51 protein-coding genes are annotated in these 57671 nt (G+C 43.7%); 15 read left to right on the top strand and 36 right to left on the bottom strand.

What is annotated here, in order from left to right; genetic code table 11:
* Positions 1-88: 88 nt before the first annotated feature.
* The 3 genes from C8322_RS03170 (at position 89) to C8322_RS03160 (ending at position 3348) form a co-directional block, all read left to right on the top strand.
* Positions 89-445 (top strand): hypothetical protein, encoded by a 357-nt coding sequence (locus C8322_RS03170; protein WP_004814739.1) that lies wholly within the window; start codon positions 89-91, stop codon positions 443-445.
* Positions 446-741: 296 nt separating this feature from the next.
* A complete protein-coding gene (locus tag C8322_RS03165) occupies positions 742-1710 on the top strand; it encodes an MBL fold metallo-hydrolase (protein ID WP_213065964.1) in 969 nt (322 codons plus the stop codon).
* A gap of 450 nt (positions 1711-2160) precedes the next feature.
* Positions 2161-3348 carry an ammonium transporter gene (locus C8322_RS03160; protein WP_103799639.1) on the top strand — a complete coding sequence of 396 codons (1188 nt, stop codon included), beginning with the start codon at positions 2161-2163 and terminating at the stop codon, positions 3346-3348.
* A 67-nt stretch (positions 3349-3415) separates the two neighbouring features.
* Here the strand turns inward: C8322_RS03160 and C8322_RS03155 are convergent, their stop codons facing one another.
* On the bottom strand, positions 3416-4039 hold the full coding sequence (locus C8322_RS03155; RefSeq protein ID WP_103799638.1) for a LysE family translocator: 624 nt from the start codon (positions 4037-4039) through the stop codon (positions 3416-3418).
* A 111-nt stretch (positions 4040-4150) separates the two neighbouring features.
* A complete protein-coding gene (locus C8322_RS03150; protein ID WP_004814732.1) occupies positions 4151-4330 on the bottom strand; it encodes an NF038215 family lipoprotein in 180 nt (59 codons plus the stop codon).
* A 176-nt stretch (positions 4331-4506) separates the two neighbouring features.
* On the opposite strand from C8322_RS03150, the gene C8322_RS03145 reads away from it, so the two are divergent.
* Entirely contained in the window at positions 4507-5382 is an 876-nt protein-coding gene (locus C8322_RS03145) for a 1-aminocyclopropane-1-carboxylate deaminase/D-cysteine desulfhydrase (RefSeq protein ID WP_103799637.1), read from the top strand.
* On the opposite strand, the gene C8322_RS03140 is transcribed toward C8322_RS03145, so the two are convergent.
* Positions 5379-5705: a DUF4870 family protein gene (locus tag C8322_RS03140; protein WP_008307481.1), complete on the bottom strand. Its 327-nt coding sequence runs from the start codon at positions 5703-5705 to the stop codon at positions 5379-5381. The two genes, C8322_RS03145 and C8322_RS03140, sit on opposite strands and share 4 nt — an antisense overlap.
* Before the next feature lie 183 nt (positions 5706-5888).
* On the opposite strand from C8322_RS03140, the gene C8322_RS03135 reads away from it, so the two are divergent.
* The gene (locus tag C8322_RS03135; RefSeq protein WP_111810377.1) at positions 5889-7088 is read left to right on the top strand and encodes an NAD(P)/FAD-dependent oxidoreductase; all 1200 of its coding nucleotides are present in this window, start codon (positions 5889-5891) and stop codon (positions 7086-7088) included.
* 30 nt (positions 7089-7118) lie between these two features.
* Here C8322_RS03135 and C8322_RS14360 read toward each other — a convergent pair whose 3' ends face one another.
* From C8322_RS14360 to eat, 7 genes are all read right to left on the bottom strand, one after another.
* Positions 7119-7271 (bottom strand): hypothetical protein, encoded by a 153-nt coding sequence (locus C8322_RS14360; RefSeq protein ID WP_004814723.1) that lies wholly within the window; start codon positions 7269-7271, stop codon positions 7119-7121.
* Positions 7272-7395: 124 nt separating this feature from the next.
* The gene (locus C8322_RS14355; RefSeq protein WP_171294434.1) at positions 7396-7563 is read right to left on the bottom strand and encodes a hypothetical protein; all 168 of its coding nucleotides are present in this window, start codon (positions 7561-7563) and stop codon (positions 7396-7398) included.
* A gap of 68 nt (positions 7564-7631) precedes the next feature.
* Positions 7632-9461 (bottom strand): mechanosensitive ion channel, encoded by a 1830-nt coding sequence (locus C8322_RS03130; RefSeq protein ID WP_103799635.1) that lies wholly within the window; start codon positions 9459-9461, stop codon positions 7632-7634.
* A 204-nt stretch (positions 9462-9665) separates the two neighbouring features.
* Positions 9666-10040, bottom strand: coding sequence for a hypothetical protein (locus C8322_RS03125; protein WP_004814718.1), 375 nt, complete (start codon positions 10038-10040; stop codon positions 9666-9668).
* Positions 10041-10174: 134 nt separating this feature from the next.
* Positions 10175-10993 carry an ethanolamine ammonia-lyase subunit EutC gene (eutC, locus tag C8322_RS03120; RefSeq protein ID WP_103799634.1) on the bottom strand — a complete coding sequence of 273 codons (819 nt, stop codon included), beginning with the start codon at positions 10991-10993 and terminating at the stop codon, positions 10175-10177.
* Between the two features lie 9 nt (positions 10994-11002).
* Entirely contained in the window at positions 11003-12388 is a 1386-nt protein-coding gene (locus C8322_RS03115; RefSeq protein ID WP_004891714.1) for an ethanolamine ammonia-lyase subunit EutB, read from the bottom strand.
* A 25-nt stretch (positions 12389-12413) separates the two neighbouring features.
* Positions 12414-13856, bottom strand: a complete 1443-nt coding sequence (gene eat, locus C8322_RS03110) for an ethanolamine permease (RefSeq protein ID WP_103799633.1) — start codon at positions 13854-13856, stop codon at positions 12414-12416.
* Positions 13857-14006: 150 nt separating this feature from the next.
* On the opposite strand from eat, the gene C8322_RS03105 reads away from it, so the two are divergent.
* Entirely contained in the window at positions 14007-14429 is a 423-nt protein-coding gene (locus C8322_RS03105) for a hypothetical protein (protein WP_004814711.1), read from the top strand.
* Between the two features lie 177 nt (positions 14430-14606).
* Here the strand turns inward: C8322_RS03105 and C8322_RS03100 are convergent, their stop codons facing one another.
* On the bottom strand, positions 14607-15368 hold the full coding sequence (locus C8322_RS03100) for a ferredoxin--NADP reductase (RefSeq protein WP_004814709.1): 762 nt from the start codon (positions 15366-15368) through the stop codon (positions 14607-14609).
* An 85-nt stretch (positions 15369-15453) separates the two neighbouring features.
* On the opposite strand from C8322_RS03100, the gene gigC reads away from it, so the two are divergent.
* A complete protein-coding gene (gene gigC, locus C8322_RS03095; RefSeq protein ID WP_004814707.1) occupies positions 15454-16332 on the top strand; it encodes a LysR family transcriptional regulator GigC in 879 nt (292 codons plus the stop codon).
* An 81-nt stretch (positions 16333-16413) separates the two neighbouring features.
* Here the strand turns inward: gigC and C8322_RS03090 are convergent, their stop codons facing one another.
* From C8322_RS03090 to C8322_RS03015, 16 genes are all read right to left on the bottom strand, one after another.
* On the bottom strand, positions 16414-16776 hold the full coding sequence (locus tag C8322_RS03090) for a hypothetical protein (protein ID WP_103799632.1): 363 nt from the start codon (positions 16774-16776) through the stop codon (positions 16414-16416).
* Between the two features lie 202 nt (positions 16777-16978).
* Positions 16979-17272 carry a cold shock domain-containing protein gene (locus C8322_RS03085; protein ID WP_103799631.1) on the bottom strand — a complete coding sequence of 98 codons (294 nt, stop codon included), beginning with the start codon at positions 17270-17272 and terminating at the stop codon, positions 16979-16981.
* An 83-nt stretch (positions 17273-17355) separates the two neighbouring features.
* Positions 17356-17991, bottom strand: a complete 636-nt coding sequence (gene upp, locus C8322_RS03080; protein WP_004814701.1) for a uracil phosphoribosyltransferase — start codon at positions 17989-17991, stop codon at positions 17356-17358.
* A 127-nt stretch (positions 17992-18118) separates the two neighbouring features.
* Entirely contained in the window at positions 18119-19663 is a 1545-nt protein-coding gene (gene nuoN, locus C8322_RS03075) for an NADH-quinone oxidoreductase subunit NuoN (RefSeq protein WP_005223070.1), read from the bottom strand.
* A 3-nt stretch (positions 19664-19666) separates the two neighbouring features.
* Positions 19667-21280, bottom strand: a complete 1614-nt coding sequence (gene nuoM, locus C8322_RS03070; RefSeq protein ID WP_111810376.1) for an NADH-quinone oxidoreductase subunit M — start codon at positions 21278-21280, stop codon at positions 19667-19669.
* A gap of 1 nt (position 21281) precedes the next feature.
* A complete protein-coding gene (nuoL, locus tag C8322_RS03065; protein WP_104425824.1) occupies positions 21282-23171 on the bottom strand; it encodes an NADH-quinone oxidoreductase subunit L in 1890 nt (629 codons plus the stop codon).
* A complete protein-coding gene (nuoK, locus tag C8322_RS03060) occupies positions 23168-23476 on the bottom strand; it encodes an NADH-quinone oxidoreductase subunit NuoK (RefSeq protein ID WP_004280769.1) in 309 nt (102 codons plus the stop codon). The genes nuoL and nuoK overlap by 4 nt, the downstream gene beginning before the upstream one ends.
* Entirely contained in the window at positions 23476-23994 is a 519-nt protein-coding gene (nuoJ, locus tag C8322_RS03055) for an NADH-quinone oxidoreductase subunit J (protein ID WP_171056685.1), read from the bottom strand. Before nuoJ ends, nuoK begins: the two co-directional genes overlap by 1 nt.
* The gene (gene nuoI / locus C8322_RS03050; RefSeq protein ID WP_004785079.1) at positions 23994-24536 is read right to left on the bottom strand and encodes an NADH-quinone oxidoreductase subunit NuoI; all 543 of its coding nucleotides are present in this window, start codon (positions 24534-24536) and stop codon (positions 23994-23996) included. The genes nuoJ and nuoI overlap by 1 nt, the downstream gene beginning before the upstream one ends.
* 18 nt (positions 24537-24554) lie before the next feature.
* Positions 24555-25565 (bottom strand): NADH-quinone oxidoreductase subunit NuoH, encoded by a 1011-nt coding sequence (gene nuoH, locus C8322_RS03045; protein ID WP_104425823.1) that lies wholly within the window; start codon positions 25563-25565, stop codon positions 24555-24557.
* 3 nt (positions 25566-25568) lie between these two features.
* Positions 25569-28247 carry an NADH-quinone oxidoreductase subunit NuoG gene (gene nuoG / locus C8322_RS03040; protein ID WP_104425822.1) on the bottom strand — a complete coding sequence of 893 codons (2679 nt, stop codon included), beginning with the start codon at positions 28245-28247 and terminating at the stop codon, positions 25569-25571.
* An 11-nt stretch (positions 28248-28258) separates the two neighbouring features.
* Positions 28259-29590 carry an NADH-quinone oxidoreductase subunit NuoF gene (nuoF, locus tag C8322_RS03035; RefSeq protein ID WP_104425821.1) on the bottom strand — a complete coding sequence of 444 codons (1332 nt, stop codon included), beginning with the start codon at positions 29588-29590 and terminating at the stop codon, positions 28259-28261.
* Positions 29587-30096, bottom strand: a complete 510-nt coding sequence (gene nuoE / locus C8322_RS03030) for an NADH-quinone oxidoreductase subunit NuoE (RefSeq protein ID WP_004785086.1) — start codon at positions 30094-30096, stop codon at positions 29587-29589. Before nuoE ends, nuoF begins: the two co-directional genes overlap by 4 nt.
* A gap of 14 nt (positions 30097-30110) precedes the next feature.
* Positions 30111-31898, bottom strand: a complete 1788-nt coding sequence (nuoC, locus tag C8322_RS03025; protein WP_008307459.1) for an NADH-quinone oxidoreductase subunit C/D — start codon at positions 31896-31898, stop codon at positions 30111-30113.
* A gap of 90 nt (positions 31899-31988) precedes the next feature.
* Positions 31989-32669: a NuoB/complex I 20 kDa subunit family protein gene (locus C8322_RS03020; RefSeq protein ID WP_111810375.1), complete on the bottom strand. Its 681-nt coding sequence runs from the start codon at positions 32667-32669 to the stop codon at positions 31989-31991.
* A gap of 6 nt (positions 32670-32675) precedes the next feature.
* A complete protein-coding gene (locus tag C8322_RS03015; protein WP_004814675.1) occupies positions 32676-33221 on the bottom strand; it encodes an NADH-quinone oxidoreductase subunit A in 546 nt (181 codons plus the stop codon).
* 402 nt (positions 33222-33623) lie between these two features.
* Between C8322_RS03015 and C8322_RS03010 the strand changes: the two genes are divergently transcribed.
* On the top strand, positions 33624-33980 hold the full coding sequence (locus C8322_RS03010; protein WP_071321034.1) for a hypothetical protein: 357 nt from the start codon (positions 33624-33626) through the stop codon (positions 33978-33980).
* Between the two features lie 93 nt (positions 33981-34073).
* On the opposite strand, the gene bfmS is transcribed toward C8322_RS03010, so the two are convergent.
* Complete coding sequence (gene bfmS, locus C8322_RS03005; RefSeq protein ID WP_171334343.1) at positions 34074-35741, bottom strand: sensor histidine kinase BfmS; 1668 nt, start codon at positions 35739-35741, stop codon at positions 34074-34076.
* A 41-nt stretch (positions 35742-35782) separates the two neighbouring features.
* Complete coding sequence (bfmR, locus tag C8322_RS03000) at positions 35783-36499, bottom strand: response regulator transcription factor BfmR (protein WP_004785097.1); 717 nt, start codon at positions 36497-36499, stop codon at positions 35783-35785.
* A 536-nt stretch (positions 36500-37035) separates the two neighbouring features.
* Here bfmR and C8322_RS02995 point away from each other — a divergent pair.
* The 3 genes from C8322_RS02995 to C8322_RS02985 all read left to right on the top strand — a co-directional run bounded on the left by C8322_RS02995 (position 37036) and on the right by C8322_RS02985 (position 42059).
* A complete protein-coding gene (locus C8322_RS02995; RefSeq protein ID WP_111810373.1) occupies positions 37036-39870 on the top strand; it encodes a ribonucleoside-diphosphate reductase subunit alpha in 2835 nt (944 codons plus the stop codon).
* 334 nt (positions 39871-40204) lie between these two features.
* A complete protein-coding gene (locus C8322_RS02990; protein WP_004814665.1) occupies positions 40205-40483 on the top strand; it encodes a hypothetical protein in 279 nt (92 codons plus the stop codon).
* Positions 40484-40775: 292 nt separating this feature from the next.
* On the top strand, positions 40776-42059 hold the full coding sequence (locus C8322_RS02985) for a ribonucleotide-diphosphate reductase subunit beta (protein WP_111810372.1): 1284 nt from the start codon (positions 40776-40778) through the stop codon (positions 42057-42059).
* Between the two features lie 106 nt (positions 42060-42165).
* On the opposite strand, the gene arsC is transcribed toward C8322_RS02985, so the two are convergent.
* The gene (arsC, locus tag C8322_RS02980) at positions 42166-42594 is read right to left on the bottom strand and encodes an arsenate reductase (glutaredoxin) (RefSeq protein ID WP_076754100.1); all 429 of its coding nucleotides are present in this window, start codon (positions 42592-42594) and stop codon (positions 42166-42168) included.
* A gap of 83 nt (positions 42595-42677) precedes the next feature.
* Here arsC and C8322_RS02975 point away from each other — a divergent pair, with 83 nt between their 5' ends.
* From C8322_RS02975 to arsH, 3 genes are read left to right on the top strand one after another with little or no spacing between them, the layout of a single operon-like run.
* A complete protein-coding gene (locus tag C8322_RS02975) occupies positions 42678-42995 on the top strand; it encodes a metalloregulator ArsR/SmtB family transcription factor (RefSeq protein ID WP_076754102.1) in 318 nt (105 codons plus the stop codon).
* A gap of 10 nt (positions 42996-43005) precedes the next feature.
* Positions 43006-44046, top strand: coding sequence for an ACR3 family arsenite efflux transporter (arsB, locus tag C8322_RS02970; protein ID WP_111810371.1), 1041 nt, complete (start codon positions 43006-43008; stop codon positions 44044-44046).
* 4 nt (positions 44047-44050) lie between these two features.
* Positions 44051-44755, top strand: coding sequence for an arsenical resistance protein ArsH (gene arsH / locus C8322_RS02965; protein WP_004891642.1), 705 nt, complete (start codon positions 44051-44053; stop codon positions 44753-44755).
* 101 nt (positions 44756-44856) lie between these two features.
* Here arsH and C8322_RS02960 read toward each other — a convergent pair whose 3' ends face one another.
* The 6 genes from C8322_RS02960 to C8322_RS02935 all read right to left on the bottom strand — a co-directional run bounded on the left by C8322_RS02960 (position 44857) and on the right by C8322_RS02935 (position 56622).
* Positions 44857-47016, bottom strand: a complete 2160-nt coding sequence (locus C8322_RS02960; protein WP_004891639.1) for a TonB-dependent receptor — start codon at positions 47014-47016, stop codon at positions 44857-44859.
* Positions 47017-47249: 233 nt separating this feature from the next.
* On the bottom strand, positions 47250-49652 hold the full coding sequence (locus tag C8322_RS02955) for a glucose/quinate/shikimate family membrane-bound PQQ-dependent dehydrogenase (protein ID WP_004891636.1): 2403 nt from the start codon (positions 49650-49652) through the stop codon (positions 47250-47252).
* A gap of 160 nt (positions 49653-49812) precedes the next feature.
* The gene (locus C8322_RS02950; protein WP_004891634.1) at positions 49813-51072 is read right to left on the bottom strand and encodes a carbohydrate porin; all 1260 of its coding nucleotides are present in this window, start codon (positions 51070-51072) and stop codon (positions 49813-49815) included.
* Between the two features lie 393 nt (positions 51073-51465).
* The gene (locus C8322_RS02945; RefSeq protein WP_111810370.1) at positions 51466-53877 is read right to left on the bottom strand and encodes a BapA/Bap/LapF family large adhesin; all 2412 of its coding nucleotides are present in this window, start codon (positions 53875-53877) and stop codon (positions 51466-51468) included.
* On the bottom strand, positions 53831-55435 hold the full coding sequence (locus C8322_RS02940) for a GA-like domain-containing protein (RefSeq protein WP_111810369.1): 1605 nt from the start codon (positions 55433-55435) through the stop codon (positions 53831-53833). Before C8322_RS02940 ends, C8322_RS02945 begins: the two co-directional genes overlap by 47 nt.
* A gap of 536 nt (positions 55436-55971) precedes the next feature.
* Positions 55972-56622, bottom strand: coding sequence for an HAD-IA family hydrolase (locus tag C8322_RS02935; protein WP_108676005.1), 651 nt, complete (start codon positions 56620-56622; stop codon positions 55972-55974).
* A gap of 93 nt (positions 56623-56715) precedes the next feature.
* Between C8322_RS02935 and C8322_RS02930 the strand changes: the two genes are divergently transcribed.
* Positions 56716-57486, top strand: a complete 771-nt coding sequence (locus C8322_RS02930) for a hydroxymethylpyrimidine/phosphomethylpyrimidine kinase (RefSeq protein WP_108675454.1) — start codon at positions 56716-56718, stop codon at positions 57484-57486.
* Positions 57487-57671: the final 185 nt, after the last annotated feature.

Below are 57671 nucleotides of genomic sequence, written 5' to 3'. Positions count from 1 at the left end.
TCATTTATATAATTTATTTTCTTGTTTTAAAAAAATATATCGATAAAATCAAAGCGCTTTTTATTTTTTATAACTATTCGGGGTAAGCATGAAAAAATTACTAGTTTCAGTTCTAGCGATGTCAACAATTGCATTTACAGGCTGTTCAGTTCGTATGGCGGATATGACCGTAGCTTCTACAAAGAACTATAACTTGAACTCAAACCAATTTGTGAAAGGTCAACGTGTCACAGGTGAAGATAAGGTTCCGGTAGTTTTATTCCCATTAGGTATTCCTAACTTCAAAACAGCGGTAGATCGTGCAATTGAAAAGGATCGTTGTGCTGTGGCTTTATCTGATGTTGTTATTACTCAATTGAATCAAGCATTTATTGTGGGTCAGATTGGTTACCGTGTTGAAGGCACTCAAGTAATTGACCGTTCACAACCAGAATGTAAAAAATAATTTTTGGTTGTAAAAAAGCCTCTACGTTGTAGGGGCTTTTTTGTTTTTGGGATTTCCCTCACCCCGACCCTCTCCCATAGCGAGAAGGAGAATCCATTATTAAATCAATATTGGAATGTTACCTTACGAAGTTGCATTTCTCATCCGTCAAAAGCAAGGTAAATAGTATATAACCTTCATCCCAACCTTCTCCCTGAGCCATATGTGGCGCAAGAAAAAGAGCTTTCAAAAAATTTTAAAATTTATATCTAAGTATGATAAAAAATATCTATCCCTTTAAAACTTATAAGAACCCCATGAAAACATTTACCCTCCTATTCCTCGCATTCGCTCTAAGCACTACAACCCTCCCCATTCAAGCGGCTGAAACCGCTATTCCAACGCAAAAACAAGTGGCTGGCTACTACCATCACCAAATCGGCAACACTCAAATCACCGCCCTGCTCGATGGCACAAACTACTTAAACCCTGCGCTATTTAAAGGCTTAAGTGACAGCGAAAAAACGGGCATTCTCAAAAAATACGCTGCCATCAACGACAAAGGCATACAAACCTCAGTCAATGCTTTTTTAATCAATACAGGCAACCAGCTACTAATGGTCGACAGCGGTGCTGCAAGTTGCTTTGGCACACACTTAGGTTCAATCTATAACAACCTCAAAGCATCGGGTTATCAACCAGAACAGGTCAATAGCATTTTCCTGACCCATTTACACCCTGACCATGTGTGTGGCATCTCAAATAACGGTGTAGCAAATTACCCAAATGCCACACTGCATATTTCCAAAACCGAATATGACTACTGGCTCAGTCCAAACACCATCAAGAAACTACCCAAAGAAAACCAAGAGAAATTTTTAGGCACAGTTGAGAAAATTAAAGCTGCACTTGCACCCTATGAAAAAGCCAAAAAAATTAAAGTCTTTTCAGATAAAGCTTTGAGCTTTGGAGATATTCAATTTAAGCCATCTTTCGGTCATACCCCAGGGCATTACAGCTTTAAACTGAAAACCGATGCTCAAGAAGTGGTATTTATTGGTGACATCGTGCATTCACATACCTTGCAGTTTGATGCACCAAAAACAGCGGTAGATTTTGATATAGACCCTAAGGCAGCAGTCGAAACCCGTCTTGAACATTTTGCTGAATATGCCAAAGCGGGTCAGTTGATTGCTGCACCGCATTTACCTTTCCCAGGCATTGGGCATATCTATTCAAAAGATGGTCAAAGCTATCAGTGGATACCGGTACACTTTAAAGATTAATTGAGTACTGTGATTGCAATATTCTAAGTCTGAAACCCTAAGCTTTTAGGGTTTCATTTATTTTATAAACACCTAACCAACAAGTATTAAAGATCTTAAACTCAAAAATCACGTTTAGATTGAGAATTAAAATCCGCTACTTCACTTAATTTTTTAAATTTTTTCTTAAAAATTGCTTCACATTCATTGTGCACCTTTAGCACTCATTTCTAGCATTCAATTGAGTCCGATAAATCTAAATATTTAAAAATTAGGTATAAATTTTAAATTTATCACCTCTTGTAGTGTCTTAGTTTGGTGCAAACAAGTCACATTATGCCTTATATCGAGTCTTATTAATTTCAATAAATTCTTCATCAAAATTTCCCTTGCTAGTGCCTCTTTTAGAATCATTTTGCCTCTATATACTGGGTTTCTTTTGTGATTCTATGCACTAAATTGGAACGCACCATGCAAAATATAGACTTATTATTTCTCCTTCTCGGTGCAGTTCTGGTGCTTGCCATGCATGCAGGATTTGCTTTTCTGGAACTTGGAACAGTTCGACATAAGAATCAGGTCAATGCCTTAAGTAAAATTCTAACTGACTTTGCCATCTCTGCAATCGCATACTTTTTAGTGGGTTACTATATTGCCTATGGACAGCATTTTTTCCATGATGCCAATACCTTAGCAGCTGATCATGGCTATAACCTGATGCGCTGTTTCTTCCTGCTTACCTTTGCTGCCGCCATTCCAGCGATTATCTCTGGTGGTATTGCTGAACGGGCCAAAATGCGCTCGCAGGCTTTAGCAACTTTATTTCTGGTTGCCCTGATTTATCCGTTTTTTGAAGGCATGATCTGGAATGGTAACTTTGGTTTCCAGGACTGGTTGGCTCAGGCATTTGGTGCTAGCTTTCATGATTTCGCCGGTTCAGTGGTGGTGCATGCCATGGGTGGCTGGATCGCACTGGCTGCAGTAATTCTGCTTGGTGCACGTCATGGCCGCTATAAAAATGATGGCCGGATTACAGCACATCCGCCTTCATCGATTCCATTTTTGGCTTTAGGTTCATGGATTTTAATTGTCGGCTGGTTTGGTTTTAATGTCATGAGTGCCCAGCGCCTCGATGCTATTTCTGGACTGGTCGCCATCAATTCTTTAATGGCAATGGTCGGTGGAACAATTGCAGCCAAAGTGGCAGGTAAAGATGACCCGGGCTTTCTGCATAATGGACCATTAGCCGGTTTAGTAGCGATCTGTGCAGGCTCAGATGTGGTACATCCATTGGGTGCGCTTTTTATCGGGATCAGCGCAGGCGTGATTTTTGTGAAACTGTTTACGTATACCCAAAATAAACTCAAAGTGGATGATGTGCTTGGCGTCTGGCCTTTGCATGGTGTATGCGGAGCTTTTGGGGGTCTTGCTGTGGGTATCTTCGGTCAGCAATGGCTGGGAGGCATGGGTGGTGTTTCTTTAATTTCACAGCTAGTTGGTACAGTTCTCGCCATTATTTTTGCTTTAGCAGGTGGCTTCCTGGTCTATGGCCTGCTCAAAGTATGGATTGGTATTCGTCTCACCCGGGAAGAAGAATTTACCGGTGCAGACCTGTCCATTCACCGTATTTCTGCGAATTCTGAAGAAAATATTTTTTAAATGCTTTCGTAAAAAAGCCCCTATTGCAAGGGGCTTTTTTTATCTGCAGCGGAGCTTATAGAAATAATTACTTCATACCAAAAATCAACTTTAAACCGAGTACAGTCATTACCGCACCTGCAGCACGATCAAAGCCTGCTTTGAATTTTAAATACACACGACGTGGCTTTTCTGCAGACAAGGCAACTGCCACCAAAGAACACCATCCCGCATCAATAAAGAAACATAGGACCGGAAGCACGACATAGAAATAGGCCGGAATTTCTTTAGGTAAAAGTGCAGTAAAAATACTGGCTAATACAATGGCAATTTTGGGGTTAGATAATTGAGTGATCAAGCCTGTGGTATAAGCACGACGCAGTGACATCTGGGTATTGCTGTCTTCATCGGCATTAATCGGCTCTTTGGCATGTTTAATAATTTTAAATGCCAGCCAGAGCAAATAGATCCCACCACAGATTTTTAAAGCCAGATAAGCAGATGGCACAGCTAGTAAAAATGCCTGTAAGCCTAGAACTGCGAGTAGACCAAAAACAGCGGCACCTGTACCGGTTCCTAATGCCGTAAACAGGCCATGCTTGCGCGAAATAGCAATTGAATTTTTTGCCACATAAATCGATGTCGGCCCAGGGCTCATTGCGCCTAACATTAATGCAAAGGCAATTGAGCCCAAAATCCAGAATGATTCCACAACACAACCCGGTTAAATCTTGATTGCGCTATTCTAAGCAAAATGCAGCACGAATGCTGCATTTTTATAGTGAAAAATCTTAACTTTATCTAATAAATATTCAGTTTAAGTTTACTGAAGCTCTTGGGCGATAAATTGCGGTTTAGACAAATGATAGTCGTGATCATGTACCGGCATTCCGCCTATGATCATGGTTCTGACTTCAGTTTTCGGTTTATTCATTTTGTCATTATCACAGCCAGCCAGACTGGACAGAAGTAACGCAAGCACAACATAGGATAGATGTTTCATTTGCTACCCTCCTGACAGATTCCCTTAACTTTAGATTAGCATTTTATGTCTGTTTTTTATTCGATTATTTTGTGACAAGCTGCATCATTCAAGAGTGCAGTTAGAATAGGAATAAAGTCACTTTCGGGTACGCTTAACTTGGTTATACTGTTGCCGTTCTCACTTTTAAGATTGCCATGTTTGATTCGATTGCCCAGCAATTCATAGACCAAACCCTGAATGTACACGGTATGCAACTGACCATACGTCGGTTGGATCTGGTGCATCCACGGATTTCGGGCAACAAGTTTTTTAAGCTGAAATATAATTTTCTGCAAGCGCAACAACAAGGGTTTAAAAAGTTGCTGACTTTTGGCGGTGCTTATTCAAATCATATTGCAGCGACGGCATTTGCGGCACATCAGTTTGGTTTTGAAAGTATCGGCATTATTCGTGGTGAAGAACTTAAAGAAAAACCCTTAAATCCTACCTTAAAGACCGCGCAAGACTTTGGCATGCAGTTGCATTTTGTCAGCCGTGAGGATTATCGACGTAAACAGCAACCCGATTTTTTGGCAGAATTGCAGCAGCAGTTTCCAGATCATTACGTGATTCCTGAAGGGGGTACCAATACGCTTGCTATTCAAGGCTGCCAGGAAATTTTAAAACAGAGAGATCGACAGTTTGATGTGATCTGTTGTGCAGTGGGCACAGGCGGTACAATTACAGGACTGATTGAAGCCAGTCAAAATCATCAACACATTTTAGGTTTTTCTGCACTGAAAGGGACATTCTTAACAGAAGATGTCGCCAAACTGACCCACAAGAAAAACTGGCAGATTATGGATGACTATTGCTGTGGTGGTTATGCCAAAACTACAGCTGAACTGATTCAGTTTATTCAGAACTTTGAAGCTGAATACGGTATTCCTCTAGAACAGATTTATACCGGGAAAATGCTGATGGGTCTGACTGAGCTGATTGCAAAGGGTTATTTCCCTGCTGGATCAAAGCTATTGGTCATTCATACTGGAGGCCTGCAAGGCAAAATCCCTGAGCTGTATACAAATTAAACCGGATTAATCGGCTCATTATTATTTAAAGCCATCAAACCTTTGGCTAGACGGTAAATGTGCCAGATAAACACTACAAACAGAATCCCGAATCCAATCAGAATCGTGGTTAATAAGCCACCGATCAGATAACCAATTAAACTGATCCAGAAGGTTCGAATCTGCCAGTCGCTATGACTTTCCAGCCAGGTGCCGCGCATTTCATTGCGTTTCAGATAGTTCATAATAATGGCAACAATCGGCGTCAGGCCGACAAAGAAGCCCAGAATATACAGAATATAAGTAATCAGATTATATTGTTTTAATTGTTCGATATTCGCCATCAGTCTTTCTCCTGGGCTTTTTATCCTCATGTATAAAACTATAGAAGCAGCTTTTCAGTATTTCAAATCAGTTGTGATGAATGTCTGATGAATATCTGTAATTCGATTTGCTTCAGGATGAATAGAGAAAGCTGAAATAAAATTGTCTATAATGCTTTCCTTTTCTTCTCCCTTGAGTGTGTCATGTCTTCCAAGCAATACGATGTTCTAGTCATAGGTGCAGGTGCGTCAGGTTTAATGACAGCATATATGGCTGCGCAACGTGGTCGTCGTGTTGTCGTGGTTGAAAAGGCCAATAAGGTCGGTAAAAAGATCCTAATGTCTGGTGGTGGCAAATGTAACTTCACCAACCTGTACGTCGAGCCGGAAAATTTTATCTCGCATAACCCACATTTTGTTATTTCAGCTCTGACTCGTTATACCAACTGGGATTTCATTGGCATGGTGTGCGAGTACGGTATTGAATATGAAGAGCGTAAGCATGGGCAGCTGTTTACACTGAATGGCGCCAAGGAAATTCTGGCAATGCTGCTGTCTGAATGTGATAAGACCGGTCTGGTCGATATTAAAACGAGTTGTGAAGTCAAAGCAGTCAACGCGGTCGACGATCAAGGTTTCCAGGTTGCAACGTCTTTGGGATATTTTGAAGTTGAATCTGTCGTGGTGGCTTCCGGTGGCCTGTCAATTCCGACCCTGGGTGGTTCTGGTATTGGCTATGAGATTGCCAAGCAATTTGGTCACTATATCTATCCGACCCGTGCCGGTTTGGTACCCTTCACCTTCTCGGATAATTTTAAAGAAGTTACGACGCGCTTAAGTGGTAATGCGGTAGAAGCAACTTTATCCAATGAGCTGAACAGCTTTACTGAAGCCCTGCTGTTTACCCATCGTGGCCTAAGTGGTCCAAGCTCGTTGCAATTGTCTAACTACTGGGATGTTGGTCAAAGCTTTAAGGTCGATTTCCTGCCAAGTGTGGATCTGTTTGATTTCTTCAAATCCAGAAAACAAAGCCAGCCAAAAGTCTTGTTACGGACCCTACTCACCGAGCACTTACCCAAAAGTGTGGTACTGGAATTACAGAATCTGATCTGGACTGAGGTTACAGAAACCTCGATTGGCAATATCAGTGATGATAAACTAGAACAGATCGCCAAACGTTTGCACAGCTTTGAAGTGAAACCATCAGGCACCGAAGGCTATCGTACTGCCGAAGTAACGCTAGGGGGTGTAGATACTACCGAAGTTTCTTCCAAGACCATGGAAAGCAAGAAACAAAAAGGTTTGTTCTTTGTCGGTGAAATTCTGGATGTTACCGGACATCTGGGTGGATTTAATTTCCAATGGGCATGGTCATCGGCGCATGCCGCATCAGAATATGTTTAATTTATAAATACTCTAAAGTCAGTCTCAAGTTCACTCCAGATAGTCTGTTTTAAACAGCTTAAGATTGGCCGTATTTTCAAGACGGTCAATCGTCAGCTGCATTTTTCGGCCGGCTTCTTGCAAATAATATGGTGCTGCATTTGCAGTAGAGCTAATAAATTTAGACTGTTTTAATTTCCACATATTGTTGATCTCCTTTGTCTTTATATTATTAATGCAATAAGAATACCAAAATTTATTTAGTATTCATTTGAATATTCTATATTTTCAACATGACAATTCTATTTCAATCAATTAACAGGATTTTTTAGTTAAATTCGTCTGTATCCGGCATGTTCTTTTCCAGCACTTGTTCAGAGCGCTTATCTGCTTTGCTCTTAACAAAGACAAATCTATAGGCAGCAGTAAAAAAGCCAATCGTAATTCCTGCAATCACTAAAGGTGCTAGAACTTTATTCGGTTTTTTTGCATTCATTCATTTTTCCTCATGACTGAACAAAATCGACCACTTAAGCGTGGCCGATTTTATTTGATTGGAACAGGTTAATTCAGGTCATCTTTCTTTGGACGACTATCGACATTCGGTTCGTCTTCACCTGTAGAGCCAAATGGATTATTAGCTGGTGGATGAGTTGGATCGACGTCGAGTGAGTCCGGTACAGCCTGATCTATATCTGGAGTAACCTGATCAATACCCGATGCTTCATCATCCTGCGGTGCAGTAGTAAGTGATGCAGGGGTACTATTCGATAAGTCCGTACGCATTGGCGCATTGTCATCATTCTGACCTGGAGTAGGCACGATACTCGCTCCTGTTGTAGTAGCTGGTTCAGTCGCAGAAGTCGCACTACCTGAACCAAAAGCTGAAGTCATGATATCAGTATCTTTTTTCAAGGGATTTGGTTCTTTGCCTTCACGTTTGGCTTTATCAATCAAATCCGTCAGAACACGTTCTGCCGGCTGACGACCACCAAGACCGAATGCCAGAGCAAAAGCCACTGCTACTGCGCCCAGAGTCAGACCGAATGCAAGGTTTACAATCGAATCGGCAATGCCCATTGCGCGTAAGCCCATTGCAACTACCAGACCCATAATCAGGACACGAACCAGATTGGCTAACCAGCGTGAACTGTTATATTCACCGCGCTGCACTACATTCGCAACCACATTTGCCAGCCAGAAGCCAACCACCAGAATCACTGCGCCGAGCAGGATGTTCGCACCGAAGTAAATGAACATCGCAATCAGGCTACTTACCTGTTCAAAGCCAAGACGGTTCGCCGCTTCAGACACAGCAAACAGCATAGTGAACAGAATGATCAGGACGCCCACGACATGCGAAATTTTAGTGGTACCCAGGAAACGTTGTAAGTCTAGCTTGGCCGGAACTTCATCTACACCCGTACCTGCCAGAACTTCAGTAACCAGCTTCGCGACCAGTTTCGATACGACATAAGCCAGAATCAGAATCAGGGCTGCGGCAATGATATTTGGAATGGCATTCATTACCTCATACAACATCGCGGTTGCAGGTTGTGAAATCGCCTCAATACCGAGAGCTTCAAAAGCGATGATCAGCGCTGTAATAATGATTACAGCAAAGATGAAGGAACCAATCACCTGAGGAACATTAGAGTTCTTGAAGATGCCAACTTTTTCTGCCTGTTGCTGTACATTCATACTACGCAATAAACCTTCTACAATGCCACGAATGATTTTCGCCAGAATATAGCCGACAAAAACAATCACACCGGCAATAAAGATATTAGGCAGATAACCAACCACATCATTGACCATGTTCTGAACTGGATACAGCAGACCACTTAAACCCAGAATCGAGAGTACGATAGGCAGGAATAACAACAGAATCAGCCAGTAAATAATTTCACTGATATTCTCACTTAATGGCTTTACACCAACTTCTGAACTGAGTTTTTCATCCAGTTGAGTGCGGTCAAGCAGTTTCTGTAGTCCCACCTTGACCAGATTGGCAACAATCCAGCCAATGAATCCGACAGCAATCGCAGCAAGCAATTGAGGGATAAACAGCAGGAAACGCTGAATCATGTTACTGAACGGTCCACTGACATTGGTCAGATTCAGCACATTCAGTGCACCAATAACTGCCATAATCAGGATTAACCAGAAGACAATTCTTGTGATGATATTTTCAATATTGGAACGATGGCCAGTCGCATGGTTTAGCCGCTCATTGGTGCCAAGCTTTTGCAGGATTTTTTTTACGCCTGCAGAGACCAGCAATGCAATAACCCAGCCTATCAGCAGGATCGCCACTGCACTTAATATGGGATGAAACTGTTCCCAATAGTACATGGCATCATAACCGCCTGGGCCTCTCATATATTCATTCATGTTGTCATGCCCTCTATGGTTTTACTTTATTTATAAGTATTTACAGACTTCTTTTTTGGAAAGTTGTAAAGCCGTCTGTCATGCATTATTCACATTAGAATTGGAGCTTTTTTTATTCAATTGAGAAATGCACAACTACAACAAATCCGCACATTAGATTGCAAAAAAGCCCTGATTCTTAACCAGGGCTTTTTAAGAGGGTGCCTACTGACCAGCACCTCGACTAGATCCTTCTGAGTCGGTTGCTATACCAACATCCATACCTCCCGCTGTATCTTCTGCGGTAGCTTCAGTCGTACCAGTAACACCACTTAAGTTCGCAGGCTGATTCAGATCCTGACTACGCCCTTCCTCTGACTGAGCTGGGGTCGTATTGTTCATGGTTGCTGGTTGAGCTTGCGGATTTGGATGACCCGGAGGTGCTTCTTCTGGTGAAGGCTTAATATCGGCAAACATATAAAGTAGCAATGCCAGCAGGAAGACACCCACTAAAATTAAAATATAGACAGGAATTCTTTTCTTCTGCCGTGTATCTTCATCATAGCCTGAAGGTGGTGTTTTGTTGAAATCATTAGCCATAACCATCCTCACTGTTTTTTATTCATGTGTGGATTTCATCATAACAAGTTGATTTTTTAACTTGTGTGACAAAAATAAGTGAGATGGTGACGGCGTGTAAGTCTGTAACAGCGTAGAAGTTTCTACACTATTGGTTATTTAAATAATCCTTTGCCTGGCTCATGCCGAACTTCAACCAATGTTTCATGTTCATCTTTTAGCTGTACGCCCGAAAGCTGCAATGCACAGGATTTTTGCATGAGTGCGATTAAGCGTTGGATCGCCAGCGGATAGGACAGACCTGCCGGACGAACATTGGAGATACAGTTTCTAAGTGCATCATGGCAGCCTTTAAAAGCACTATAAGTATAATAAATTCCCATACTATCCGGAGAACTTAACCCTGGGCGTTCACCAATGAGCATCACCAGCATTTTGGCTTTTAAAATTTCTGCAACCTCATCTCCCAGTGCGACACGGCTACCACGGGCAATAATTACAGGAGCTAACCTCCAGCCTTGTACTTTGCAAGCTTCTACCAAAGCAGGAATAAAGTGTGGTGTATTTTCTTCAATAGCACGTGCAGATAGTCCATCTCCCGCGACAATCACCACATCCCACGTGTCATGATGTTCATTCCGGTATTGCTGTAACATCATTTTAGATTCATCAGACAGGATACGGCCCAAATCGGGGCGTTTTAAATAGAAATCCTTTTCCACTGCCTGGCTTTCAATGTCTAAAATCGTTAGACCAGTCCTGCTTAGACTTGCTTTAAGTTGGTCAGCAGCAAGTGATTTAAGCACAGCATCTTTGGCTTGGGCATGTGCCAGCTGAAACTCCAGACTTGGTCGGGTTGGTAAACTGCCACCTGCCCGGCCTAAGGCTATACGCGCATCGGTATAGGCTTTGAGCTGTTGCCAGGGATTGTCTTGCAGCTGTGACTGAAATTGCACATCAGGAACCAGTTTCATCAGCACTCCTTAAGACAGCATCAAACGGGAAAACTGTTTGGGTAATTCAGTCGGCCACTGCAACTGATGGGCTTGCTGAGAAAGAATACCCTGCTGTTGCAGCCAGTGGTCAAATTCAGGCGCCGGTTTTAAGCCTAATAACTGACGAATATATAAAGCATCATGGAAAGAGGTAGTTTGATAGTTCAGCATCACATCATCTGAACCCGGAATCCCCATGATAAAATTCAGTCCGGCATTGGCGAGTAGAGTCAGCAAGATATCCATGTCATCCTGATCTGCATCGGCATGGTTGGTATAGCAAATATCACAACCCATCGGCACGCCGAGCAGCTTGCCACAGAAATGATCCTCCAGTCCTGCCCGGATAATCTGCTTACCGTTATACAGATATTCCGGGCCGATAAAGCCGACCACGGTATTGACCAATAAAGGGTTAAATTTACGTGCCACGGCGTAGGCACGTGCTTCCAGAGTTTGCTGATCGACCCCATGATGACCATTACTGGACAAAGCACTGCCCTGTCCAGTTTCAAAATACATCACGTTCTGACCCACTGTGCCACGTTTCAGGCTTAAAGTCGCTTCATAACCTTCCTGTAAAAGTTCCAGATTAATGCCGAAGCCGGTATTAGCTTTTTCAGTTCCCGCGATGGACTGGAACATCAGGTCAATCGGGATATTTTTATTCGCCAACTGAATCCCTGAAGTGATATGGGTCAGCACACAGGACTGGGTCGGAATCTGATATTCATGAATAATATGATCCAATAATTTTAATAACTCGGAGAGGTTTTGCAGGTTGTCAGTCGCAGGATTAATCCCGATCACCGCATCACCACTGCCATACATCAGCCCATCCAGGATCGATGCTGAAATTCCCATCAGATCATCGGTGGGATGATTCGGCTGCAAGCGGGTGGAAAGATGTCCTTCCAGCCCGATGGTGTTTCTAAATCGGGTCACCACCCGGCATTTTTTTGCCACCAGAATCAGATCCTGGTTGCGCATGATTTTACTGACCGCTGCCACCATTTCTGGGATCAGCCCCATTTTTAAGGCCGTAATTTTTTCAGTGGTGGCATCTGTACTCAACAGCCAGTTACGAAAATCCCCCAGAGTAAAATGCGAGATCGGATAGAAGGCAGCGGCATCATGTTCATCCAGAATCAGTCGGGTCACTTCATCCTGTTCATAAGGTATTAAAGCTTCATTCAAAAACTGCTGTAATGGTACTTCTGCCAGACACATTTGTGCAGCAACCCGCTCAGTTGCATCATGGGCAGCAATCCCTGCCAGCTGATCGCCAGACCGTTCAGGGCTAGCCTTGGCCATCAGTGTTTTTAAGTCTTCAAAAATATAGTGCTGACTGGCCACATTGATCTGATACAGCATAAGCATGTTCTCCCTTCAAGATGATTTATTTCAATTCCTTTTCTGCTGCTTCAATACGGGCAAATTCTTCTTCCGGTGTGCCTGCCACCAGATGATGACGGCTATACAACAGGAAGTAGAGAATCAGTACGACATAAATCGCAGCTGCCATTAACCAGACTTTTGGATCGACCAGGAAGCCAGCGACCACTGCAATGGCTGCAAGCACTAAAGCAATCGATGCCGTGACAATACCGCCCGGTGCTTTATACGGGCGTGCCAGATTTGGTCGAGATACTTTGAGTTTAATGTAGGACATCATCATCAAGACATAGGAAATCGTCGCGCCAAAAACTGCCATAAGGATCAGCAGATCACCTTCACCTGAAAGTGACAGCAGAAAGCCAATAATCCCCGGAATAATGATGGCCAGATAAGGCGCATGATTGCTGTTGGTCAAAGACAATTTTTTCGGTAAATAACCGGCACGTGACAGTGCAAAAATCTGACGGGAATAGGCATAAATAATCGAGAAAAAACTCGCGATCAGACCCGCCAGCCCGACAAAATTCACAAAACTTGCCATCCAGGTATTAGACCCATAGACTGCAACCAAGGCATCGACTAGTGGCGCACCAGAATCTTTAAGGGCATCTGCACCGGCTGCACCAGGACCGAGTAACAGAATACTTAACGCAAAGAATGCCAGAATCAGCATGGAACCAATCAGACCTCGCGGTAAGGATTTTGCCGGATCTTTGGCTTCTTCTGCCGCTAATGGTACGCCTTCAACAGCAAGGAAGAACCAGATTGCATAGGGCACGGCCGCCCAGATACCGAGATAACCCAATGGCAGGAAAGTGCTGGCACCCGCCGCTTCAGTACTGACCGCAATATCAAACAGGTTTGCACTATTAAAATGCGGCAACATGCCGAAGATGAATACCATCAAAGCTACCGCAGCAATTGCGGTAATCACGAACATGATTTTAAGTGCTTCACCAGCACCTTTCAGATGCAAGCCCATAAAGATCAGATAGCTGACCAGATAAATGATCCAGCCACCAATACCAAATAAGGCTTCGCAATAGGCACCAATGAAACAGGCAATGGCTGCCGGTGCAATCGCATATTCAATCAGGATCGCGCTACCTGTCAGATAGCCACCAAAGGGACCAAAAGCAGTCCGGGCAAAACTATAACCCCCACCAGCAGTCGGCAGCATGGTCGACATTTCCGACATGGCCAGACACATGCATAAATACATCAATGCCACCACAACAGTGGCAATAAACATCCCGCCCCAACCCGCCTGAGCCAAACCAAAATTCCAGCCGGCAAAGTCACCGGAAATCACATAGGCCACCCCTAAACCCACAAGCAGCAGCCAGCCTACAGCACCTTTTTTTAGCTGTCGCAGGGCAAAATAATCTTCTTGTACTGTTGTTTCGGTGACGCCGGTATCGATGACACTTTTTGACTCTGACATAGCAACCTCTTTGTTTTTATCTTTGTTCCCTGAGGATATGCATAAGCCGTACCAGTTCATCCATTGTCCAGGGAAAGCAAACTGAATCGCTGCCCTATCGGTACGAAATGCGCTATAATCATCCACCTCCTATTTATACACTCGATTTTTATGGCGTATCGTCAACAAAGTGTATCGCTTGATCTTGACACTGACGTCACACATCAATGTGCGTTACACCACACCCGCGATCAGCATCTGATTGGAATTATTGAATTCAGCAAGCCAAGCTTTTTGCTGCGCTGGCAGGATTTGGAATATTTCCGTCGTCGTACCGAAGAAATGTCGGTGATGCCATTCCCGGACTGCGTGAATGCAATGATCATTGATGTGCGTAATGTCGCAGCCTGGCTCGACAATGACGTACCCATCATTCCATGGCGCTTACTGGAAGAAGAATGTCCGGTACGTCTGGTCGTGCCTGCGGAACGCATCGAACATTATGCCGGTTTCTTTGAACCGACGTGGCTGACCTCTGATGTAGAGACAGCGATCCAGGAAATCCGGGACTTTATGGATATGTTTGTCCATTAAGAGATACAAAGTAAAAAACCTCCGACATGGAGGTTTTTTTGTGTTTAAAGAAAATAAAAGTCTCCCTTTACTAAAGGGGGATTTAGGGGGATTCTGATTTCAAGAAATATTTTTTAACTTAATCCCTTCCCTTGCACAGCGATGCTGCTCAACCCAAAGGACGAGGGAGAATAATGCTTACCAATAATTCTCGACTGCAATATTTCCTTCACCACGACGGTTCATGGTCAAACCACGTGCTTTTAATGCTTCTTTGGTATCTTCAACCATATCCGGGTTACCGCAGAGCATGACATGGCTGGTTTCAGGATTAAGCTGCATAGCTGCGGCTTTTTCCAGTTCACCATTTGCAATCAGAACCGGTAAACGGTCATGCAATGCTGCTTCAGGATCACGGGTAATAATTGGAATAAATTTAAAACCGCTATGTCCTTCACCAAAGCTTTCTGCAATTTCCTGAATACGCTCTACATAAGCCAGTTCAGCTTGCGTACGCACGCTATAGACCAGATTAATTTGCTTATAGTTATTCCAGGTTTCAAAGTCTTGCAGCATGGATAAAAATGGCGCCAAACCTGTACCTGTTCCCAGTAACCATAAATCTTGTGGTAATGGCAGCTGGTAACGTGCCAAGGTCAGATAGCCATAAGGAATCTTTTCCAGGTAAAGTTCATCACCCACTTTAAGATGTTGTAAATTTGAAGTAAATTTACCTTCAGGCACCACGATTGAGAAAAATTCCAGGGTTTCATCGAAAGGTGAAGACACCACTGAATATGCCCGGACAACGAGTTCATCTCCTATCTTCAAGCCAATACGCGCAAACTGCCCTGCAGTAAACTTGAAATGTGCAGGTCTGGTCATGGTGAAACTAAACAGCGTATCGGTCCAACGGTGTACAGATAAAACCTTTTCTAAGCTAAATTTTTCAATAGACATGATTCAAACGTGGCATCAAAGACTATGCTCATGGTAGCATGACAGCATAATTTATTAATATTTTTTAAATGTTAAGGCTCTATTCATGCGCATGACTCTACGCCAGTTGGCTGTTTTTGTAGCAGTTGCTCAAGAAGGTACCGTCACCAAAGCCAGTGATGCAGTCAAACTCACCCAAAGTGCGGCGAGTATGGCTTTAGCAGATTTAGAAGATGGTCTTGGCGCACCTTTATTCGACCGTCTAGGCAAGCGTTTACAGCTCAATGATTTAGGTCGTTTTCTTCTCCCGCAAGCACTTGAAATTCTTGGTCGCTGTGAAGCTTTTGAACAAGCTGCTAAAGGTGAACTGCAAAGCATTGACCTGCGTCTCGGTGCGACCCTGACCATTTCCGACTATCTGATGCCAGACCTAATGGCGGATTTTTTAAAAATCCAGCCACAGGCACACTTGCAACTTCAGGTGGGTAATACTCGCCAGATGATTGAAGCCGTCAACCAGTTCCAGCTGGATCTTGCGCTGATTGAAGGTTCCTGCCACTTGCCACAGCTGCAATGCATCCATTGGCGTGATGATGAACTCGCAGTGTGCTGTGCTCCGGATCATCCACTTGCTCAGTTAAACCGTCCACTGACTGCTGAAGACTTTAAATCTGTAGAATGGATTTTGCGTGAAGAAGGTTCAGGTACGCGCGAAGTCTTTGACAATGCCATTCTGCAAGATGTTCCAGATGCTAATATCCGTTTGACACTCGGTCATAACGAGGCAATTCTGAAGATAGTTGCAGGTGGCATAGGTATGTCCTGTATTTCTAAACTGGCAATTGAACCTTTACGTGAAAAAGGTCAGTTGGTGATTCTTGATACACCCTTCTGGTCTCTAACCCGTCCATTATTTATGCTGGTACACCGTCAGAAGTATCAAGGTCCAGGTTTAAAAGCTTTTATGAAATTCTGTGAAGCCTAAATTTCTGTTCAAATTAAAAAAGCGCCTTAAGGCGCTTTTTTAAGAATGGGACACATATCTTATTAAAAACTGAAGACTGACCTAAATTTCTCCAAATATCATGAAGCCAAGCGCTGATACAAAAGCCAGCCAGAGTGTAGGACTAAAGAAAATACTGTTACGTACTGGAACAGCCACCATGGCAGGTGCTAGAGATGGTAGTACGACTACTTCAGGAACAAATTCCTCTTGGGGTTTGATATCTAGACGCACCATATTGTCCAATTGAATCTTATTCTGTTCTTCAATGATTCTGAATTTAAGCCGCTCTCCAACTTGAGGCATTATTTCAGGTGAAGGTAATTGCTGTAACTGGAAACCTAACTCCTGTGCCGTGTTTGCCAGTTCAATGCTTCCGGTCCCGCTTAGGGAGTCATAGGTTTTAACTCTTCCATCTGTAAACATGATATATGTCCCTGAATCATCATAGATGCGTATTTTAAGTGGAAGGCCATAAGATATATTGTGAGCTTTAGTAGGTATTTTATTGTTTTAGCAACATCGCATAGCATTTAAGTTAAAAAAACCGTTATAAAATTACATTAAATAAAAATCAAATAAAAAGAGGCTCTAAAGCCCCTTTTCAGTTTAAATGGAAAGTAAAAATTTAACGTTTTAAGCTAGACAATAATTCAGTGGTAATTGAAGTATTTACCGCGACAGCCTGGGCTTTTTTCGCTTTCTTGGACTTATCAGCTACGCGTTCAATTTTAATAGCTTTGTACTTATCACCATTTTGAACCACATTAAACTTTACCCGATCATTACGCTTTGGCTCACCTGAGTCTGCAGGAAAATCCGAGATATGGAAAAATACATCACCTTCTGGAGATGAAATAAAACCAAAGCCCTTCTCTGCATTGTATTGTTTGACTTTGCCTTGATATTGTTCAGAACTCATTTACGTACCCTAATCTGACCATTATATTGTTCAGTATATAAAAAAGAGGCTATAAAAGCCCCTTTCCTGTTCATCTTCAAAAATCAGTCTTTTTGAACCGAACCAAAAATCTTGTCACCCGCATCGCCCAGACCTGGAACGATGTAACCATTTTCATTCAAGCCATCGTCCACCGCAGCCGTAAAGATCACCACATCTGGATGTGCTGCTTCAACACGTTTAATACCTTCTGGTGCAGCAACCAGTACCATCACACGAATGTCTTTACAGCCGCTTGCTTTCAGCACATCAATTGCAGCCACCAGAGAAGAACCCGTCGCTAGCATTGGATCAATAATCATCGCAATACGGTTTTGTACATCTGGTACCAGTTTTTTATAGTAAGTCCGTGCTTCTAAAGTTTCTTCATCACGCTCAAGACCCAGTACAGATACTTTAGCGCTTGGAATCAGGTTCAGAAAACCATCCAGCATACCAATGCCGGCGCGTAGAATTGGCACAACGGTAATTTTCTTACCAGCGATACGGTCTACAGTGACTGAGCCGTTCCAACCGTCAATTTCATGCTCAACAACAGGAAGATCCTTGGTCGCTTCATAAGTCAAGAGCATGGTCACTTCTTGAGCCAGCTCACGAAAGTTCTTTGTACTGATGTCTGCACGACGAAGTAAACCGAGTTTATGTCGGATTAAAGGATGACGGATTTCATGGATAGCCACGGGAGAACACCTAAAAGGTTAAAGATAAATTGCTGCTTATTATAAAGCGATTTTCGTTTTTATATAAATAAAAAAGCCCCCTATCGAGGAGGCTTTTTTTGTAATAACGTTCTAATCTTTCGATTAATTAGTTATAACCGCTTTGCACCAGAGTGAAAATGAACTGTTGAAGCTCAGGTGAGATTGCAAAGAAAGCAAGCTTAGAGAATGCAATCATTGGATCTGGATAAACACCCAGGATCAGTACCAGTGCAGCCACTGCCAGCACCATAATACCACCCACTTTTTGACCCCAGTGATTTACAGCGTCAAGACGAGGCGTTTCTGGTGGAGTCATGTACATTACCACCATTACACGCAGGTAGTAATACAGACCAATACCTGAACCCAGGATGACCATTGCAGCAAGGAACCAAGACTCGCCTGCTACCGCAGTTTTTATAACCAGGAACTTACCAATAAAGCCTGCTGTTAATGGAATACCAGCAAGAGACAGCATCATCACCGTTAATACAGCAGTCAATACTGGACGGCGCCAGAACAGACCACGGTACTCAGCCAAACTACCTGCTTCATCGGTGTTGTTGTACGGACTAGACATTAGGGTTACTACACCGAATGCACCGATTGTCGTCAACACATAAGTGATGATATACACATTCACGCTTTCAAATGTCGCGAAGCCCTGGATTTGCAGGAAGTCAGAGTTACGTGCAGAAACGATGGCAACCAGTACATAACCGAAGTGAGCAATTGAAGAATATGCAAGGATACGTTTCAGGTTCACCTGTTTCACTGCCAGCAAGTTACCAGCAAGAATCGAAAGCACTGCAAGGATCGTAATGATGGTGACGAAGCTGTCTGCCAAGATTAAACCTGAAGACAATACATAACGCACAAACAGACCCAACATTGCTACTTTTGCAACAGTCGCAAGGAAAGTTGCAACTGGTGATGGAGCGCCTGCATATACGTCTGGTGTCCACTTGTGGAATGGTGCAAGCGATAGTTTGAATGCCACAGCAAAGACAATTAGCGCAAGACCGATTACCACAGCTGGCTGGCTAAATGCAGAGAACATTTTGCCTGGTTCAGCAGTGAAGTTCAGTGTACCTGTGTACGCATAGATGTAAGCCATACCCATCAGCAGCATTGCAGATGCAGTTGCTGACAATACCAAGTATTTCACACCCGCTTCAAGCGACTGAGAACGTTGATGTGTATATGCCAACAGGCCGTAAACCGGAATCGACATTAACTCAAGGCTGATGAAGAATGAAGCATAGTGCGTGCTTGCCACCATCAACATTGCACCCGCAACCGAACACAACATCAAGATGTAGAGTTCTTCGCGGTTGTCTTTATAGGTTTCAATGTATGCATGTGACAGTGTGCTACACGCAAGTGCAGCAATCAGGATCACAAACTGGTACAGCATCGTAAACGGATCTACGATGAACAGGTTCATCACGTTGGCAGGTGCAAATTTACCCGCCAACAGGACGAAGATCATATATAACGCAGCCAAGTTTAAACCAATAACTGTCGTCGTCGCAACCAGGTTGTGGTTACGCTTAACTGCTGTCACCAGCATTGCAACGATCGCAGTCAACGCCACGATCATCACAGGTGCTAGGGGCATAAGCTCAGAAAAAGACATTGTGAAGTTCATGGCTTATTGGATCTCCACATTTTCAGCTGAAACGGCAGCTTGCTGCACAGCATCAGCTGCTTCAGACACAGGAATGTAGCTATTTGCTAACCACGCCATGCTTGAGTTTGAAATATCAAGGAAGCTTTGTGGGTATAGACCAAGCCATAACAGACCAAACGCACAGATCAACAGGATTACCACTTCACGCGTATTTAAATCTTTCAGCGGATTCGTGTAATGCTGCTTTTGCTCTTCGTTTGGCGTACCAAACAGTGACTTGTGAATCATGATCAGACCGTACAGACCAGCAAACACCAAGCTGATTGCAGCAAGGATTGTATAAGTCGGATATTGACCAAATGCACCCATCAGGATCAGGAATTCACCGATGAAGTTACCTAGACCAGGAATACCCACCAACGCTGCTACGAAGAACATCAGGAAGAATGCTAAGTATGGGAACTGACCGCGCATCCCCCCCATGAGACGCATGTCACGTGTGTGAACACGTTCGTACACCTGACCACACATAATGAACAATGCCGCAGATGACAGGCCGTGAGCCAGCATCATGATCATCAGACCTTGGAAAGTCAGTACGTTACCTGCATAAAGTGCAAGTAGAACGAAGCCCATGTGTGAAATAGATGTGTAGGCTAACAGACGTTTCATGTCGGTTTGCTGGAATGCACACCATGCACCGTAGAAAATACCAATCAGACCCAGAATGATCGCAATGTCTGCAAACTGAGCCGAAGCTGCCGGGAAGAACGGCATAACGAAACGCAGTAAACCGTACGCAGCAGTTTTAATCAGGATACCTGCAAGGTCAACAGAACCCGCTGTTGGTGCTTGCGCATGCGCATCTGGTAACCAGCCGTGTAATGGGAAAACTGGAAGTTTTACTGCAAAACCGATGAATAGGCAGATCATGAATGCATAAGCAACTGCTGGCGCTTGTGTATCCAGCATGTTCGCTACACCCATCAGGTAGTTATAGTCGAAACGGATTTGACCAGTCATGGTGTAGCCTACAGTCACCAGACCGAGGATACCAATCAGCATGACTAAACCAGCCACCTGTGTGTAGATGAAGAACTTGGTTGCAGCGTATACACGGGACTTGCCTTCTGCCCCTTTATGACCCCAAAGTGCGATCAGGAAGTAGATCGGCACCAGCATCATCTCCCAGAAGAAGAAGAACAGGAACAGGTCAATTGCCAGGAATACACCGATTACACCACCCAGAGACCATAAAAGGTTCAGGTGGAAGAAACCAACGTTTTTCTGAATCTCACCCCATGAACAGCCTACTGCCAGCACACCAAGGAGTGCAGTCAAGCCAACCATCAGTAAAGACAAACCATCCACCGCAAGGTGAATGTTAATGCCCAGGGTTTGAATCCAAGGCAATTTGAACTCGGCTGCCCACGTAGGAGCCGCACCGCCAAGTTCATAGTTATAAGTACCCGACTGCCAAAGGACGATGGTCAAGACCAGCGTCACTAACATACCAATCAGCGCGATATAACGCGGAAGGTGTTGGTCGAGTTTATCGACCAACCAGCAAATAAAACCTGCAATGAACGGAATGAGGATCAGAGCCGGCAAAATAATATTGTTTGGAGCTTCCATTTTATTTCCCCACTACCTGAATCACGAGCAAGATCATCAGTAGGACAACGACACCGAGCCCCATACTAGATGCATATTCACGCAGTGAACCTGTTTGACGTGAACTGGTAAAGCTATGACCACCTTTAACCAGTGCAGGTAGCACTAGCCAGAAGCCATCAATTGGATCACGGCCGAACAGTTTCGCGAAGAACAAATAAGGCTTCACAAAAACGATGTCATACAGCTTGTCGAAACCAAGTGCATTACGGCAGATGTTGGCAAGACCCGCACCCAGAGAAGTTTTCGCAAAAGATTTCACAGCATTGTAAGCAAAAGCAAACAGCACTACGCCAATTGCAAGACCTACCAGTGCAATACCTACTGCTGTGTACTCTGCAGTATGCATGCCATGTTCAAGTGCTTCCGGAATTTCAAATGCAGGAAGTTTAGCCGCATTCAAAATGCTTTCCACAGGCGCTTTTAATGCCGCACCCACGAAAGTTGAAAGTACTGCAAGAATTGCCAATGGACCCCAGTAAGTTACACCCTTGATTGCGTGGTAAGGTGTGTTTTCTTTACCGAAGAATACAACCCAGATTAGACGGAATGTATAGATCGAAGTCAGGAACGCACCGATTACACCCACCCAGTAAAGTGTGCTGTAAACTGCGATTGATTGACCTTGTACCCATACCGCACCCAGGATTGCATCTTTTGAGAAGAAGCCCACAGTGATGAATGGAATTGCAGCCAATGCACCGCCACCAATGGCGAAACATGCAAACAGGAACTTGTTCTTGTAGAACAGACCGCCCATCTTGAAGATGTTTTGTTCGTGGTGGTAAGCCAGAATCACGGCACCAGAAGACAAGAATAATAATGCCTTGAAGAATGCGTGAGTTAGCATGTGGAACAGACCCGCCTGGTATGCTTCAGCACCTACAGCCATAAACATGTAGCCCAACTGACTCATCGTTGAGTAAGCCAAAATACGTTTGATGTCTGTTTGTACCAATGCAGCAAAACCAGCTACCAGTAATGTCACCGCACCAGTAATCGAGATGAACATCATCACTTCAGGCGCAAGCTCAAATACTGTGAATAGACGACAGCACAGGTAAACACCTGCTGTTACCATTGTCGCAGCGTGGATCAATGCAGAAACAGGAGTCGGACCTGCCATCGCATCTGCCAACCATGTTTGTAACGGGATCTGCGCAGATTTACCAGCAGCACCTAGGAACAACATTAGTGCAGTCCAGATGGTCAATGATGAGCTTTGAGTCATCACAGTCGCAGCATTTTCTACGATGTACTGAGTATTCAATGTACCGAATTGCTGGAACAGCAAGAACATGGCGATCAACAGGAATACGTCACCAATACGGGTAACGGTAAATGCCTTGATCGCTGCCACACCGTTTGCAGGGTTTTGGTAGTAATAACCAATCAGCAGGTAAGAACACAGACCTACACCTTCCCAACCCAGGAATAACAACGCCAGGTTGTCACCCAGTACCAGCAATAACATGCTTGCAACGAACAGGTTGAAGTAAGAGAAGAAACGTGCGAAGTCTTGTTCACCACGCATGTACCATGATGCAAAGATATGGATCAGGAAACCAACGCCTGTCACCATGCCCAGCATTAACAGAGACAAACCGTCCAGGTGCAGGCTAATGCCCGGTGCAAAACCATCGACATTGAACCAGGTCCAAAGAGGTTGTACTACTGCGGTAGAACCAGTGTTGACAAAGTCCATACCCGCAATGAGTGCGAACAATGCCGATAACCCCACAGCCCCTACACCAATAATGGCTGCAACTGTTTCAGGAAGCTTATGACGCCCTGCCGCTAAAAGGACGAAGCCAATGAGCGGGAATAAAATTGTTAGATATAAATAACTCATCCGCGCATCTCACTAGCAGCATCCACATCCAGATGATGGAAGCGATGATAGAACTGAAGGACGATCGCAAGACCGATACATGCCTCTGCCGCAGCAAGGGTCAGAATCAGAATAAACATGATTTGACCATCAGGCTGTGCCCATGCACTGCCCGCCAGGACGAATGCCAAAGCAGCGGCATTCATCATGATTTCAAGGCTCATTAAAATGAATAGCAGGTTGCGTCGCACCATTACACCGTAAAAACCCAGTGCAAAAAGAATGGATGCAACGATCAAACCATGCTCTAAAGGAATGTTGCCCATTATTGTTGTTCCTCTTCTGCACCTGGTTCACGTTTACCCAAATGGAATGCTGCAACAAGTGATGCAAGCAATAACATCGCGGCAACTTCTACCAACAATAAGTATTGCGTAAAGAGTGATTGACCTACCGCTTTAGGACCGACCATTTCAGTGCCCATTACCATTGAAGGCTGCACGTAATCTGATTTAAGTACCCAAACCAGGATCAGACCAATCAGGAAGCTCATCAATGCCGGATAAGCCCAAGCCGATGAAGTCAACCATTTGCGTTCCTGAGCAACAGTCTGTTCGCCCAGGTTCAGCATCATTACCACGAACACGAATAACACCATGATCGCACCAGCATAAACGATGACTTCAAGCGCACCCGCAAAGGGTGCACCCACGATCAGGAACAGTCCTGCTACAGCAAGGAGTGAAACGATCAGGCTTAATAAAGCATGTACCGGATTCGTGTTAGTTACCACACGAACCGTAGAGACGATGGCCACAAGGGCCATTAAATAAAATGGCCACATCATGGTAATAGACTCCGTACATCAACAGGTGCACTTTCACGCTGTGCCTGACCTTTGTCCTTACCAGCAACTGCCATACCGGTTACACGGTAGAAGTTATAGTCAGGATATTTACCAGGACCAGAAATCAGCAAGTGTTCTTTTTCGTAGACTAGGTCTTGACGAACATATTCGCCTAATTCGAAATCTGGTGTCATTTGAATCGCAGTCGTAGGACATGCTTCTTCACACATGCCGCAGAAAATACAACGAGAGAAGTTGATACGGAAAAATTCCGGATACCAACGACCATCTTCACGTTCTGCTTTTTGGAGTGAAATACAGCCTACCGGACATGCAACCGCACACAGGTTACATGCCACACAACGCTCTTCGCCATCTGGGTCACGCGTTAATACGATACGACCACGGAAACGTGGTGGCACGATTTCTTCGGCTGGCACTTCCGGATATAAAATGGTGTCACGTTTGCGCGTTGCATGGGTAAATACCATAAACAACGTACGAACGATTGACCCGAATCCAGCTAGAAATTTAAACATTTTGTTCTCCCTGCTGTCTTAGGCCTGATTCAACAGAATCACAGCACCAGTCACCAAAAGGTTAACCAACGCCAATGGCAAGCAAATTTTCCAACCAAAGTTCATCACTTGGTCATAACGTGGACGCATTAAAGAACCACGCGCCAATACAAACATCATTACGAAGAATGCTGTTTTAATAATGAACCAGAATGCTGGTGGAAGGAAATCAAAACCAAATGGTGCTAACCAGCCACCGAAGAACAGGGTTACGATCAATGCAGAGATCAGTACTACGTTCACGTATTCCGCAACGAAGAACATACCCCATTTCATACCGCCATATTCTACGTGGTAACCTTCCGCCAGTTCCTGTTCCGCTTCTGGTTGGTCAAATGGGTGACGGTGAGTTACCGCAACACCTGCAACCACGAAGATCAGGAAGCCTAAGAACTGAGGAATGATAAACCATACATCTTTCTGTGCTTCTACGATTTCACGCATGTTGAATGAACCGGCAATTGCCACTACACCCATCAGGGAAATACCCAGGAACACTTCATAAGAAATAGTTTGTGCTGCTGAACGTAGACCACCAAGCAATGCGTATTTGTTGTTAGAAGACCAACCACCAAACAGTACTGCATATACCGCAATACCTGCCATTGCCATGAAGAACAACAAACCGATACTCATGTCTGCAACACCTAGATAAGGTGATACAGGAATAACCATGAATGACAGCACCGCAGTTGCCATCGCAACTGCTGGAGCCATACGGAAAGTCAATTTATCAGCAAATTTTGGTGTCCAGTCTTCCTTGAACATGATTTTCAGCATGTCGGCAACAATCTGGAACATACCGCCCGGACCGACACGGTTCGGACCGTAACGGTCTTGCCATAAGCCGAGTAAACGACGTTCAATAAAAGACATCAACGCAGCGATCAGTACTACAACCAGTAAGATCACGATCGCTTGAAGTACTGAATAGGCGATTGGCCAGTTTTCAGCCCACAGCGGCGTTTGACGGATTAATTCTTGTTCCATGAATTACGCTCCTACCGCGACTGAAACAGGCTCTGCAAGAGATACCGTTGGTGCAAGACCAATTGGGTAGCCAATATAACCTGTTGGTAAGTATTCAATCACTTGTACAGGAAGAACGATTGAAGCCTCGCCTGCTTTCACAGTGATCTTCTGACCGTCTTGCAGGTTCAAGCGTGTAGCATCCTGTTCGCCCACTGCAAATACTGCGTCAGGAATACGTGATTCCATTGCCGGAGTTTTAATGGTGAACTCGCCAGATGCAAAGATGTGATGCATTGGTACCAGACGGAAGCTTTCAGCATTTACAAGCACAGGTGCTGGTGCAACGAAGCTACGTGCTGGACGTTTTGGTAAACGGTCGAATAAACGAACGCCTGAATCACCGCCTTTTAAGTGACCGCCCACTTCATCCTGGTATTTGTTCCAGGCTTGTGGTGAGTTCCAGCCTGCAGCCCAAGCAAATGGTACCAGTGAAGATGGAGTCTCATCACCGACATAACCTTCCATAGAGAATGTTAATGCACTGTCTTTATCAGTAGGCTGTTTCGGCTCATGTACAGACAATGGCGCACGCATCGAAGTACGACCTGAATAACGACGTGGTTCACGTGCCACTTTCAGACCATGGACACGAAAGCCTGCATCTGGTGCTACATCCAGAATACCTTCAAGTGCAGGAACGTTGCTTGCTACTGACTCGATCACATCATCCAGCACAGTCCAAGAAATCGCTTTGCCTTGTACGCCTGTTTCCAGTGCGTGTAACCAGCGCCAAGATTCTTTGATTGCCAGTTCCGGGTTGTAGTAGTTAGGGTCATACACTTGGTAGAAACGTTGTGCACGGCCTTCTTGAGAAACGACAGTACCATCACCTTCAGCAAATGAAGCAGCAGACAATACAATATTGGCTTTCTTCACAGTCGCAGTTTCAGAGTGATCCAATACGATCACCTGTTTGCCTGCAAGCGCAGCATCAACCTGAGCTACTGGTAAACGACGGTATAGATCGTTTTCTACAATTAGGACAGTGTCATAGTCTTGTGCAAATGCTTGTTCAAGACTTTGACCACCGAAGATTGCCAGCCCCATTGAGTTCACTTCAGGAACAGTCAAGGTCAAGCCCGCATTACCTAAGTTTTGTGCTACTTGTGCAGCAGCTTCCATGATAGTTGCGTCTTGTAGACTTGTGCCAGAGATGATCAGTGGCTTCTTCGCAGCTTTCAGCGTATCTGCTATGGTTTGTGCAAATGCTTTCGCATCGTCATCAAGACCAGTGATGACTTCACCTTTCACGCCCGCAGCAATCGCGAAGCCTAAACGTGCGATATCGTTTGGAGAAGCAACCACTTCACCTTCCGCAACGTCAGACAAACGTGTTTGTGTTGCAGCCAGAATGTAAATCGGAGATTTCGCATCTTGGGCAATACGTTGTACAGGTTCAGCCAGCCATTCTTGGGTACGGCGCTCTGCAGCCATTTCCTTGCCTTTATTTTTCGCAGCTTGACGAACAGATAAAGCCATACGTGGCGCAGTTTGAGTCAGGTCTTCACCCAGAATCAGTACCGCATCATAGCTTTCGATTTCACGCATGTTCGGGTTATAAACACCCTCGGTTTGCATAATCGATGCAGCCAGTTCAACCAGATTTTGCTCTTTTTGAGCCATACCGGTTGAGTAGTTGTCTTGACCAACTAATTCACGTAGTGCGAAGTTAGCTTCAAGTGATGCACGTGGAGAGCCGATCCCCAGAACTTTTTTGCCTTGGATTTTCGCAATTACGGTATCCAGTGCAGTATCAACAGAAACTGTTTCTACATTTGTACCAGTACGGAACTGTGGCTGACGCGGACGGTCTTTACGGTTTACATAACCGGTACCGAAACGGCCTTTATCGCACAGGAAGTATTGGTTCACTTCACCGTTGAAACGGTTTTCAACGCGACGAAGCTCGCCATAACGCTCACCTGGAGAGATGTTACAACCTGAAGAACAGCCATGACATACGCTTGGTGCGTACTGCATGTCCCATTTACGGTTATAGCGTTCTGAGTGAGTCTTATCGGTGAATACACCCGTTGGACACACTTCGGTCAGGTTACCTGAGAATTCAGATTCCAAAGTACCTGATTCCGGACGACCGAAATAAACGCGAGAAGCGTTCGCATATACGCCGAAATCTGTACCGCCCGCATAGTCTTTGTAATAACGAACACAACGGTAACATGCGATACAACGGTTCATCTCGTGCGCAATGAACGAACCAAGTTCTTGGTTGTAGTGCGTACGTTTGGTGAAACGGTAACGACGACGGTCGTGTTGAGTCATTACTGTCATATCTTGCAGGTGACAGTGACCACCTTCTTCACAGACTGGACAGTCGTGCGGGTGATTGGTCATCAAGAATTCAACAACAGAAGCACGGAAATCTTTCGCTTCTTTGTCTTCAATCGAGATGTAGGTATTGTCAGCAGCCGGTGTCATACATGACATGACCAAACGACCACGCGTATCTTCTGGATTCGCGTATTGAGTCACAGCACATTGACGGCAAGAACCGACAGAACCTAAGGATGGATGCCAACAAAAGTATGGGATGTCGATGCCAAGACTCAAACATGCTTGCAGCAAGTTTTCCGAGCCGTTGACTTCATACGATTTTCCATCGACATGAATTGTAGCCATAGTCGAATTCCTTAAGCTTGTTCTACGTTGCGGGTTTGAGCGGCAGCATTTACGACTTTCGCTTCAAATTCGCCACGGAAATGTTTGAGTGCGCCCATTAACGGTTCCATAGCACCTGGTGCGTGAGCACAGAAAGTTTTACCAATCCAAAGCTTACGAGTCAGTTCTTGTAAGTGATCGATATCTTCTTTCTTGCCAGTACCATCTTCAAGTGCTTTAAGCGCTTTCACCGCCCAAGGTAAGCCATCACGGCAAGGTGTACACCAGCCACATGATTCACGCGCAAAGAATTCTTCTAGGTTACGTGTTGCTGAAACCATACATTGAGTTTCATCAACCACCATGAGCAAACACGTACCCAGACGTGAACCTGCTTTCATGATGCTTTCCGCATCCATCGGAAGATCGATATGCTCAGCAGCCAGGAAGTCAGTTGATGCACCACCGGGTAACCATGCTTTCAGCTTCAAGCCGTCACGCATACCACCAGCATGTTCTTCAATCACTTCACGTGCAGTGGTACCGAATGGCAGTTCCCATAGACCCGGGAATTTCACCCTACCTGAAGCACCATAAATTTTTGTGCCAGGATCTTTCGATTTGCCTGCAGACAGACCGATGTACCATTCTGGGCCACGCAACATGATGGCTGGCAAGTTGTTGTAGGTCTCTACGTTGTTCACAATTGTAGGACGACCCCAAGCACCTGCAACCTGCGGGAATGGTGGTTTGGTACGCGGGTTTGCACGGCGACCTTCAAGCGAGTTAATCAATGCAGTTTCTTCACCACAGATATAACGACCCGCACCGGTATGCACGTGTAACTCGAAGCTCCAGCCAGAATCCAGGATGTTGTCACCCAGATAACCTTTGGCACGAACCTGTTCAAGCGCTTCGTTCAGGTATTTCGCCGCTTCGATGTATTCACCACGGATGAAGATATAACCTTGAGTTGCTTCAAGGGTATAAGCTGCAATCAGCATACCTTCGATCAGCTGGTGAGGAAGATCTTCCATCAACAGACGGTCTTTGAAGGTACCTGGTTCCATCTCATCGGCATTACAAATCAGGTAACGTGGACCTGAATTGTCATTTGGCGCCATCAGCGACCATTTGATCCCTGCCGGGAAGCCTGCACCACCACGACCTTTTACGGTTGCTGCTTTTACAACTTCCAGCACTTCTTTCGGTGTCATAGACAGGGCTTTTTTAAAGCCTGCATAGCCTTCAAGCGCTTCGTAATCATCAACGTGACGGACATTTGCTTGTTTGCTCAGACGCCAAGTCAGTGGATGCGTTTCCGGGTTACCGTCGCCATAAATTGGTTTTGGTTCGGTATTCATACATACTTCTCCAATAACTGTTTAATTGATGTCACTTCCACGAGACCGTGAGTGTCTTCATCAATCATGAGGGTTGGACCTTTGTCACAGTTACCTAGGCAGCAAATTGGAAGCAAGGTAAAACGGCCATCCGCTGTGGTTTGGCCGAACTGGATACCCAATTCACGCTGGAATGCTTCTGCTAAAGTCTCCGCACCCATCAAGAAACACGCAATTGAGTCACACAGTAAAATTACGTGACGACCCACTGGCTGACGGTAAATACGGTTATAGAACGTTGCAACCCCTTCCAAATCGGCAAGGCTCATGCTGAGCATTTGCGCGATGGCATTCATTTGAGCATCGTCTACCCAGCCATTACGGCGTTGTACACATTTGAGCGCATCAAGACACGCTGCACGTGGGTACGGGTAATGCCCAATGTGATGTTCAATTTCGTGGATTTCTTCCGAAGTTAAAATCCCTTCAACATTCACACGTGGCTTTTTATCAGTCAAAATCATCATAATGCGTTTACCCCTTAGCGATCCACGTCAGCCATTACGACGTCGATTGTCGCTAAATAAATGATTAAGTCAGATACAAGACTGCCGTTAATCACAGAAGGCATTTGCTGTAAATGCGTGAAAGTTGGTGTACGAATACGGGTACGGTAACTCATGGTTGACTTGTCTGAAGTCAGATAATAAGTCGACGCACCTTTCACCACCTCTGCCATCACAGATGATTCACCTGCAGGCATTACAGGGCCCCAAGAAACGCTTAAGAAGTGCGTAATCAAGGTTTCAATATCTTGTAATGTTTTGTCTTTTGGTGGTGGAACAGCCAGCGGATGGTCCGCTTTGTACGCGCCAGAAGGCATATTCTCTAGACACTGCTTAATGATTTTCAGTGACTGTTCGATTTCACGGAAGTGAACAATCACACGAGCATATGCATCGCCTTCGTACTCAACTGGCACTTCGAAGTCATAGTTTTCATAACCACTGTATGGACGGTATTTACGAACATCAAAGTCGATACCTGTCGCACGCAGACCAGTACCTGTTACACCCCATGCCAATGCAGATTTCGCATCGTACTGAGCCACATTACGGGTACGACCCATGAATACAGAGTTTTTCAGTGCTGCAGTATAGTATTCGTTCAAACGTTTAGGCATCCAGTCGAGCAAGTCTCGAACCAGTTTTTCCCAACCATTTGGCAAATCATGTGCAGTACCACCGATACGGAACCATGCTGGATGCATACGGTAACCAGTAATCGCTTCCACGATGTCATACACTTTCTGACGGTCAGCGAACATATAGAATACTGGGGTCATACCGCCGGCATCCTGAATCGCAGTACCGATGTACAGCAAGTGGTTATTGATACGGAACAGTTCCGACATCATGACACGAATACATTGTGCGCGGTCTGGCACAGTAATACCTGCCAGTTGTTCCACACCCATCACATACGGCATGTTTTGAGCACAACCACCTAAGTAGTCCACACGGTCAGTATAAGGAATGAATGAATGCCAAGTTTGACGTTCAGCCATCTTTTCCACACCACGGTGGTGATAGCCAATATCTGGCACACAGTCTTTCACTTCTTCACCATCCAACTGCAAAATTACACGGAACGCACCGTGCGCAGATGGGTGGTTAGGACCCAAGTTCAGGAACATGAAGTCTTCGTCTTTATTACCACGCTTTAAGCCCCAATCTTCAGGAACAAAGCGAAGGTGTTCTTGCTCGAAGTCTTGTTTGGCTTGGTTCTGCATATACGGTGTATATTCCGTTGCACGTGCAGAATATTCTTTACGTAGCGGGTGACCTTCCCAGTAGGTTGGCAACAAGATACGACGGAGCATTGGATGCCCTTCGAAATTGATGCCGAACATGTCATAAGCTTCACGCTCATACCAGTTCGCATTTGGCCAGATATTCGTTGCGGTCGGAATATTCAGATCGCTGTCGCTTAATGCAACTTTAATACGAATGTCACAGTTACGCTCTAAAGATAATAAATGATAGAACACTGTGAATTCTGACGCAGGCAAACCGTCACGGTGCGTACGTAAACGCTCATCTACTGCAGACAAGTCGAATAGCATCACGTATGGACGTGGCACGGTACGCAAGAACATTAGTACTTCTTGTACACGTGCGCGCTCAACCCAAACTGTCGGGAAATCCTCGAAAGTCGTTTGCACAAAGAAGTTCTCACCAAACTTGGTTTTGAGCTCTTCAATGATGGCAAATGCTGGGCGTGAATCAACTGCTGTTGATTCTGGCATAGCAATGTCAGTTTCAGCCATTGGCTTGGCTTCCTATTTAATACAAATTCAGTCAACCTAAACGACAACTACACCCATAGCGGGTGCACAACAAAAAACCGGTCGTTTAAATTATTTAATTTCATCCATAGAGCGTAAGTTCTTCACAGCCACACGCTGGTCTTTCTTACGGTCACGTTCCGGTATCATCTTTGGCTTATACACTGGCTTAAGATCATCACCGATTACCGCAGACAGCGGACGACGCTCTAATTGAATTTGGTCTTGTAACAGCATTAATGCCTGGATCAATGCTTCAGGACGTGGTGGGCAGCCCGGAACGTATACATCTACCGGAATAATTTTATCCACGCCTTGTACAACTGAATAAATGTCGTACATACCACCTGAGTTGGCACATGCACCCATTGAAATAACCCATTTCGGTTCAAGCATCTGTTCATACAGACGTTGAATCACCGGAGCCATTTTCACGAAGCAGGTACCTGCAACAATCATCAAATCCGCCTGACGCGGTGAAGCACGAATAACTTCGGCACCGAAACGTGACAAGTCATGCACGCCAGTTAAGGTCGTTGCATACTCTACGTAGCAGCAAGATGTACCAAAGTTGAACGGCCAAACTGAGTTCTTACGACCCCAGTTTACTGCAGTGTGCAGCACATCTTCTAAGCGAGTCATGAATACGTTTTTATTCACTTCTTCTTGTAGTAACGGATCGTCGACAACAATACGTTCCTGAAGTGGATATTGATCAGCATCCGGATTCGCACGGGTTAGAGTGTATTTCATCCCGGGTTACTCCTTATCAGATAATGGAGCCGGTGAACCTTTCACACGACCAGATGATTGAGCTGGAATTTGACCAGTCGGGTCTATAACCAATTCTTCAATTGAGTTGAAGCGAGTGATTTCTGCGATATCCATGTTTGGCGAACCAATCTTAGTTTTAACTCCTGTCGCCTTACGTTTGTCTGAAGGTGCCCAGTTAAGTGCGCCGGTGGATAATTCGTAAATCAAACCGACAAGTAAAACTAAAATAAAGATAGCTGCAGTTGCAAAACCAATCCAACCCACTTCACGAACAGAAACTGCCCATGCATATAGATAAAGTGCTTCTAAATCGAATACGACGAAGAAGATTGCAACTAAATAGAATTTTGCAGACAAGCGGATACGAGCTCCACCTGCGCTGACTACGCCTGACTCAAACTGCTCCTGCTTAGCACGGCCCCATGATTTACCCCCGAGGAGTAATGGGACAGTGAGCATAAAGACGCATAAAAATGTAACGCCGATCACGAAGGCAATAATTGCCCATTCGTATGGAGTAATGGCACTCATGCGGGGATAACTCCTGGCAGGCCTATGTATTAACAAAGAATGTATGTATTGGCCTTCAAATACACCAAACACAAAATTAATCCCGCCAATTGTACCTGATTTTGGATTTCACTTGCTAGCTTATAAGCCTTAGTCTTTTGGATGATTTTTTAGACGAATACCCGATTTTTCTAGGTTCTATCGCCCATGTTGCGAAATAATCGCTTTAATAAATCAAAAACAATATATTCATTATTTTTTCCAAAATCAGTTTAATTATTTTAATGGCTGATTCTACTGAAATATAATTACTGCCTGTGAATTGTGTACTTTTTGCAACCACTTGCATCTGCAACTTCATCCCTTTATCGCTTTGTGTTATTCCTATAAACAGCATAAAAATGAACAAGAAGGATTGAATATATGAGTTTAAAGTTCACCCATAAACCTGATTATTTTCTCTATGCCCAGCTATTTGTTCGACATCTTGAAAACTATATTGTGAAGCATCCTGAGGAAAACACTCCTAATTTCAACTTGCAGGATATTTATGATCTGTTTGGCAAGGATTTCGCTTCTGCCTCGACAAATTTAGAAGGCATTTTAAATATTGCTGATGAATATCGCGTGGAAACTCTGCATGGCGACCAAAAACTGATTCAGAGCTATAGCATCGATGGAAAGTACAATAAACTTCTGATGAATCTGAATTCGGAAGCGGCCAAAAGTTTACGCGAAGGTAAACCGATCATTGAGCCCGATGCTGAAATCCATAAATAAAGCAAATTATAAAACCTGAGTGCTTTCATTAATTAGCCTCAATAAAAAAACGATGCGGATGCATCGTTTTTTTTATAATCCACAGACACCTTTTTATAAGGAATCCAGGTCTTCTTTATGCTCTTCAACAGCCTTAAAGCGGGATTTCTTCTTATAACGTTGAGCTGGCCAGCTCATGGTAAAGCGTGCACCACCCAGTGTCGGACTTTGATCGACCTGAATCTCTCCACCAAACCAGTAGGCAATCCGGCTGACAATAGACAAGCCCAAACCATACCCCCCTGAAGCACGGGTACGACTATCATCCAGTCGAGCAAAAGCTTCAAAGATACGAGCACGGTCAGCTTCCGGAATCCCCGCACCATCATCTTCTACACAGATATAAGCCTGTTGATTGGCATCAATACCACCGCTAATCATGATTCTTTCATCACAATAGCGCACAGCATTCCCGACCAGATTTTGTACCACACGATGTAGATAACGACGCTCAGCTTCAACCTCGATATCCATCGGCACCTGATGCAGTTCGATTTTCTTGCCAGTTTTTAGCGCTTCAGTTTCAGCTACAACCTGATCCAGCATTTCATGCAGATTAATCTTCTCGAAATCAAGGGAAGGTGTACCCTGCTCCAGTTTGGCATAGGTCATGATCTCATCAATCAGCTTGTTCAAGGCCTCGATGTCTTTATCGATCTGTTCCATCTGTTGCAAACGATATTCATAGTCATCTTCATCTGCCAGCATTTCCATGGCAAAACGGATCCGCGCAACAGGTGTCCGCAGTTCATGTGAAACTGCACGCATCAACTCACGCTGAGCTTCGATCAGACGCTGAATATGATCTGACATGGCGTTATAGCTGGATGCCAATAATGCCATTTCATCCTTACCATCTATCGCCAGTCGTACCGACATGTTACCGGACTTCATCTTGTTCAAGGCATAGCTAACTTCACGCAGCTTACGTTGCATCGGCACCAGCAAACCATATACCCCCAGACTCAGCACAAACATACTCAGCAAGGTAATCCCGGCTGCCAACTGGAATGGCATCCAGTTAAATAATGGCACTGGCCCCATTACCAGCACTTCAGACGTCGAGCTAGGAATAGGAGAAATGATCGAAATTGTAGTACCGCGAATTGAGGCACTATCACGATATAGAATAATGCTGTGATCTAGACGCAAACGTCCAATCTGCTCGGAATCTAGTGGCAGGCTCTGGACATTTTCGATCGAGATTGGATAAGAGAAATAGTCCTGAATTCGCTTCAGGTATTCTTTTTCCTGACCTGGGTAGTACACCAGATAATCCAGAATAAAGACCGGTAAAGCCTTCATCTGACGTTCAGTAATATTATCCGCCTTAATATAAAGATAATGACTTGGATCATCACGTAGCCCGATGACAATATAAGCTACCCCGGTTTTGGCATCCCAACGCACGACTGCCTTACGGTTAGCCAGACGTCGACCTTCCGCCCGGGTAATATCCACTTTACTGGATTCGACATAGTAGATCGGTAATTCCAGCAGATCAGACGCATCTGAAACCCAATCCATCTTTTGCTGCAGATTAGGCTGTCTCGCAACCCCCTCACTGATGATATACGCCATACCATCAGTCAGGGATTCACGATACTCCTGCGCACGCTGGTAGTTGATGATCTGTACCAGCAGATAGCTGAATACTGCCACCAGGACCACAAGCATTACCAGGCCTGCGTATATCCGCAAAAATATACTGTGTTTAAACACCTATTAATTATCCTGTTTATTCAGGCGGCTAAAGGCACCGATTAGATACCGTTAGTTTCTTTGACGAATAGATAACCTTTACTACGTACTGTTTTAATACGTTTTGGATTTTCAGGATCGTCACCAATCTTTGGACGAATGCGTGAGATACGCACATCAATTGAACGGTCTTGGCCGTCATATTCGATGCCGCGTAAACGCTCAAAGATATCTTCACGTGACAAGATGCGACCCGCATTTGAAGCCAGCAGCCACAACAGGTCATATTCTGCACTGGTAAAGTCAACCAGCTCACCATTCAAGGTCACTGAACGACCACCATTGTCGATGACCAGGTCATCAAATTCGATGCGCTGAGCCACTTCATCCTCAGGCACTTTGTCGGTACGGCGTAATAAAGCACGAATACGAGCCAGCAGGACACGCGGCTGAACCGGTTTAGCGACATAGTCGTCTGCACCCATTTCCAGACCTAAGACCTGATCCATATCTTCAGTACGTGCAGTCAGCATTAAAATCGGTTGATGATAATGTGGACGAACTTCACGACAGATGGTCAAACCATCAGCACCTGGCAACATGACATCTAGAACCACCATGTCTGGTTGCTCAGCAATAATACGACGAATAGCACGGTTGCCATCCGGCTCTACCCCAACCTCAAGACCATTACGGATGAGGTATTCTTGTGTTAAACGAGCAAGACGCTCATCATCTTCAACAATTAGAATTTTAGGTAACTTTTCTTCTTGGCTCATGTGTTGCCCCTTTATTTGATGGACGTATGCTACGGACGTATCCTTTTGAAATCCAATAGATACGTTTTTAATATGCTTGCAATATACACACGTTTACATTGTAAACAAGATAGCGTTCACCAAACCAATACATCAAAGTAGCATTTTGTAATATTTTATCGTGCACATTTCACTCGAATGTGCATTTAACTACCGTTTATCGGCTTATTTGCATCGATTACAGCTAAATCTGAACAAAATGTGACTAGTTGATTCAGGCCTTTTTAGTTATCCACAATGTTATCTATAAGCACTTTTTGCCAGCTTTGATATGCTATGCTTTGCCGGATAAGGCTTATGCAAGAATCAATAAAAATTGAGAAAAATATTTAGCAAAATGTCAATATTGATCTACCCTAAATTTTCCCGTATCTTGTGTTCAATTGATTTTATAACCACTAGGTCTTGTGTTTATTCCTCGAACACTGTGGCACGATTTTTGCCCAGTTCAAACGGTCCATAAACATAAAAATAGATGACAATGGAGCTATGCTAACATGAGCGTAATCACGTCCACTCCGGGTCAACTTCAGGTGATTAAACGCACCGGTGATGTTGCCGCTTTTGATGCAGAAAAAATTTCTGTTGCAATTGGAAAAGCATTTTTGGCAGTAGAAGGCCAGCAAAGTGCAGATTCGAGCCGTATACACGACCGTATCGAACAATTAACGGAAATGGTTCTGAATACATTCAAACGCCGTTTACCATCGGGTGGCACGATCCATATCGAAGAAATTCAGGATCAGGTTGAACTTGCGCTGATGCGTACTGGCGAACAGAAAGTTGCACGTGCCTATGTCATCTACCGTGAACAACGTTCTGAAGCACGCAAACAGTTAGGTGCCAACCATCACCCTACACTGCAAGTGACTGATGCAGAAGGCAAGTTAAAACCGCTTGACTTAAGCGAATTGACTGCGACTGTAACTCGCGCTGCTGAAGGCCTTGAAGGGATCGACGTACAGGCGATTGTCGATGAGACCGTAAAAAACCTTTATAACGGCGTAAAAGAGTCTGACATCTCTACAACAATGATGATGGCGACTCGTACTCGTATTGAGCAAGAACCTAACTATACTTATGTGACTGCACGTCTGTTGCGTGATGACCTGGTGGCGACCGGTTTAGATTTCTTGGGTCTATCCACTGATACCAATGAAGGTGATGCGCTGGAAACTTATCTGAAAAAAGGGATTGAGCTAGAACTTCTTTCACCTGAACTTCTTAACTTTGACCTGACTAAATTGGCTGCAGCGATTCAACCAGAACGCTCTAACCAGTTTACTTATCTAGGTCTGCAAACATTATTTGACCGTTATTTCATCCACTCGGATGGCGTACGTTTCGAATTACCACAATTATTCTTTATGCGTGTTTCAATGGGTTTGGCCCTGAACGAAGAAAACCGTGAAGAGCGTGCAATCGAGTTCTATAACCTGTTATCTAGTTTCGACTACATGGCATCGACGCCGACCCTGTTTAACTCAGGTACGTTACGTCCACAGTTGTCTAGCTGCTACTTAACTACGATTGATGATGACCTGTTTGACATCTATGGCGCGATGCGTGATAACGCAATGCTGTCTAAATGGGCGGGCGGTTTAGGGAATGACTGGACACCAGTTCGTGCGCTGAACTCATACATCAAAGGTACAAATGGTAAATCACAAGGTGTGGTTCCGTTCCTGAAAGTAGCGAACGATACAGCTGTTGCAGTAAACCAAGGTGGTAAGCGTAAAGGTGCAGTATGTGCTTATCTTGAAACTTGGCACCTGGACATCGAAGAATTCCTGGAACTGCGTAAGAACACCGGTGATGACCGTCGTCGTACGCATGACATGAACACAGCGAACTGGGTTCCTGACCTGTTCATGCAACGTGTATTCGAAGATGCGGAATGGACACTGTTCACGCCTTCTGAAACACCTGATCTACATGACTTAACAGGTGCAGAATTCGCTAAGCGTTATGCTTACTACGAAAGCATTGCCAAAGAAACAAACATGTTGCACAAGAAAATCCGTGCAAAAGATTTGTGGCGCAAAATGCTGTCGATGCTGTTTGAAACTGGTCACCCGTGGATCACATTCAAAGACGTATGTAACCTGCGTTCACCACAGCAACACGTAGGCGTGGTTCACTCTTCTAACCTATGTACAGAAATTACGCTGAACACCAGCAAAGAAGAAATCGCGGTATGTAACCTGGGTTCGATCAACCTGGTACAACACGTTCAAGGCGGTGTACTTGATCGTGAAAAACTGGCACGTACAGTTAAAACTGCGGTTCGTATGCTGGACAACGTGATTGACATTAACTACTACGCTGTTCCTCAAGCACGTAATTCAAACCTGAAACACCGTCCAGTTGGTATGGGTATCATGGGCTTCCAGGATGCGCTATACGAAATGAACCTTGCTTATGGTTCTGATGCTGCGGTTGAGTTTGCTGATGAATCAATGGAAGTGATTTCTTACTACGCGATTTCAACTTCAAGTGATCTTGCTGTTGAACGTGGTACGTATGAAACATTCAAAGGTTCATTGTGGGATCAAGGTATTTTACCAATCGACTCACTTGACCTGGTTGCGAAAACTCGTCCAGAACGCATGTTCGAAGTGGACCGTACACAACGTCTGGACTGGGATACTTTACGTGCCAAAGTTCAAAAAGACGGTATGCGTAACTCGAATGTGATGGCGATTGCTCCGACTGCAACAATTTCAAATATTTGTGGCGTGTCTCAATCAATCGAGCCAACCTTCCAGAACCTGTATGTGAAATCGAACCTGTCTGGTGAATTCACCGTGATTAACCCATACCTGGTACGTGCGTTGAAAGAACGTGGTCTTTGGGATGCAGTCATGGTCAACGACCTGAAACATTTCGAAGGTTCTGTGCAGAAGATTTCCCGTATTCCTGAAGAGCTAAAAGCGATCTTCGCGACTGCATTTGAAGTTGAAACTCGCTGGATCGTAGATGCTGCTTCACGTCGTCAAAAATGGATCGACCAGGCTCAGTCTCTGAACCTTTACATCGCTGGTGCAAACGGTAAGAAACTGGACATCACTTACAAGATGGCTTGGTTACGTGGTCTTAAGACAACTTATTACCTACGTGCATTGGGTGCGACTTCTGCTGAGAAATCAACGATTAATACTGGCGCACTAAATGCTGTTAAAGCGACTGCAACTGCAGCGCCTGTTGCGGCAGTCGCTCCAGCAGTTGAAGCAAAACCTGAAGTTCCTGCTGAGGAAGAAGGTTTTGCAAATGCAGCACCAGTACCAATGGCATGTTCAATTGACAACCCTGATTGTGAGGCTTGTCAGTAATCTGACAGGTTTTAAATCCTCCCCGACCCTCCTTTAATAAAGGAGGGAGAAATTCCCCCTTTTATAAAGGGGGATTTAGGGGGATTAAAAATTTTGGATTAATTATTTAAATAGTTAATTCAACTCGAAGGTAAAGTAATTCCTACTACTAAACCCAAGAGACAAATTTTAGACATAAAAAAAGGGAATCTTCCTACAGATCCCCTTTCTAGTCTAAGAAGCGAGTTCTTCGACATATTGCTTCGCAAAAAGCAGGTAAATAATCGCCTGATCTCGCAATATCGTCAAGGACTTTTAAGTAAAACTGTCCAACATATATGCGAGGTAAAGCAAAATGACAGTTTATTCTGTAAGTTATGACTTAAATAAAGCAGGTCAAAATTACAAAGATTTAATCGCTGAAATTAAAAGTTTCAATGGTTATTGCAAGGTAATGGATTCATATTGGTCCGTTTGCTCTAATGGTAATGCTTCTGCAGTATCAGAAAGACTTAAAAAACATATGGACAACAATGACTCTTTATTAGTCATAGAAACTTCAACCAATCGACAAGGTTGGTTAAATAAAGATATTTGGGACTGGCTGAAGCAGCATCAAACTAATTCAGCTTGATACCAATAAAAGGAAACCACCATGCCGCATATGACTCACAATTACCTGTTAGGACTTGTGGCACTGGTCGTTTCCTTTGTACTTACCTTTTATTTGCCAATTGCCTATTTTTGGTTAAAGGCTCATAAATCGCGCAAGCAAAATAAGTAGTGGGGATTTTTGCTCTTCCGTACAAAAGCAGAGCAGTCATCGACAAAACTTAATTTTGCTTACATAAATTGAGCGTATAGTAGGACATTTCAGCGAGGCTGAATGTCTAATAAAAGATATAAGCATCGAAGAGAGAACTGATATGTCTATCTTAAGTTGGGACGATTTCGAAGATGATTCGCAAAAACCAGCTGCACAAACACAGCAGCCTGCGCCCGTCGAGCCGCAAAAAGCGTCTAATTCACAGGTGGTACCTGATGCAAGCAACACATCGTCGGATGTGGCAGCTGTACAACCCCTTAGAGCCACTCAAAACCGAGGATCAAATCCAACCGATTCGCTGGCAAGAGCATCTGCTTCCCTAGAGCAGCTTGATGTTGCTCCAGGCTTGGAAGAGCTTGAAATGGGCGCGCAACGTGTACAAGTTGACGACAAGGCAATGATTAACTGTCGTGCGGACTTGAACCAGCTTGTTCCATTCAAATACGAATGGGCTTGGCAGAAATATCTGGACGGTTGTGCAAACCACTGGATGCCGCAAGAAGTGAATATGAACCACGACATCGCGCTATGGAAGTCTGAAAATGGCTTGACTGAAGATGAACGTACCATCGTGATGCGTTCACTTGGTTTCTTCTCGACTGCGGATTCACTAGTTGCAAACAACCTGGTACTGGCGATTTACCGTCACATTACCAACCCTGAATGCCGTCAATATATCCTGCGTCAGGCATTTGAAGAAGCGATTCACACGCATGCGTACCAATACTGTATCGAATCTTTAGGTATGGATGAAGGCGAAGTCTTCAACATGTACCGCGAAGTACCGTCAGTTGCACGTAAAGCGGCGTGGGGCTTGAAATATACGCAACAGTTAAGCGATCCAACATTTAAAACTGGAACGCCTGAAAACGACCAGATTTTGCTTCGCAACCTGATCGCGTTCTACTGTGTACTTGAAGGGATCTTCTTCTACTGCGGTTTCAGCCAGATTCTGTCGATGGGTCGTCGTAACAAGATGAATGGTGTTGCCGAGCAATTCCAGTACATCCTGCGTGATGAATCAATGCACCTGAACTTCGGTATCGATATGATCAACCAGATCAAGATCGAAAACCCGGGTTTATGGACCACTGAGTTCCAGGAAGAAATCATCCAGATGATTCTTGAAGGTACCATGCTAGAAATCGAATACGCACGTGACACGATGCCACGCGGTGTATTAGGTATGAATGCTGGCATGATGGAAGAATACCTAAAGTTCATTGCGAACCGTCGACTGGCACAGTTGGGCTTGCCTGAACAGTTCGCTGGTGTGAACAACCCGTTCCAGTGGATGTCAGAGATGATGGACTTGCGTAAAGAAAAGAATTTCTTCGAGACGCGTGTTACGGATTATCAGACTGGCGGTGCGTTAAGCTGGTAAGGCTTAGCTTAAAATGACCCGATATCTGTCATTTTAGCTTTAAATAAAAAGCCACCCTTGCGGTGGCTTTTTTGTGATCTGAGCGATCGACTTTAAATCCCGCGATTTATTTCAATCTCTTCCCTGCTTCATCAATGATCATTTCCCCGTCTTCCTTGCTAAAAGCTGCGCGCTGCGGAGCGGAAAGAATATCTAAAACAACTTCTGATGGTCGACACAATCTCACACCCAGTTCAGTCACCACAAATGGACGATTAATTAAAATCGGATGTTGCAGCATGAAATCAATCAGTTGATGATCTGTCCAATCACTGCTTTCCAAATTGAGTTCTTCATACGGCTTCACATTTTTACGAATCGCTTCACGTACCGACAGACCCGCATCCTGGATTAACTGAATCAGCTCTTCTTTGGTCGGTGGTGTTTTCAGATATTCAATCACCTGTGGTTCCTCACCGGTATTACGGATCAAGGCCAAAGTATTTCGGGAGGTTCCACATTCGGGATTATGATAAATCTTGATCTTTTGCGACATGACTTTTCTCAATACAGAAACAATATTGCTTTTATATATGGATATCCGTATATTCGCAATAATAAATATATCAGGATATCGCGATGCATCAGACCGATTTTTTCAAATGTCTTGCCGATTCAACACGTTTAGATATTTTAAAGCTGGTCATGGCCAAACAGAATGTCTGCGTCTGTGAATTCACAGAACAATTAAATCTAAGCCAGCCTAAAATTTCCCGTCATCTGGCTTTATTGAGAAATCTGGGTGTGTTGCTGGATCAACGCCAAGGGCAATGGGTTTATTACCGTTTAAATCCGGATTTGCCGGTCTGGGCAAATGAAATATTAAAAGTCATCGCACAAGATCCGGAAATTCAAAAATTAAAATCTACTATTTCAACACCTTGCGAAGTATCCTGAGTCCAATATCATGTCTGCTTCAAAAATGTCATTTTTAGATAAAAATCTGACCCTCTGGATTTTTATCGCCATGCTGCTGGGGATCGGGATTGGGGTTTTCTTTCCTCAGGCGTCGATTGCTTTAGACCGGATGAGTATTGATTCGGTCAGTATTCCGATTGCCATCGGTCTGATTATCATGATGTATCCGCCACTTGCCAAAGTGGACTATGCCACCTTGCCGCAGGTATTTAAGGATAAACGCACGCTCACCCTGTCTCTGCTTCAAAACTGGCTGATTGCACCCTGCCTGATGTTTGCATTGGCGCTGATTTTTCTGCAATCCTATCCTGAATATATGACGGGTGTCATCCTGATCGGCTTGGCGCGTTGTATTGCCATGGTGCTGGTCTGGAATGGTCTGGCGTGCGGCGATAATCAGTATGTGGCCGGACTGGTGGCATTTAACAGTATTTTCCAGATCCTGTTTTTCAGTAGCTATGCCTGGCTGTTTTTGACCTTCTTGCCGCCTTATTTTGGTGTTGAAGCACAGGTGATTGATGTCAGCTTCTGGACGATTACCCACGCGGTTCTGGTTTATCTGGGCATTCCATTTTTGCTAGGCTTTTTGACGCGTCTGATTCTGGTTAAGCAAAAAGGTCTGGCATGGTATCAAACGCAGTTTATTCCAAAAATCAGCCCGCTCAGCCTGCTGGCTCTGTTGTTTACCATTGTTGCCATGTTTAGCCTTAAAGGCGGCGATGTGGTCAGCCTGCCACTGGATGTACTCAGAATCGCCATTCCCTTGACCATTTATTTCGTGGTGATGTTCTTTATCAGCTTCTTTATGAGCAAGTGGATGGGCAATGATTATCCTAAAACTGCGGCCATTTCTTTTACCGCAGCGGGAAACAATTTTGAACTGGCGCTGGCCGTTGCGATTGCCACTTTTGGTCTCGCCTCCCCTGTGGCATTCACCACCCTGATTGGCCCTCTGGTTGAAGTTCCAGTTCTGATTGCGCTGGTCAGCCTTTCATTATGGCTAAGAAAAAAAGTGTTTAAAGAGGCATAACCCGATGGATCTCCCGAATATCAATGTGAATCTGCTAGAAACACCGACACTGGACAAAGTTCAGGCCAAAGCACTGGATCATCCACCCCGTATTCTGCTGCTATATGGTTCAAACCGTGAACGGTCCTACAGTCGCCTCGCCGTTCAGGAAGCCGGCCGGATACTGGAATATTTTGGCGCCGAGGTTAGAATCTTCCATCCCAAAGGATTACCCTTACCTGAAGATGCAGATACGAATCATCCTAAGGTAAAAGAACTGCATGAGCTTTTGGCCTGGTCAGAAGGCATGGTCTGGTGTTCACCGGAACGTCATGGTTCGATGAGTTCGATTTTAAAAGCCCAAATTGACTGGATTCCTCTGGCAGCTGGTGCAATTCGTGCCACTCAAGGCAAGACACTGGCCGTGATGCAGGTTTGTGGTGGTTCACAATCCTTTAATGCAGTGAATCAGTTGCGTGTTTTAGGACGCTGGATGCGGATGATCACCATTCCAAATCAGTCTTCTGTACCCAAAGCTTTCCTTGAGTTTGAGGAAGATGGGCGCATGAAAGCATCACCTTATTACAACCGCATTGTGGATGTGATGGAAGAACTCTACAAGTTCACCCTGCTCACTCGCGGTCAGTCTGCTTATCTCACCGATCGATATTCTGAACGGGTGGAAAGTGCCGAGGAATTATCAAAACGAGTGAATCAGAAAACGATTTAGTTTTATCTCAAATCAACTGGTCAAAGCTTAAATATAAAAAAATCCCGCTCAGGAAGCGGGATTTTTTATTTTGAAAATTGAGCAGCCACAAATTATTTTAATTAAAACGCTTTGGTTATACTCAATCCGGCACTCCAGTTTCGCCCTTCTGCCGGCTCATAGAAACGACCATTGCTTTCATTGACGATGACTGAACCTGAATAGTCTTTATCAAACAAATTATCTACACGCGCAAAAGTTTTGACAGACCAGTCTTTCATATTCCAGTTATAGCCAACACTGGCACCGGCAATGGTATAACTTGGCGCATACTGTGAATTAATGTCGTTGACATAAATACGGTCTGAATAACGTACATCTAAACCCGCATTTAAGCCATTTTCAGGTTTCCAGCCTAAACCAAGAAAAGCCTGATTTTTAGCAATACCCGGAATGTAGTTACCGGATGCCACTCTAGATACTACAATCTCTCCTTCATCATTAAGAATTGCAGGAATATCTGCATCAAAAGTTGCATCTATATAGCTATAACTGGCTTGAGCAGTGAGATCACGCCAGAGGTCTTTACTCCAGGAAAGTTCTAGCCCTTTTCTTAAGGTTTTATCTGCATTACGGAAAGTAGAGCGACCATTATCATTGCCTGCAGACACAATGTCATTTTCAGTCTGGGTCTGGAAAGCGGCTGCAGTAAAGTCACCGAAGCGATTAGCAGCCTTTAAGCCAATTTCATAAGTTTCACTTTCTGCCGCATTTAAGCTCAAGCTGTTATTACTGTTATCCGCTGGATAGGCCATTTCTGTAAAAGTTGGTGTTTCAAAGCCTTGGGCATAGCTGGTATAGGCCATCAATTCGGGTAGAATCTGCCAGCTTAGCGCGGCTGAAGGCAGTAATTTCTCATAAGTGGTTTTACCTGAATTATCGCCATTACTTAAGTAATGATCATCAGATTTAAAATGCACATTGCTATAACGCAAGCCTGCGTCTAAAGTCCAGTCTGGCACAAAGTTATAAGATATCTGTAAATAAGGGTCTGCATTCCATAAGGTATTGTCTTCATTACGACGTAATTCACCTTTAACACCTAAAGTATTACCCACAAAATTTTGATAGCCTTTCCGCTCTTCGGTCATGGCATCTACGGCGACACCAGCAATCAGTTTGGTATTTGGCAGAATCTCTCGCCCTGTCCAACGCAAGTCAGTCCCATAAAACTGACGGTCAAAATCAATTACCCCACCTGGATGTTTAGCAGCTAATTGACTAGTATCTGGCACACAAATGTTATTTTCAAATCTACATTTAGGAATAGACTGATATTGGGTAACCTCACGCTGCCCCCAATACGCCATACCGTACAATTCATGCTGATCATCAATAGGTTTGTTCCAGGTTAAACCTGTTTGAAACTGTTCAATCTCTTTTCGGGCGTTATAAAGCAGCACATTATTTGCAACCTGTTTAGGATTTTCTCGCCATTGCTCACGGTTTAAACCACCCGGGTCATCGGCAGAAATTTTGACATAGTTGTTGATCCAGTTAATCTTAGAACCATCGTCCAGCTCCCAGGTCAGCTTGGCATTATTCAGGACTTTATGCGCACTGCTGTGGTCACGGTAGCCGTCCGTATCAAAATAGGATGAACTGATAACATAACTTGGCTCAGAAGCATTGTCCGCACCGCCTTGCAGCACCAGATTGGTTTGGCCTTTATTTTGACTGCCACCTGAATATCCTAAAGTGACTGAATCAGGTCCTTGCCCTTCACGGCTTTGTGTCAGGATGGTTCCGCCAGAAGAATTACCATATAGCGAGGAAAATGGACCACTCAGCACTTCAATATGATCCAGACTATTCAGGTCAATATTCGAGGTTTGCCCCTGCCCATCCGGCATAGTCGCAGGAATACCGTCCACATATAAACGTACTCCTCGCACACCGAAAGTCGAGCGTGCGCCGAAGCCCCGCATTGAGATCTGTAAATCCTGAGCGTAATTTTCGCGGTTATTCAGCTGCAACCCTGGTACACCTTTTAAGGTTTCAGAGAGATTTACATTCAGGCTATTTTGCTGACTCTGACTCAGGTAATAAGCTGAAGCCGGGGTGTTTAGCAATGTACGGTCAGTACGGGTTGCTTCAACCACGATGGGTGCCAGTCGCTGTATCTCCGTCACTGGTTCTTCCGCATGAATGCCTTGACTGATACAGACGATCAGGTAGGACAATGTTGATTTCATCGGTAACCGTCTTATATGAAGGTACATAACTTATATTCCTGAAGTCTGGCGTCTATGCATGTCATGGAAGCCAAAATATTTATAAAGTGTTTTTTGCTGTATCTCGAATGCTCAGCAGCATGAGATCAGTGCATCATGTTTATAAACATGCTCATCTGACCAATCATGATTTGCTGCTTAAGATTCATTGTTATAACAGCCTGTATTCTGCATAAAAAAGCCTGACGAATCAGGCTTTTTTACTTAACTACAAAACTTCATTATTTGTTGTCTGGTAATGCATAGGCCACTAAAGAGTCGCCCATTTTGGTACCGAAGGAACCATGACCACCCGCCATAATTACTACGTACTGTTTACCGTTGGCTTCATAAGTCATTGGAGTGGCTTGACCACCTGCTGGCAGACGACCTTTCCATAACTCATCCCCATTGTTTACGTTAATGGCACGGATATAGTTATCCTGAGTTGCACCAACAAACATCACATTACCCGCAGTCGAAATTGGACCACCGAGCATTGGCACACCCATTTTAAATGGAGGTAATGGAATACCCGGCATACTGTCACGAATCGTACCAATACGGCGTTTCCAGGCAACTTCATGGGTGGTCAGATCTATACCCGCCACATAGCCCCATGCAGGCTGCTTACATGGCAAGCCAAATGGAGACAGGAAGGCACTGATTTCAACACCATACGGCACCCCATACATTGGCTGTACCCCCGCCTCAGTACCTGCACCTTTGGCAGTCTGCTTACGGTTCGGATCTTGCGGAATCAGACGAGATACAAATGGCAAACCAATTGGGTTGGTCAATGCAATCTGACGGTCTGGGTTCACAGACATACCGCCCCATTCGAATACCCCCAGGTTACCCGGGAAGACCAGCGTCCCGTTTTCAGAGGGTGGTGTATAAATACCGTCATAGTTCAGTTTTTTGAACGATACACGACACATTAACTGATCAAACATGGTGGCACCCCACATGTCCTTATCCGTCAATTTATCTTGAGGAGCCAGGTTGAAGTCAGAGAATGGTTGAGTTTTTGAATACCACTCACCTTTGGTTTGTGGACCACGTTTTACAGATTGAGGCACCGGTTTCTCAGTGATTGGTATAATCGCTTCACCATTACGACGGTCTAATACAAAGGCATTACCAGTCTTGGTCAGCACGTAGATGGCTGGCACCATATTCCCGTTTTTATCTTTGATATCAGTCAATGTTGGTTGAGCTGGTACGTCCATATCCCATAGGTCATGATGGGTAGTCTGGAAGTTCCAGACTAATTTACCAGTAGAGGCATTCAATGCCAGCATTGAATTGGCATAACGCTCGTCCAGTTCAGTACGATGACCACCATAGATATCTGGTGTACCGACACCTGTAGGTACATAAACAATATCCAGATTGGCATCATAAGCTAAAGGTGCCCATGCATTTGGTGAGTTATGTACAAACTTTTGCCCTGGAGCAGGAATCGCATTTGGATCTTCCGCACCCGTATCAAATACCCAGAGCAATTCACCAGTATTTACATCATAACCACGAATGACACCTGAAGGTTCTTCAGTTGAATAGTTATCTGTGGTTGAACCGGCGATGATAATGGTTGTACCTGTCACCACAGGAGGTGAAGTCGGGTTATAACCGCCTGGATATGGGAATGGCATGTCTTTTTGCAGATCGACTTCGCCGTTATTACCAAAGTCGGAACATACCTTACCTGTAGTTGCATTGACCGCCACCAAACGTCCGTCATTCACTGGTAAGATTACTTTCTGAGGACATTCGGCAGACGTTGTAGAACGAGCAGCTAGACTGCTTTCAAAACCGGTAGTGTTATTGGCATCGTAATAAGACACTCCACGGCACGTTAAATGCTGGAAGGTATTGTCCGCTTTCAGCTTAGGATCAAAACGCCATTTTTCCTTACCCGTCGCAGGATCAAGTGCAATCAGGTACTGGTGAGTGGTACACATAAACAGGTTATTACCCACTTTAATCGGGGTTACCTGATTCGTAGTTTCACCAGAATCTTTGTCCGTTTTTACATCACCGGTATGAAATTCCCAAGCCAGCTCCAGATCTTTTACGTTATCAACAGTAATCTGTTTCAATGGAGAATAACGTAGACCAGATTGAGTACGGCCATAGGCTGGCCAGTCTTCGTCAGCAATACCGGGAATAGACTGATGCACTGCAGGCTGCTGTGATTTTAACTCACCACGAATTTCTTGCGGGTCATTAAATACAGAATAGATCATTACCGCAACGGTAATTGCCAAAGTACTGGTGAGTGCAATCTTGGCACCTTTCGTCTCCCCAAAACCACGCGTCACGGCTGGAATGAGAAGTGCTAAACCGAACAGGCCTAAAATGTCTAAACGAGGTGCGAGTGCGAAGAAGTCCGAACCAACTTCCCATAGCCCCCATACCACTGTGCCTAAAATCAGCACGGCATATACGATCAGTGCTGTACTTTTCTGTTTATGTAATAACACTGCGGTCGCAATAAAGAAAATACCGGCAATGATGTAGTACCAAGACCCACCAAGTACTGCCAGGTAAATCCCTCCGATCAGTAGTACCAGACCGAAAATAACAGCAATGACTGCCATAACCGTTTTCAGTACTGAACCTGAAGACGAAGTATTCATATTGAACACCTTTATAAGATTTCTTTTCGCTCATGCAATTCGAATGCATGAGCACCATATTGTTAAGTTCTTAGTTATAAATACATACCTGAGGCATCTGTTTATCAATGCCTCAAAGTCATGGGAGATTCAATTATGTATTTGCAACTAAGAACTCTTTTTAGAAGGAGGTATTAAACTTGATACCGCCTACCCAAACGCTTTCACCGTCTTTATATGCGCCGACATGATGGACATATTGCAGGTTTGGACGGATGGTTAGCCAGTTCGTGGCATGAATGCCGTAATAGATTTCTGCATCGACTTCTTCACTACGGTTACCCAATACATCATTGTTCATATTGATCCGGCCAACACCCAAAGCGATTTCATCCTGTGGACGGGCATCCATCGCGCCTTTATACACAAGGCCAATATTTTGCATATCAGTCTTTTCATTGGTTTTGGCATCATGAAGGGTGAGATTTACGAATGCGCTGAGACCACGAGATATATCGTCTTGCTGTGCCGTCAATTGTTGCTTGGCAACAATCCAGCCACCTTGATGATGGTCTGTTTTAGTCTGGATCTCTTGAGGCGTTACACCGTCAAGAATTTTTGAATCTGCGGTACTGTAGTAATACCCGGCACGATACTCCCCTGGAAGTTTTCGCTCACCGAGTTTTGGTGTCCACACTACTTCTGCCGGAATGATCGCGCCTTTAGAGCCGTCTGTGCTCAGGTTAAAACCTTTGCCACGTTCCAGATTCTCAGGGTTATATTCATAGACGCCCACTTGGGTAAAGATTTCAGGTGTGACGTTGTATTTCACACGTGCTGCCCACTGTGATACTGGCCAGTTATACCATTGGTCACCGACCCAGTTGCCTACCTGTGAACCACACAATGCCAGGTTCTGGAAATCGCAATCAAAACTGTTAAAGTCTTCACCTTCACCAAAGCGACCAACTTTGACATCCAGTTTCTGATCCAGGAATTTTTTCTTGATCCACAAGTCAGTTAAACGCCAGGTTTGACCACGTCCCCATACTTCCTGCATCGAGCTTAAGTGTCCATCAAGCGCTTCAGCAGTATTGGATAAGTTACGACCGTTACGCTGAGTCACCGTAATTTGTGCTTCGGTATCTTTCCATCCTGCAATTTTTTCCAGATCCAGATGGGCCCCGATTGCGAACTGGTCGGCGTATTCAGTACCGTGATCAGATGAGTTTTTAGCATCAATGAGTGTTGCTACTTCACCGGTATAACCAAAACTGAAATCATAACCTTGTTGTTGAAGTTGAGTACGCTGACCATTCCAGTCGCCTAACATCCATGGATTTTCTGTACTAAGTCCATCCGCAGCATGAGTAGCAGTATTTGCCAATAGCAAAGCAGCCAAGCATGTATATACAGCCTTGGATAATTGGGAGATAGACATTAAATGTGTCGCCTTAATCACACGTTCAAGATGAATATAGTACACCTTTTTGAATTTTTCGTTTTAAATTATAGATAAAAAGTATTAGTTATGTGAACCAAATCCTTATATCTGTTGATTATTTATTATAAGCAAAATAATGAATATATTTAAAATAAATATTTAATTTATAAAAAGTTACTATAAAAGTTTTATATTTATAAGCAAGCTATTATAGAAATTTAATCAAACGGAAATATCACTTTATTTTTCTAAAATTTAATTTTTATATGAGGAAATAGTCGAATTTAAAAGATTTTTTTAATGATTGGTGATTGGTTGAAAAACCGAGAAATAGATTGAATGAGTAATAAAAAAATCCCGCATAAGGCGGGATTTTTTTCAAAAAACTATTTAATAAATGATTTGATTATTTTCTAACAGGTCTTGCAAAGTTACGTTCGTATTATTCAGAATAATCAATCCAGTATAGATACTACCACCTACCAGATTTGGACCATCTAAATCTACGCTTACTTTTACATTATTACCATCTTGCTCTAGACGAATATAACCACCCACATTTTCAGTAGTAATCGTTCCTTCATCTAGTTCTTTAAATAAACCACGTAAATCTAACGTATCACCTTCATTAAAGTTATAATCTGCCCATACATCATTACCAGAAATACTTGTATTATTACCTGCATTCGTACTAGTTAATGCCGAACCTGATAACAAGTCATATATAACTGTATCAGCACCTGTGCCTGTATTGAAGACATCATTTTCCGTCGTACTTATAGCAACAGTACCTTCAGTATTTATAATAGGATTGAAGCTAACTGTAGCCGTATCAGTTGCTCCATTCGGGCTGACTAGCTCATACTCGATCTGATCTGGTGTAATGCTATTTACATTCGACACTGGTTTTGCTGTATAGATATAATCGCCATTACCAGAAACTATCAAAGTACCTTGAGCTGTTTCAATAATTGTTGTCTCATTAAGGCTAATCTGAGTTGCACCAAATTTTAATTTAGTAGCATAGCCATCTAAACTATCTGCTCCTAAACCATTATCAGCATATAAATTACCTGTCACGATCGACTGTGATTTACTTGCATCAGTATTCTCACCAATAACGAAAGATGAACCATCCAGAGTGATAGTTACCGGAGCTGCGGAAGTTGCTGCACCTGTTATAGTAGAGCGAGCAGCTTTAGTTACCGTATATTCAAGTCTATAATTACCTGGTAACAGATTTGGGTCTGATAAATTAATGGTTGCTAGAGTTTCTGCAGCAATCACTCCAAGTGTATGAGAAGCAGTTTTTGATAGATTTGTATAACCTTCCACTGGTACGTCATCTCGATACAGAGTATAGGTAACTGTGGTATTAGCACCTGCTGTCGCAACATATCCACTTGAGATTTGTATTACTCCATTATTTAAATCACCTAAAATAAAGGTTATTGAATCTGAAGCTTCAGTCAGTTGTGTACTTCTTGCCGCTTGTGCAGTACTCACAAGCTCATGATCAATAAAGTCGATCTGTTTAGATATATTTACATCAATATCGAAATTATCATCTTGAGCATTCACATTACCACTTATATCCGGACTTATAATGTTGAAAGTTAAATTAGCTGTATTATTGGAAGGATCTGTATCATTACGATCACTAATGGTGTAAATAAAGACGTCTTGCTGACCGATATCCGATACGTTTGGTGTAGTTAGAGTATAAGTATATTGACCGCTTGAACTAATTACTAATTGACCATAATTACCTAGAATAGTTACGGACTCATTTTCTGGTATTTCTATTGTTTCACCATTTACTTCAATACGAATAACCTTTGTATTCACAGTAATGGTATCTTTTCCTGCCAGATAGTTTGTATCTTCAAATACATTACCCTGTATCTCTGAAGCAGTTACTGAACCAATTTGGGTATAATCATAATCTGTAGCAGTAGCTGTTACTCGTGTTAATAAACTAACTGTTAACACGCTAGTAGATGCCAGATAAACACGATATTCGCCTGCGTCTAAGCCTTCAGCTGTTGCTCGGAAACCGTCCGTCAAGATATCGAGATTAATTAAGGTTGCACCTTGGGCACTAGAATCAACACTCGTCCACACACCATTTTCCAATTTTTGTAAAATGATAGTTGGATTACCAAACAAGCTAAGGTCTAATAATGTAGTAACATTAAATGTGACATCCTGTTCATGACCCTCCTGAACATTAAAGCTCACTACAGGTCGTCCCAGTACATTTAAATCCAGCTCAACTAATCCTACAGTGGCAACTACAGTGCCAGAACCCTGAGCAACATTTGCAGTAATTATAGGGCTAACATTAACCTCTACATCTCTTTGATCATCTACTGCAATAGCATCAAAATTGTCTGGAATTCCATCATCATCCGCATCATTTACTGCGGGAATTGCAAGATCTAGATTATCCAAACGAGATTGAAGGTCACTTTTTATCTCTCCAGCAGGTAATAAATCTACCAGATCTCGTGCAGTTTCACGGGCTTGATCTACTTCTGCCTGAGCTATAGCCAGTTCGTCCTGTAATTCCACCAGAGCGGTTTCATATTCTTCCGGTGTGATCACACCATTGCCATTTGCATCTGCCAATTCATACAGATCAGCCTGTTTTTCAGCATACAGTGCTTCTGCTGCAACAACAGCGCCTTCTGCCTCTATTACATCATCTACACCGTTGTTATTGGCATCATTGACCGCTGGAATCTCTAAATCCTCAATCGCATCCAGACGGGCTTGTAATGTGTCNTTTTGCAGGACCATCCTCTAGTTCTGTCACAGCGTTTCGAGCAAGTCCTTTCGCTGCATCTACGATCCCTTGCAGTTCTTCTAACCTTTCTTCAGCCTGTGCATATTCTTCTGGTGTAATCAGACCATTGTCATCTGCATCTGTAAGACCATCCAAGATCTCTTGTTGTTCAGCACGTGCTGCTTCTGCTGCTGCAACCAATTCGGCAGCTGCTTCTCCTTCAAGATCTCCATCATCAATGCCATTTTCATTGGCATCATTCACCGGTGGAACTACGATATCGACAAGGTCATCCAGACGATCTTGTAGATCTTCTCTATCAGTACCAGCCGGCAATGCATTTACCGCATCTTGTGCCAGATCTTTCGCATCTTGTGCATCTTTTAAGGTATCTTCTAATGCCGTTTGTTCTTCTGGAGTGATCAGACCATCTGCATTAGCATCTCCCAGTACCTCTTCAGCTGACTGATAGGCTGCTTCAGCTGCATCAACCAAGTCATTGGCGAGATCTAATGGGTCTTCGGTACTATCATCGATGCCGTTTTCATTAGCATCATTGATCGCTGGAATCGTAATATCAGTCAAGGCATCGAGACGATCTTGGAAGCCATCTATCGCTTCTTGAACTTCTGCTGGAAGCGCATTAACTGCTGCTTGTGCATCTGCTTTGGCTTGTTGAGCTGCCTCAAGTGCATCTTCTAGTGCTGCTTGTTCTGTTGGAGTGATTAAGTTATTTGATTCAGCTACTTCCAACGCATCTACTGCATTTTGATATGCCTGCTCTGCCGCTACAACCAGACCTTCAACTGCATCTATCTGGGTATCAACCTCATCATCAATACCATTACCATCAGCATCATTCACTGGTGGTAACGTGATTGGATCATTGATGGCATCCAAGCGATCTTGCAGATCGTCTTTGTCAGCACCATCCGGTAATACATTAACTGCATCCTGTGCTTCGTTCTTGGCTTCCGCGGCTGCATCAATTGCATCTTGAACTGCTTGTTGTTCTTCAGGGGTAATTAGGCCATCTTGTTGTGCTTGTTCTAGTATTTCTAATGCATTCTGATAGGTTGTTTCAGCTTGAGATACTAGCTTTTCAGCATTATCCGCTGGATTTTGTGGTGTAGAATTATTTGAACTACTCGAACCACCCGATCCACCTACCGCAGCTGCAATTCCCCCAACAGCTAATGCTCCACCAATCCAAGGTAGTAAGTCAGTTGCCCCTCCTCCCAAGAGAGCCTCTTCAGTGATGGGGTTGTATTTAACTACATCCAGCATTTGACCTGAACTGTCGGTAAATTCCGCCCAGTACAGCTCGCCATTATTCCCTTCAAAAACAAGTAAACTTTCATTCACCGCGGGGTCGAAATAATTTTCTACAACAATTTTTTCACCGTTTTTAAGTGTGATAACTGCCGCATTTCCTTCTCTTAGAATATTGGCAACATCGTCTATTTTGACGCCAATTTTAACTACGGAATTTTGATTTAATACAACCGAATTGGTATTTAAACTTTGAATAATTTGTCCATTATTCTTAGCCAATATATCAATGCTAGCCATGAAAGAAACTCCTGAATATTCTTATGATGAGTCGTGCCGTTTATAATTTCCAACCAGCTCTTCATAGCAGGAGTAATTTCAAGTTAAAACCATAAAATAAGTAAGATTTTATCATTATTATGTAGTAATTTTAAATTGAAGTTTAATTTTATTAATTAATATAATGCAAACTATTGATTTATATTTATATACAATTTATTGATGAATGATATTAAAAAATTTATATTAATTTTATTATTATTTATTTCAATAATTTATATTAAATTATAAGTTTTTATATCCAGTTAATTGTATATTTGTAAATTAATTACACTTAACAACAAATAAGTTACTTGATTTAACACATAAATTACAAATTTATAACCAGGTTATTAATCCACTATTTAATAGCTTAAATTTAATATAATAAGTTGATAATTTAATTTACTCTTTATATAAATATGTTAATTAAATAACTGAAAAATAATCTCGATTCATAAAATATAAATCGAAATTATTTTAAATATCTAAAGGGAAGAAATTTTAAAATATAAAAATTATTTACCTAGACAATCAAAAATTTCATTAAAGCGTTGAATCTGAAATTTGGGCTCAGCTTGAGCAAATTCTTCTGGCGAACCATAGCCATAAGTGACTGCAATACTTTCTATCCCATTATGTCTAGCACCAAAAATGTCATGCTCACGATCTCCCACCATAATACAAGTAGCTGGATCTAACTGCTCTTGCTGCAAAATGTATTCGATCAGGTCGCTTTTGTTGGTACGATCACCATTTAGCTCACTGCCATAAATGCCTTCAAAATATTGATCTAGCTCAAAGTGTTCAAGAATCTGTCGTGCATAAACGGTGGGTTTAGCAGTCGCAAGAAATAGTCGATATCCATGGCGTTTGAGTTCAGCTAAAGTTTCAGCCACCTCAGGAAAGACTTTATTTTCATACAGTCCGGTGACTGCAAAACGTTCCCGATAGGCTTCTAGTGCCTGCTCTGCCAGCACGTGATTGCTTGCAACGTTCAGAATTTTAGCGAGTGAGGCTTTAAGCGGTGGTCCAATAATCCAGTCAATATTGGTATCAGGATGAATAGGATGACCAATTTTTTCCAAGCCATAACGTGCTGAAGTGGTAATCCCTACTTTAGGATCAGTTAAGGTTCCATCCAGATCAATCAGAATATTCTGAATCACCACAGTCCTCCGGTTACTTCGATGCAAATGGGTATCGAGTGTTCATGAAATTTTGCCTATACTAACGCAAATCTAGAGTTTAAGGACATCGTTTTGCGCCCTACCGTACTATGCTTTTCAGGTTTGGATCCTTCAGGTGGAGCAGGTCTCCAGGCTGATATTGAAGCTATTGGCCAAAGCGGGGCTCATGCTGCGATAGCCTGTACCGCCCTTACCATTCAGAACTCTCAACAGGTATTTGGCTTTGAAGCGACATCAAAAAGCCTATTGCTTGCACAAGCTCATGCGGTAGTCGGTGACTTGCCCATCTGTGGTGTCAAATCCGGCATGCTTGGTACTACCGACAATATTGCAGCCCTAGCCGAGTTTCTTGCTGAGCATCCTGAATATTTTTATGTGCTTGATCCGGTACTTGTCGCGAACAGTGGTGGCTCATTGGGAAATCAGGCAACCTTGGTCAAGGCTTTTACCCAATTGATCCCTCATGCAACTATTATTACACCGAACACAGTGGAATTGCGTGCACTGACAGGTGAGCAGGATCTGGAACTTGCGACACAAAAACTGTTTGCCATGGGTGCCAAAGCTATACTGGTCAAAGGAGGTCATGAGGATACTCCCGATTATATCCAGAACAGTTTATATATTCAGGGTGAACTGGTGAACCAGACCCGTTGTGCTCGTCTGGAGGGTGAATATCATGGTTCAGGCTGTTCACTGGCCAGTTTCATTGCCGGTCGTTTAGCATTAGGCGATCAGCTCAAGACTGCCGTACAGCATGCTGAAACCTGGTTATTCGGTGTATTAAAAAATGCTGAAACCCCTATACCTAATGGACAGAAAATTCCAAAACGCTTTGGTTAATACTCATTCTGCAAATAAAAAGAGCCTAAATCATTCAGGCTCTTTTTTTTATTGGAATTCAACTGAACATTGCCCTATAGTAGAGAACTTAAATAGCGAATGAATTCATATAAATAATGTCATTATAGATTTAAATGGCTTTGTTGCACAAACCTATCTGTAAAGGCTTTTTTAGCGATATAATT

Origin of the sequence: Acinetobacter sp. SM1B (assembly GCF_003289665.1) — a bacterium.
GTDB lineage: Bacteria > Pseudomonadota > Gammaproteobacteria > Pseudomonadales > Moraxellaceae > Acinetobacter > Acinetobacter schindleri.
This window is presented reverse-complemented; position numbering and strand designations above follow the sequence as displayed.

Excerpts from the sequence above, each read along its gene's own strand:
- C8322_RS03170 (WP_004814739.1), top strand. The coding sequence starts at position 89 with ATGAAAAAATTACTAGTTTCAGTTCTAGCGATGTCAACAATTGCATTT.
- nuoG (WP_104425822.1), bottom strand. The coding sequence starts at position 28,247 with ATGGCTACAATTCATGTCGATGGAAAATCGTATGAAGTCAACGGCTCG.
- C8322_RS02960 (WP_004891639.1), bottom strand. The coding sequence starts at position 47,016 with ATGTACCTTCATATAAGACGGTTACCGATGAAATCAACATTGTCCTAC.
- C8322_RS03105 (WP_004814711.1), top strand. The coding sequence starts at position 14,007 with ATGGCGTATCGTCAACAAAGTGTATCGCTTGATCTTGACACTGACGTC.
- C8322_RS03115 (WP_004891714.1), bottom strand. The coding sequence starts at position 12,388 with ATGCTGTATCAGATCAATGTGGCCAGTCAGCACTATATTTTTGAAGAC.
- nuoJ (WP_171056685.1), bottom strand. The coding sequence starts at position 23,994 with ATGTGGCCATTTTATTTAATGGCCCTTGTGGCCATCGTCTCTACGGTT.
- nuoN (WP_005223070.1), bottom strand. The coding sequence starts at position 19,663 with ATGAACTTCACAATGTCTTTTTCTGAGCTTATGCCCCTAGCACCTGTG.
- C8322_RS03140 (WP_008307481.1), bottom strand. The coding sequence starts at position 5,705 with ATGGCGAATATCGAACAATTAAAACAATATAATCTGATTACTTATATT.
- nuoM (WP_111810376.1), bottom strand. The coding sequence starts at position 21,280 with ATGGAAGCTCCAAACAATATTATTTTGCCGGCTCTGATCCTCATTCCG.
- C8322_RS03020 (WP_111810375.1), bottom strand. The coding sequence starts at position 32,669 with ATGAAATACACTCTAACCCGTGCGAATCCGGATGCTGATCAATATCCA.
- arsH (WP_004891642.1), top strand. The coding sequence starts at position 44,051 with ATGGATCTCCCGAATATCAATGTGAATCTGCTAGAAACACCGACACTG.
- C8322_RS03015 (WP_004814675.1), bottom strand. The coding sequence starts at position 33,221 with ATGAGTGCCATTACTCCATACGAATGGGCAATTATTGCCTTCGTGATC.
- C8322_RS02995 (WP_111810373.1), top strand. The coding sequence starts at position 37,036 with ATGAGCGTAATCACGTCCACTCCGGGTCAACTTCAGGTGATTAAACGC.
- gigC (WP_004814707.1), top strand. The coding sequence starts at position 15,454 with ATGCGCATGACTCTACGCCAGTTGGCTGTTTTTGTAGCAGTTGCTCAA.
- arsB (WP_111810371.1), top strand. The coding sequence starts at position 43,006 with ATGTCTGCTTCAAAAATGTCATTTTTAGATAAAAATCTGACCCTCTGG.
- C8322_RS03145 (WP_103799637.1), top strand. The coding sequence starts at position 4,507 with ATGTTTGATTCGATTGCCCAGCAATTCATAGACCAAACCCTGAATGTA.
- C8322_RS03010 (WP_071321034.1), top strand. The coding sequence starts at position 33,624 with ATGAGTTTAAAGTTCACCCATAAACCTGATTATTTTCTCTATGCCCAG.
- nuoH (WP_104425823.1), bottom strand. The coding sequence starts at position 25,565 with ATGGAACAAGAATTAATCCGTCAAACGCCGCTGTGGGCTGAAAACTGG.
- C8322_RS03090 (WP_103799632.1), bottom strand. The coding sequence starts at position 16,776 with ATGTTTACAGATGGAAGAGTTAAAACCTATGACTCCCTAAGCGGGACC.
- C8322_RS02990 (WP_004814665.1), top strand. The coding sequence starts at position 40,205 with ATGACAGTTTATTCTGTAAGTTATGACTTAAATAAAGCAGGTCAAAAT.
- eutC (WP_103799634.1), bottom strand. The coding sequence starts at position 10,993 with ATGAAACTGGTTCCTGATGTGCAATTTCAGTCACAGCTGCAAGACAAT.
- C8322_RS02955 (WP_004891636.1), bottom strand. The coding sequence starts at position 49,652 with ATGAATACTTCGTCTTCAGGTTCAGTACTGAAAACGGTTATGGCAGTC.
- bfmR (WP_004785097.1), bottom strand. The coding sequence starts at position 36,499 with ATGAGCCAAGAAGAAAAGTTACCTAAAATTCTAATTGTTGAAGATGAT.
- C8322_RS03125 (WP_004814718.1), bottom strand. The coding sequence starts at position 10,040 with ATGGCTAATGATTTCAACAAAACACCACCTTCAGGCTATGATGAAGAT.
- nuoL (WP_104425824.1), bottom strand. The coding sequence starts at position 23,171 with ATGAGTTATTTATATCTAACAATTTTATTCCCGCTCATTGGCTTCGTC.
- C8322_RS14360 (WP_004814723.1), bottom strand. The coding sequence starts at position 7,271 with ATGTGGAAATTAAAACAGTCTAAATTTATTAGCTCTACTGCAAATGCA.
- C8322_RS14355 (WP_171294434.1), bottom strand. The coding sequence starts at position 7,563 with ATGAATGCAAAAAAACCGAATAAAGTTCTAGCACCTTTAGTGATTGCA.
- eat (WP_103799633.1), bottom strand. The coding sequence starts at position 13,856 with ATGTCAGAGTCAAAAAGTGTCATCGATACCGGCGTCACCGAAACAACA.
- C8322_RS03150 (WP_004814732.1), bottom strand. The coding sequence starts at position 4,330 with ATGAAACATCTATCCTATGTTGTGCTTGCGTTACTTCTGTCCAGTCTG.
- nuoE (WP_004785086.1), bottom strand. The coding sequence starts at position 30,096 with ATGATGATTTTGACTGATAAAAAGCCACGTGTGAATGTTGAAGGGATT.
- nuoF (WP_104425821.1), bottom strand. The coding sequence starts at position 29,590 with ATGAATACCGAACCAAAACCAATTTATGGCGACGGTAACCCGGAAACG.
- C8322_RS02975 (WP_076754102.1), top strand. The coding sequence starts at position 42,678 with ATGCATCAGACCGATTTTTTCAAATGTCTTGCCGATTCAACACGTTTA.
- C8322_RS03100 (WP_004814709.1), bottom strand. The coding sequence starts at position 15,368 with ATGTCTATTGAAAAATTTAGCTTAGAAAAGGTTTTATCTGTACACCGT.
- arsC (WP_076754100.1), bottom strand. The coding sequence starts at position 42,594 with ATGTCGCAAAAGATCAAGATTTATCATAATCCCGAATGTGGAACCTCC.
- C8322_RS02950 (WP_004891634.1), bottom strand. The coding sequence starts at position 51,072 with ATGTCTATCTCCCAATTATCCAAGGCTGTATATACATGCTTGGCTGCT.
- C8322_RS02985 (WP_111810372.1), top strand. The coding sequence starts at position 40,776 with ATGTCTATCTTAAGTTGGGACGATTTCGAAGATGATTCGCAAAAACCA.
- C8322_RS03160 (WP_103799639.1), top strand. The coding sequence starts at position 2,161 with ATGCAAAATATAGACTTATTATTTCTCCTTCTCGGTGCAGTTCTGGTG.
- C8322_RS03130 (WP_103799635.1), bottom strand. The coding sequence starts at position 9,461 with ATGAATGAATATATGAGAGGCCCAGGCGGTTATGATGCCATGTACTAT.
- nuoI (WP_004785079.1), bottom strand. The coding sequence starts at position 24,536 with ATGTTTAAATTTCTAGCTGGATTCGGGTCAATCGTTCGTACGTTGTTT.
- nuoC (WP_008307459.1), bottom strand. The coding sequence starts at position 31,898 with ATGGCTGAAACTGACATTGCTATGCCAGAATCAACAGCAGTTGATTCA.
- C8322_RS03085 (WP_103799631.1), bottom strand. The coding sequence starts at position 17,272 with ATGAGTTCTGAACAATATCAAGGCAAAGTCAAACAATACAATGCAGAG.
- C8322_RS03135 (WP_111810377.1), top strand. The coding sequence starts at position 5,889 with ATGTCTTCCAAGCAATACGATGTTCTAGTCATAGGTGCAGGTGCGTCA.
- nuoK (WP_004280769.1), bottom strand. The coding sequence starts at position 23,476 with ATGGGCAACATTCCTTTAGAGCATGGTTTGATCGTTGCATCCATTCTT.
- C8322_RS03165 (WP_213065964.1), top strand. The coding sequence starts at position 742 with ATGAAAACATTTACCCTCCTATTCCTCGCATTCGCTCTAAGCACTACA.